Source organism: Vibrio sp. Vb1166 (assembly GCF_033338695.1).
Lineage (GTDB): Bacteria > Pseudomonadota > Gammaproteobacteria > Enterobacterales > Vibrionaceae > Vibrio > Vibrio alginolyticus.
This window is the reverse complement of sequence record NZ_JAWOTE010000012.1, coordinates 1-57,671: the sequence shown is the minus strand read 5'-3', so window position 1 is coordinate 57,671 and position 57,671 is coordinate 1. Positions and strand designations below refer to the sequence as shown.

Below are 57,671 nucleotides of genomic sequence, written 5' to 3'. Positions count from 1 at the left end.
GTTCGCCATTGGCGACACTTCGTACCTGAAAACCTTGCTCAGAAAGGTAACGCTCCAATAGAGCACGTAAACGAGCATCGTCATCAACCACTAAAATTTTATGATTTTCTTGCATTGAAACATCCTTTCAGAAGCGTCTATTGTCGAAAATGTATCACTGTTTTTCCTAACGTGCTCAAGCAAATTGTTACTCTTTTTATCTTAAGCGCTTTATTCTCTCTCTAGCAGGTATTTTCAGCACCTACTATTGACCATAATTCCATTCCAGTTCACGTTTGGCCTCAAGCAGCTCTTGCTGTGCCTCAGCCAGCTTGTGACGTTTTTTCTCAATTTTGTCTGCTTTCCCTGAATGCTGAGCTTCGACTAATTCTTCCTCTCGCTCCTCAACTTCTTTAGTCTTTTCTTCCACTTCTGTTTGCAGCTCTTGGCGCAGCTCACCTTCCGAGCATTCATTCTGGATAGCGGAAAGTGCTTGCTCCAAGCCTTTAATTCGATGTTCATTACCTTGCGCTTTTGCATACTCGAGCTGCTGCTCTACCGCTAACTCTTTAGCGTCACAGCCTTTCACTTCATCTTGAGCAAAAACTGAAAGTGAGAAACCTATTGTTAGTGCAGCACTACACATGACTGCTTTGTTCATTTTACTTCTCCGAGAAAGGCACCATGCCTTTATACCAAATATTCTGACGTTGAGACCCAAGTCACTCCTAGTGAACTTCATGAGACTTGAATCGGTGATAAAGCCTCAGTCTTCCGAGGCCGGTTGAATATATTCAATTGAGTTGATGAACCACTCTTTTTCACCTTCTGGGGTGCGTACCGTGAACTCTTCATCCACTTGTTTTTTCAACATCGCTCGCGCCATAGGTGAATCGATAGAGATGTAGTCTTTCGCATCGCCATAAATCTCTTCAGGCCCGACAATACGAAACTTTTTCACTTCTCCTGCCTCATTTTCTATTTCCACCCATGCACCAAAAAAGACTTTGCCTTCTTGTTGCGGAGAATAGTCAACGATCGTGACTTCTGGCAGGAATTTACGAAGGAAGCGGACACGACGGTCGATCTGACGGAGTAAACGTTTATTGAAGGTGTAATCCGCATTTTCTGAGCGATCGCCCAGGCTCGCCGCCCAAGTGACGATCTTGGTGATTTCCGGGCGCTTTTCATTCCAAAGGTAATCATGCTCTTGTTTGAGTTTGTTGTAACCTTCTCGTGTAATCAGCTTAGTTTTCAAATTAACTCCTATCTCAACTAAAAAATGCTGCTCTTTGGCAGCATTAAGGAGATGATATACCCAAAGATCCAATGTTGTTCAGGCTTTGGGTATCAAGGTGATAAGGCGGCCAGAGTGTTACTTTTCGTAATCCGGTTTTTGCGTCACGATGTAATTCGTATCACTCGAAACAACCGCGCCATGTTTTAGGAAGTTTTTACCTAAAATCATGCTGTAATGGAAGCGACCTCGGTCCTGTAAGTTGACTCGGATCTTCTTCTCTAATTCGCCAAGCTTAACATGCATTTCAACCACAGGGCGTACGTTCGCTTTCTCGCCTTTCTTCGCTTTAATACGCATGACATCAACAACAGGCTTGGTAAACGCCTGTTTCATGCCAAGATCGTTCTCATAGGTAAAGCTCACCATGTCTTTGCCGTCTTTCTTAAACTGCTTGATGTTCTTAGCATTGATTGAGCTTACATCTGCACCCGTGTCTAACTTCACAGGGAAAGACATCCCCTCAACTTCAGCCACTTCGATATGGCCAGCTTTGAAAAGTGGCCTTGCATCTAGTAGATGGTCTGCGCGAGTGTTCAGCAACACACCACCCTTGGCTATGTCATGACCAAAGACGAAAAAGGGTTGAGTGTCACCCTCATCAAGCACATCGAGCGCAAACTTCATTGATGTGTCTTTTCTACCGAGAAGAAAGTCTCCTTCGACAACAGGGCGAACCGCGCTGCCAACCTTGAGCTTTTTCAACACTGGTTTGGTGATTTTTTCTTCTTTCCCCTCATCGTTCATTAAATAAAACGTGACGGATTCATCCTTACCTTTTTCTGTTACTTCAAACCCATTTACACGCAGTAATGGCGTTTTCACAGTAAAAGTGGGGTAAGCAGGGACGGTATAACCATCAATGGTGACCTGTTCTTCTGGTGAAACGACAAGAGGTTTTGATTTGAGTGCGCTTTTGAACGTTTTTTCTACGCCACCCAGTAGATTTTCTCTGTCCGTATCAATAACAAAGTGCTGACTCGCGACGTCCCGACCTAAGCGAATTTGCGAACTGAACTTACTGCGATCACGCAGATACACCAACCAACGTTGAGTTTCATTTTCGCCGACTTTGACGGGTAAATAGACTAAAGGGCGCTCGCTTTTGGTCGTTTTCAGCATTCGTACCAAGGGTAATGTCATTGGATGACGCTTGCCATTCTCGCCCTCTAACATAAAAGAGACTTCGTTATGCTTTTTGTCTACCTTGATGTCCAGTGCATGGACGTTGGTATAACGGCTAGAAGTTGAGATGCTGATCTTATATGGCACACCTTCGACTTCAACCGTCTCTTTTTTGCCAATCATTTTTGCGCGTGGCTGTTCTTGAAGGTAATCGTAACCAGCGAAGACCCATGCGTTATCATCGAGATAGGTTTTACCAATCAAGATAGGAGAAGAGAATTGCGTACGCTTGGTCAGGTTCACTTCCGTATCAACGGTGTGACCAGCGATTGTCATCGGCATTTTTATTGTCGGGCGTAGGATGGGCTTTTTGCTTGTTCGACTGCGAATCGCGCTCACTCTTTCCAGATCATCGGTAATCTGTATTTCCTTCCCTGTATAAGGGTGAGGAACCGTAAAGCTAACCTTTACTTGATATGGCTTAAAGCTGTCGGCGTCCCACTTTGCCTTCGTACCACCTAAGTCATCGACAATCGCCCAAAGTAACTCGTTATCTTTCAAATCTTGGTAATCTGGGTGTGAGCTACTGACATGGATATTCTCCGCATGCATCGATGTCGTATCTGCACCAGTATCAATCTTGCCAATAAATGGCACCGCTTTTAGTTCCGGAATGTCACTGTAGTAGACGCTCTCCACACGCCCTAGTACCAATTTGTTATCGAGCTGATAAACGGGAGCTTGTGTGGTTCCTGAGATAGACTGCGCCCAACTAAGCGGGGCGACAAGTAAGGCACTCGTAAGCGCTAACGCCAAAGACATTTTTTTCATCATGATTATCCGTATAAGCCGAGGTACATTTAGTGATATCAACAACCGTGGAATTAGGTTAGTCGATAACTGCGGATATAAGTTCTCAATTTAATTACAGTTTTGACATAAATCTGACTGATGTCCACCAGCGCCCGGTAAATTTTTGCCTCGTTAATTTAAAACATTGCAAATTCTTCGAACGACCCCAATGTTCTATACAACCAAAACTGAATTAAAAGAGAAAACACGGATGAGCCAAGCTATCTGTCGCATGATTGCTCAAGAACTGAATGTTCGCCCAGAGCAAGTCAACGCCGCTGTCACCCTAATTGATGATGGCAACACTGTCCCTTTTATTGCACGTTACCGCAAAGAGGTGACGGGGGGCCTTGATGATACCCAGCTTCGTACTTTGGACAGCCGTCTGTCTTACCTTCGTGAAATGGATGATCGCCGTCAAACCATCCTCAAATCAATCCAAGAGCAAGGTAAACTGACGCCAGAGCTAGAACAAGAGATCGCGCAGGCAGACAGCAAAACTCGTCTTGAAGACTTATACCTACCTTACAAACCCAAGCGTCGTACGAAAGGTCAGATCGCGATTGAAGCTGGTCTTGAACCACTCGCAGATCAGCTTTGGAATCATCCACAAACCAAGCCAGAAAGCGAAGCAAGCAAATACCTTGATGCAGACAAAGGCATCGCAGACACCAAAGCTGCATTGGATGGCGCTCGCGCGATCATCATGGAGCGCATCGCAGAAGACGCAAACTTACTGGAAAAAATTCGCAACCACTTAAATCGCAATGCGGAACTGGTCTCACGAGTTGTTGAAGGTAAAGAGCAAGAAGGCGAGAAGTTTAAAGATTACTTCAACCACAACGAGCCCCTAAGCAAAGTGCCATCGCACCGAGCACTGGCGATGTTGCGTGGCCGTAACGAAGGCTTCCTGACATTGGCGATGAACGCTGATCCAGAACAGGAAGAAGGCGCTCGTCAGTCTTACTGCGAAACGATTATCGCCGACCATTATGGCGTAACGCTAAGCAGCGCACCGGCGGATACCTGGCGTAAGCTAGTGATCAGCTGGGCATGGCGCATCAAAGTATCGATGCACATGGAAACCGAGCTAATGGGCGCAATGAAAGAGCGCGCTGAAATCGAAGCGATTGAAGTATTCGCCACTAACCTAAAAGACTTGTTGATGGCAGCACCGGCTGGCCCTCGTGCAACACTTGGTCTAGATCCGGGTCTGCGTACAGGTTCAAAAATCGCGGTTGTCGACTCAACAGGTAAAGTGCTTGCCACCGAAACCATCTACCCTCACCCACCACAAAAACAATACGACAAGTCAGCACAAATCGTTGATCAGTTGGTGCGTAAGTACAACGTGGATTTGATTGCGATTGGTAACGGCACGGCTTCACGTGAAACCGACAGCTTTGTCGCAGACGTCATCAAACGTGGCAACCTGAAAGTTCAGAAAATCATCGTGAGTGAAGCGGGTGCATCGGTTTACTCAGCGTCTGAGCTTGCAGCAAAAGAGTTCCCGAATATGGACGTATCACTGCGTGGTGCAGTGTCGATTGCACGTCGTTTGCAAGATCCATTGGCTGAACTCGTGAAAATTGATCCTAAATCTATTGGTGTGGGTCAATACCAGCACGATGTAAGCCAATCTATGTTGGCAAAACGCCTAGATGCGATTGTGGAAGACTGTGTAAACGCGGTTGGTGTTGATGTGAACACTGCTTCTGCGGCGCTACTGACGCGCGTAGCAGGCTTATCAAGCACCATCGCGCAGAACATTGTCGACTTCCGCGATGAGAACGGCCGCTTCGAAGCACGTACAACCTTGAAGAAAGTACCTCGTTTAGGTCCTAAGGCGTTCGAGCAGTGTGCAGGCTTCCTACGAATCATGGATGGTAAGAACCCACTTGATGCGTCTGCGGTTCACCCAGAAGCGTACCCAGTGGTCAAAGCGATTTCTGAGAAGAACAACAAAGATATCAAAGCACTGATTGGTGATTCAAGCTTCCTTAAAGGTCTGCATGCGGTCGATTACACCGACGATAACTTCGGCGTTCCAACCATTACAGACATCATCAAAGAGCTGGATAAGCCGGGTCGTGACCCACGTCCAGAATTCAAAACGGCGACCTTTGCAGAAGGTGTAAACTCGGTATCTGACTTGGAACCGGGCATGATTCTAGAAGGCGTGGTGTCTAACGTAGCCAACTTCGGTGCCTTCGTTGATATCGGCGTTCACCAAGATGGTCTTGTGCATATTTCTGCACTGACAGATCGTTATGTGTCTGACCCACGTGAAGTGGTGAAAGCAGGCGACATCGTCAAAGTGAAAGTGATGGAAGTGGACGTGCAGCGTAAGCGCATTGGTCTATCGATGCGTATGAACGACGAACCGGGTCAAGACAACCGCAGCCAACGCTCATCAGCAGCGCCACGTCGTAATGACCAACCGCAGCGTCGTCAGCCTCGCCGTGATGCTTCGTCATCGAACAGCGCGATGGGCGGTGCGTTTGCTGCAGCGTTTGCTAAAGCGAAAAAGTAACCTTACCTAGGCTTCACCGCTAACGAGCTTTCATAACTAAAAAGAAAACGCTCCAATCAGTCAACCTGCTTGGAGCGTTTTTGTTTGAGTAGGATATTGAGTCGTCATAATACTGCTATCACTTCTGACGGGGTATGGGGAGCGACTGCATGACCATAATGAAACTTGATCACCTTCCTGCGCTTTTCCATTAATCCTTCATTGATCGCAGCATCCAAAATGCGCTTTGGTAAGCGAAAGCGGATCGCGTAGCCTTTCCCCTGGTCTTCACTATACGATTTGAGCGCAAGCAAACTAAAAAGCCGTTCTAGTGTATCTTCCGGCTCTTCTTGATAACGCGTGTCGACTTCCGTTTCCATATCATAATCAGGATGCTCTGAAGGATCCCAAGAAGACTGACGTCGGCGCTTGTCGTCACCTTTTACTTTTCGCTCTGCATTGGTTTTGGCCAATGCGACCGTTGGCGTTACAGGCTCTCGGACTTTATTGTCGCGAGCTGCTTGTTCCGTCTGCACATTCACGGATGGGGCGATCAGTGGCACACTTACGTTGGTCGGTGACACAATCATTGCGAACCCTCCTCAGAGTCGCCCAACTCGTCAATATGGCTTAGCTTTATTGGCTAATAAAACCTCACCAGCCTTTATATCGACCACTTTTTAAACAACTTGAGGTATTTCCGCTCGTACTTGCTCAATCGTGAGCAAACTCTCGGATTTGAACACAAAATTCGTCATGTTCGGTGATAAAAGGCGCATGAGAGGACTGATTAAAAACAAACTGCTGGGTATGAGGCAACTGTTCACTTAAATCGTTAGCTACTTTAATTGGCACCAACCCATCTAAACGGCCATAAAGACGCAACATTGGAACAGAAAGAGACGTCAACGCATCGCGCAGATCCACATCAGCAAGGATGTTTAGCCCAACCAACAGCGATTCAGGGTTTGGCTGAGGGCGCGATAGTACCGCTTGCTTGAGCTGTTTAACGTCTTTACGCGCTGATGGGCTGCCCATCGCTTGCAACGCCATAAAGCGCTCAATGGTCAGTGAGAAATCTTCTAGCAACTGAGAGGTGAACGCACTCAGTACATTCGGTTGAATGCCACGCCACGGTTTTTCTGCGGCAAATTTAGGTGAGCTGGCAACCGTAATCAACTTAGCCACGCGCTCGGGCATATTTAATGCCACATGCGTCGCCACTAAACCTCCGAGGGACCAACCAAGCCAAATCGCTTTCTCTGGCGCACCTTGCACCACCAAGTTAGCAATATGGTCTAAATCTTCAGCATGAGATTCGGCGCTATGTCCGTACCCCGGAAGGTCAACCACATGAACTCGGAAATAAGGTTGAAGAGACTCGACTGTCTGCTGCCATACCGCACCATTCATGCCCCAACCATGCAGTAACACCAAATCTGGTCCCTGACCAAATGACTGCCAGTGTAATTTCGTGCTCATGCTCTCAATCTCTCCCACTTATTTTATTCCCTACGGCTTCAGCCAAGCGTTAGGCTGAGTAAAATATCACCATGAATAAACGCTATGTTATCTCATCACTGGCAAAACATCATGCATCGCGTATTGAGCAGTCAATGCGGCCTGTGTCGGTTCCCTATTCAAACACCAAGCCACACAAATACTCTGCGCTGGTGCGAGCACTGTTTAAAATACCTAACTCCGGTAAAACGATGTCAACGCTGCGGTTTATCATTACAGAAAGAAGAAATGAGTACGGATAGTATTTGTGGTGAATGTCTTTCAAAGCCACCGCCATGGCAAAGGCTATACACGTTAGGCGATTACGACTTTCCCCTTTCACGGGAAGTACAACGCTTTAAAGATCACGGAGAGTCTTGGCATGTAAAAGCATTAACCGAGCAACTGGCACAGCGCATCACCACGCCAGCTCCAATCATTACCAGTGTGCCATTGCACTGGCAGCGTTACCTGCGCCGGGGTTTTAATCAAAGTGATGTTTTAGCCCGACACCTCGCCAAGCAATTGCAGACTAATTTTGATGCGAAGGTCTTTCGTCGAGTAAGGCTCGCCCAATCACAGCGTGGTAATACCAAAACAAGCCGTGAACAAAACTTAAAAGGCGCGTTTATTCTCAATAAGCGCCCTCACTCTTCCCATGTTGCCATCGTCGATGATGTAGTCACCACAGGCAGTACCGTCCGACAATTATGTCATTTACTACTTGAAGTTGGCGTAGAAAGCATCGATATTTACTGCATCTGCAGAACACCTGCTCCTCGTTCTCTCTAGATCGCTTCGCCATGCCTTAGCATCAAAAAGACTAGACCCATACGTCAACAAGAGTAGAATAGCAGCAGTAACCTACAAATTTACTCGGGTATTCGTCGTGTCAAATATTACTATTACAGAAACTGCGCAAACGCATTTCGCTAACCTTTTAGGTCAACAACCTGAAGGCACTAACATTCGTATTTTCGTTGTGAACCCAGGTACACAAAACGCTGAGTGTGGCGTGTCTTACTGCCCACCAGAAGCAGTAGAATCGACCGACACTGAACTCTCTTACAGCGGTTTTTCAGCTTACGTGGATGAGCTGAGCCTGCCATTCCTTGAAGACGCTGAAATCGATTTTGTTACCGATAAAATGGGCTCTCAGCTAACGCTAAAAGCACCTAACGCTAAAATGCGTAAAGTTGCGGACGACGCACCACTGGTTGAGCGCGTTGAGTACGTTATCCAAACCCAAGTCAACCCACAGCTTGCTGGCCACGGTGGTCACGTAAACTTGGTTGAGATCACTGAAGACGGTGTTGCAATTGTTGCATTTGGTGGCGGTTGTAATGGCTGTTCTATGGTTGACGTAACACTAAAAGAAGGCATCGAGAAAGAGCTGCTAAACCAGTTCATTGGTGAACTAACCGCAGTTCGTGATGCTACAGAACATGACCGTGGTGATCACTCTTACTACTAAGAGTAAACACTGTCAGAAAATGGGAGGCTTCGGTCTCCCATTTTTGTATCGATACTGAGGTGATGCTGAGATGCTTAGCTCGACTCGTAAAATCCGCTAGAAACTCAGGCGGAGTTCTCATATATTAAGAATCTTACGCATCTCGTAAACGCCAACGACACCAAGGAGCCAGCGTCATGCCGAAACGAACCCCACCAGAGATACTCTCATGCCAGACGGTTGCAAAATCCAAACTGTTTGCTGTGGAAGCGCTCGACCTTCGTTTTTCCAATGGTGAGCATCGTACTTATGAGCGTATGAAGCCAAGTGGACGAGATGCTGTAATGGTGGTTCCTGTAACAGAACAAGGCGATTTATTACTGGTGCGTGAATACGCCGCTGGAACTGAACGTTACGAGTTAGGTTTCCCAAAAGGGCTGATTGACCCAGGAGAAACACCACACCAAGCTGCGGATCGTGAGTTAAAAGAAGAAATCGGCTTTGGCTGTAATCAGTTAACCCCGTTGAAACAAGTTATCCTCGCGCCATCTTACTTTTCGAGCAAAATGACTCTATTTTTAGGACAGGCGCTTTATCCAGAGAAGCAAGAAGGCGATGAGCCTGAACCACTGGAAATTGTGCGTTGGCCACTTGCGCAAGCCGAAGAGTTATTAACTCACATGGATTTCTGTGAAGCACGAAGCATCACAGCGCTAATGTTGGCACTGAAACACTTACCAAACACCACTCACAAGCATAACCAATAACGGTCATTAGAACCGAATAACACTGTGAGTAAGGACTATCACTTATGCCAATGACAAAAGATCTATCTCACCTACTTCCTCAAGTCATCGAGATTGCCCGCAGTGCTGGGCAAATGATCCTCGAAATATATGAAAAGAAGCAATACGAGGCCTACACCAAAAGTGACGAAACTCCCGTAACAAGTGCAGATATTGCAGCTCACAAGTTCATCACTGAACGCTTGAGTGATCTGACGCCTGACATTCCCGTGTTGTCAGAAGAAGACGCAGACATAAGCTTAGAGCAACGCGCTCAGTGGGAACGTTATTGGTTAGTCGACCCTCTTGATGGTACTCAAGAATTCATCGCTCGCAGTGGTGACTTTGCCACTATTATCGCGTTGGTCGACAACAATCGACCAACCATGGGCGTCGTTTACGGTCCTGTATCTGGCGTGACTTACTACGCTTATAATGGCAAAGGCGCCTGGAAAATTCCCGACATGTCGGACAGCGTCAAAATCCATACACACAAACACGAACAGCCAGAGCAAAGCATCGCAATTGCTATTAGTCGTCGCCAAGACATCAATCGTATTACTAACCGTATGAGCAGCGCCTGGAATTACGACTTAATACCGCTCGGTTCTGCGGCATTGAAAGCATGCCTCGTCGCGGAAGGGGCGGTAGATTGCTATCTCCGCCTAGGTCCAACAGGTGAGTGGGACACCGCTGCGACACAATGCATTGTTGAAGAAGCTGGCGGACGTATTCTCAGCACGCAATTAGAACCGCTGTCATATAACGAGCGGGAAACACTAGAAAACCCGAATTTTATTGTTCTTGGTGATGCGGATTTACCTTGGAATGAGATTTTACAACGCAAAGATTAAGCGCCCTATCGGTAAAATTTAGAGCACAAAATTCTAGCAATAGAAAGGCCACGAATATCTTCGTGGCCTTTTCTTTTTGACCTTCTGTACAGCACTTGGAGTATTTGGCCTACTATGTTCCAATTGCCTGTAAAGCTGAACGAAAGAAAACAAATCAATTAAAAATCATGGTTTTAAATTTCCATTCATTCCCAATGTACAGCGAATAGAGGTTTTAGCTTACAATGATCCAAAAGCAAAAAGAGCTGCACAATAGCAGCTCTTTTAAGATATTGGATTTTGTCACGATAGGTTAGAAGCGCCCTTGGTAGTTAAACTCATATTGACCTTGAGCATTCGGCTTACCCAACCATTTCAGTTGCTCCCCCATGCTGGATGGGAACTCTGCACCAGGTTTGAACCACGCTTTGGTTGAGTACCGTTGATTAGGCATCAGTTCAGCGGAAAACGCCGCAGAGACTTGTTTGCTGCTCTGCTCACCAGTTGCCGTCAATACACTATCCTGACAGTTTATATCGGCAATCACAGGACCGAGATCTAAGCTGCCAACGGGGCTTTGAATACCACTGGCATTCCATACTAAAGTGCCTTCACCGTTCTTACACCAAGGCGCAGCATAAGTCGCATGACGAATATTCAGCTCAAGCTGCCCATCAACACCAACAGGCACAGGGAGGCGCGCTTGCTCAACAACTTTTACCGCCGGAATCGAGGCAACTAAGTTTTTGGCATAAGGGCCATCACTTAAGCTATAGCCGACAAAACCGCGCCCACGAACGTCCATTTCACTACCACGACCAAAGCGCACAGCAAACTCAGCTTTACCTGTCAGTAGACTCGACCATTGGAAATCCCAATTAACTTCTCCAAGGTTCTGGCGCTGCCAACGAATACTAGCAGCTTGACCTTGCCATACCGAACCGTTGGCTCCTTGAATGTCCAGGCCTCTCACTGTTGGTGCTTGTTGTAACACCCAAGAGACTGGTAATCCCATTAAAAGACTGACTGAAAAAAAGACGATAAAGATAACAACGTAAAGTACTGCTCGCTTCACCTTAACCTCGCTTAAACTGAAGGCGGTTTACATCGATCATGCCCGCTTGCTCTGTTCGGTCGATATCTAAAAATTCGACTTCAATACCCTGTTGCTCTTTCAAGTAACGTAACCAATCCACTAGTTGATTAAACGCGAGTGGTTTGATCCACACTTGAACGCTCTCATTACGAGGTTGTACTCGAATCAACTCAACTTTATAACGACGAGCTGAAGAAGAAACCAACTGATTCAACGGTTGACTAGAGTAGCTCACACCGCTGCTTTTTCTCAGTGCAGTGATGCCATCCGCTTTATCTTGTACCCAAGCTAGCAACTGTTTTTCGCTTTGAATACGTGACTGAGCTAGCTCCGCACGTTGGCTCATTGGCTGTAATAAACCCCAATAAATAATACCGATGACGGCAATAGCGCCACATCCCATGACCAAACGCTGCTCGCGCTGCGAGATGCTGCTCCACCAAACCTGAGCTTGAGAAATTAAATTTTTCATCATCACCTCACAAACGCTTCAAAACAAAGCTGCCAACCACAACGTTATCGCTACGGTTCAACTGACCTTGCTCAACATTAAACTTCTCTGCCAATTTCACACGAGCCTGCTCAAAAGGTTGGAAGTCTGAACTACGAGCCTGAATACGTACTTCGCCACGTTGTCCGTCGTATTTAAAGCTAGTGATCTCCAAGTCGCTGACCTGACCAAGCGTCGCGGGTAATGCCGCCAACCATGACAACATTGCCTGCTGACCACTTCCACCAGATAAGCGGCGCTCTTCATCATCCATTTGTCGTTTGAGGTAACTAACGGTAGGAATGCGTCGTTTATTTGGGAACACCTGGCGGAAAATACGCTCACTCTCCTCACGATACGCTTGAGCTTGTGCTTCGTACTTGTGGACCACGAGCAACTGCTGCGCAACCATGACAACGATAAGCACCCCCGCAGCAATGGTGGCTTTTTGCCAGAGCTTCCAGTATTTACCCCAAGAAGATTTCGGCTTGAAGATCCCAGTCAGCAAATTGACTTTGCTTTCTGTCACCCCCTTCGCCAGTAAAGCCATCGTCATTTCTTCTGGTTGCGGCTCCCATATTTCAGGTAACGCAGATTCCGGGACCGAGCTATAGCAATCGAGCTTCCAACCTTCATGATTTTGTAGATAAGAAGAGAGGTAAAGGTCTAACCAAGAAGCGTCGACAACCGCGCCCTCTGTCGCAGAGTGACGAATTAGCCATTGCTCGCCAATCATTGCAGCACTGCTGTGATCTCCACGAACCGGTAACGCAAGCACATCGGGTAAAATGCGTTTAATGGCGATACCTTGGCTTGAGAAACGTTGCAGTACAGTCTGAATCCAAGCACGTTCAACTGCGCAAATCTGCGCTTTATCCGCTTGTTTACCCAACACGCTAAAGTGCAGGCCATCAACGTCCTGAGCAACTTCGTCTTCCACTAAGTACGGTAACATCGCCTCGAATTGGCGTGTTGCACCAGGTGGTATATCCACTTGCGTCAGGACCACATCATTACTCGCCAACAGCGCCACAACTTGGCGCTGACCAGCATATGAGACCAATTCATCTAAGTGTTCCCACCCGGCGATTTCACCGCTAGCAATCACTTCCTGTTGATCTGTCGACCACACCACCCAAGGAATGGTACTTTGTTGTTCGCTACTCAGCCGAACGGTCAGAAACTCGCTCACTGATCCCTCCAAAACGACGGCGAACTACGGTCACCGTTTCTCTATTTGTACTTTGCAAAAGGCTTCGGATACGTACACGTGATTCATCCACCAACACTTGTGCATCCAATTCAAAAAAGGCGCTATCCACACCCAAATAGCCTTTGGCGTTTTTCTTTACATCTTCACTTAAGCCAGCCATTTCTGACTCTGCTAAAAATTCATCAATGCTATCCCACCCATCAAATGGGCGTTTTTCAATTAGCTGAATCGCATCACTACTGCTTAAGTTTGGTGAGAACATTGCCACCAAAATCGGAGCTTGCTCAACATCAATCGTATTCACGTTTAAACGCCAGTCATCACTTGGTAATGCACAGACCAGCGGCTCCAATTTTTGGAAAATTTCACCACTCACCTGATAGACAGCCCGTAACTCGGAAGCATCTGCCATCCAACCATTTGATGCCAAATAGGAAGGTTTCATCGCTTCATATGTGCTGTCTTCAACCCCAGTAGTCGAACGGACAGAGTCGTCAGCATCAATGTATTCCCAAGTAGAGTCTGCAATGATTTCTGCTTGATATGGCTCGACATCCAACTCTTCTAATAGGCGCTGCAATACATTCACTAAATATGGTCTTGTAATTTGCTGACCCGTTGGTTGCACACGACTCAATACATTTAGATTAAAGCACGCTTGCTTGTCTCTAATTCGTCCCGCCGCTTGACCATAATCTAACGGATAGACTTGCTCTTTTATCGCCCACGGTTGACTCATATTAATCGTGTCGGTGTCTTTATAACTTTGTTCGATACCCACTTTTGCTAGCGCCTCGACGCCAAGGCTGTACCAGTACGCTTGCTGGTAATTGATTTGATTAGCGCCTCGCTGAAACTGCAAGAACAAACGTTCCGACATGCTGGCGGCAACCGTCGCCATAATCGCCAGCAACATCAACACTATAATCAAAGCAACACCGCGCTGACGGTTAACCATTATTGCTGTCTCCTGAACTTTCCTCTTTCTGACTCAATGTGCCATCAGGAGTGAGATAAGTGCGGGCAATTTCTCCATAGTCTTTGAGAGTGAGAACAACAGAAACCGCTTTCGGCAGCGCTTTTTCTTCAGCCCACTCTTTTTTCCATTGCTTACCATCATAAAAACGCATATCAAATGACTCGACCTGCGTTAGCAATAGAGTAACAGTGCCTTGTTGCCCAACCGGCGTATCAGGATAGCGCCACCATACTCGCTGCAGTGTTTCTTCTTTTAAGCGATAGCCAACCTTGGTTACTTCTCCACGAGGGAACTGCTGCTGAGGGTTGTGCCAACCTAAACGGGCAAACATCAGCCCTTTAGTATCGGAGTCCAACAGGTAATCGGACCAAAAAATTAGCCGGCTAGCAGGCTCTTCACCATTAGTACGTGTTTGACGCATCGCCATTTGACGAAAATCGTTATCCATCATCACCATGGCACGCTGAATTTCGTTTAAGCGTTGGGTTCGTTCTTGTGATAGCGCATTGCTACGCTGTACTTGCGATACCACTTGGTACGCAGCGACACTTAAACTGGCAAAGATGGCAATCGATACCAACACTTCAATAAGTGTAAAACCTTTTACCCTTTGGCGCGTATTTGCGCGGGGATTATTATTGCGCCACATAGCTTCGTACCGTTACTACAGGGCTCGCGCTTTTCTCTACCGAGACGCTCACATCAAATGCTTTCAGCAATGGCTGCGTCGTGGCGACTGGCGTGACTTTCCAGAACCAAGTGCGTCCTGCCAGCTCTTCTGTGCCGTTTTTCGCTTTGAGTTCTCCGGTATTCAACATCACATTTGCCATCTGATTATCCACAACCATGGCTGCAAACATTTTTTCTTCTAAATAACTGATTGTATTAATATGCTGGCTCACGGAGCGAATGACACTGATGGCAGCGGTGGCGAAAATTGCCAGTGCGACCAATACTTCCAGTAAGGTCATGCCTCTCGTCCGGCGATGACTCAAATTTGGGCGAGCTTGCTTAAAATTGCGCATTCTCATCCTCTTTCACTTCTTCGCCCGGAGCTAATAACAAAATTTGTCCACTTTCTTTGCCAATGACTCGCCAACCGTCATTAAAGGCATCACCATTTTGCGGAAAAAAAGACAGGGTAAATGGCGTGACTTCGGCGCTGGAAAAGATAAACACTTGCGGTGGCTGAATTTTCTTTTCGTCCTCTTCTTCTGCGAACATGTCTTCATCAAAAAGAGAACCTGGTTTGAATAAGCGCTCATCATTATCCCAAGCACCACCTCCGAGCTCGAGTTGTAGCGTAATATCTTCTTCTAGCTTGGTTTTGCTCGGAATCTGCTTTAATTTCAGAGGCTGCCAACCTTCTGAGGTTAAACTCAGTAGAGCGTAGGTCGATTTGGCATCATCCACTCGAACGCCAAAATCTTTACCGCTCAGCACCGCTTCTTCATTGAGCAGCTGTAAACGCTGAAAAAAGCTTTGAGCATACTGTTTGGAAAGATCTTTTTGGCTAGTAGGTAACGTCGAGATCACGGCCACAGCCGTAAGAGATAGCAAAACCAGCACCAATAGAATTTCTATCAATGTAAAACCGTTATGTTTTCGCATTTGTTTCATTAGTGCTGGCTTAGGCTCAATTATTGGAAATCTTGCATGTTCCAGTTGCCAATATCTGCAGCTGGACCTTCTCCACCCTCTTGGCCATCTGCGCCTAGAGTGAAGATATCGATTGTACCGTTATCACCTGGGCTTAAGTATTGGTACTGGTTGCCCCAGGGGTCATTAGGAAGACGTTTGATGTAACCACCATCACGGTAGTTGCGTGGCTCTGGGTTAGATGGCTTGCTAACCAATGCTTCTAGACCTTGGTCCGTTGTTGGGTAAACGCTGTTATCCAACTTGTACATATCTAGGGCATTTTCCAGCGCTACGATGTCCGTAATCGCTTTTTGTTGGTCAGCCTTCTCTTTGTTACCCAATAGGTTTGGAACAACGAAACTTGCCAAAATACCAAGGATAACGACAACAACCATCACTTCTAAAAGTGTAAAACCCTGTTGTTTACTACGCTTAAACTTCATTTTTTTTCTCCGAAAGTTAGATTAAAGCCATGCCGTTAGTAGACACGTCTTAATTCGAAATTATCCGCTCATCAAATTATTCATTTCTAGCATTGGCATCAAGGTCGCCATCACAATGAACAACACTAATCCAGCCATTAATGCAATCAGCGCAGGAGTAAACACACCCAGAGCAATATTGACTGTTGATTCAAAGTTTTGATCTTGGTTATCGGCAGCCCGCGTCAACATGCTCTCTAATTCACCACTTTGCTCACCACTGGCGATCATGTGTAGCATCATTGGTGGAAACAAGCGGGTTTGGTCCAACGCCTTACGCAAACTAGCGCCCTCTCGAACGTTATCCGCTGCAAGCAACACTTGCTGCTTCACATAACGGTTAGACATAACATCTACCGCAACGCGCATACCCTCGAGAATTGGAATCGCACTGGAAGTACAGATCGAAAGTGTTCGCGCGAATCGTGCGGTATTCAAACCTCGAGAGATCTTACCTATTAGCGGTAAGCTCAAGATTTTTCTGTCCCAAGCTAAGCGAAAGTCTGGCTTTTGCAACGCCAGTTTGAGGCCATAGAAAAGCGCCACCAGCACAACGAAAATAATCAGCCCCCAACCTTGCACAAACTCACTGGCTGCCAGTAAAAATTGCGTCGATTGAGGTAACTCTTGGCCCATCTGAATGATGGGTTCAATGATTTTAGGAACCACTGTCGCCAATAAGAACGAAACGATGACAACCGCGAATACCACCAAAACTACAGGATAAATCATTGCTTGAAGCAATTTAGATCGCATCTTTTGGCGGTTTTCGACATAGTCTGCCAAACGCTCTAATACGGTATCGAGGTGACCTGATTTTTCGCCCGCCGCAACCATGGAGCGGTACAGTTCATCAAACACGTGTGGGTAATCGGCAAAACTGTCGGCGAGCGGATAACCCTCGGTTACTTTCGAGCGAACCGCAGCCAACATAGAACGAATCCTCGGCTTTTCAGCCTGCTCAGAGACCGCACGCAAACACTCTTCCAAAGGCATTCCTGATTGGACTAGCGTAGACAATTGCCGTGTGATGAGTGCCAGCTCAGATGTCGAGATGCCGCGCTTAAAACTGACTGAACCTGAAGACTTAGCCGATTTAGCTTTCGTCTCGACCACTTCAATCGGGATCATCCCTTGCTCTTTGAGTCGCTGGCGCACTTGTCGGGCGTTGTCCCCTTCTATCGTGCCTTTTTTATGCTTGCCTTTTGCATCTAGCGCTTTGTACTCAAATGCCGCCATTAGGTTTCCTTCGTCACTCGCATCACTTCTTCAAGTGACGTAATACCACGACGTACTTTGCTTAAACCATCACTGCGAATACTTGGCGTATGGGCGCGAACGGCTCTCTCAATTTCTTGTTCACCAGACTCTCGATGAATCAACTCTTGCACTTGCTCATCGACCATAATGAGCTCGTGGATACCTGTTCGACCTCGGTAGCCTTTTTGGTTACACGCTTCACAGCCTTTTGCTCGGTGCAGTTCTAACGGTTCATGCGCTTCCATACCAAACAGTTTTTTCTGTTCCGCATCGGCTTCATACGGCTCTTTACAGCTTGGACAAAGCGTTCGAACTAAGCGCTGCGCTAGCACCCCTAATAACGAAGAAGAAATAAGGAATGGCTCAATACCCATATCACGTAGACGCGTAATCGCACCCACTGCGGTGTTGGTGTGGAGAGTCGACATTACCAAGTGACCCGTTAAGGACGCTTGCACTGCAATTTGTGCGGTTTCTAAGTCACGGATCTCACCGACCATCACCACATCCGGGTCCTGACGCAGAATGGCACGCAAGCCGCGCGCAAACGTCATGTCGACCTTTGGGTTCACCTGAGTTTGACCGATGCCATCAATATCAAATTCGATCGGGTCTTCAACCGTTAGAATGTTGCGTTCGTTGCTATTGATCTCTTGCAAGCCAGCGTACAAGGTGGTGGATTTACCAGAACCTGTCGGGCCCGTCACCAAGATGATACCGTGAGGGCGGCCAATCAAGTGACGGAAGTTGTCATGCACTGAAGGGGTCATGCCCAAACTATGTAAATCAAGACGAGTCGCGTTTTTATCCAACAGACGCATTACCACGCGCTCCCCATGAGAGGACGGCATCGTCGATACACGCACGTCCACCGCACGACCACCGATACGCAACGAAATACGGCCATCTTGAGGCACACGCTTTTCTGCGATATCTAGTTTAGCCATAACCTTCACACGAGAAACCAGCAAAGGCGCTAGCTTACGACTTGGGGTCAGAACTTCACGCAATACGCCATCGACACGGAAACGAATCGAAAGGGTTTTCTCGAACGTCTCAATATGAATATCCGACGCACCTTCTTTGATCGCTTCGCCCAACATGGCGTTGATCAATTTGATGATTGGCGCATCGTCTTCCGATTCTAATAAGTCTTCATCATGCGGCAGTTCTTCAGCCAAAGAGAAGAAATCATCGCTATCAGCACCAATATCTTCCATCAACTGACGCGCTTCAGACGAGTCGCGTTGATATGCTTCAGTCAGCTTTTTATCAAAGGCTTCTTTATCGATAGGTTGCGGTACGAAGCTTTTCTTTAATACACGACGGACTTCAACCAGAGCCGCAGGGTTAAGCGGCTCGACATAGTAAAGAATAGGTGGACGCTCAGGATGCTCTGTCTCCAGCACCAGTTTAAAGCGGTTGGCAAAACTGAATGGCAGACGACGCATACTTGGCGCTGTGTCTAACATATCAACCATTAGTTGTTTTCCATTTGATCAATAAACGCTTGAATCTCTGTTGGGTGCTGACGCTCCTGGCCAAAGGCAGGCATAACCGGGATCTTCTCGTCAGCCATCAACTTCAAACCTTGATCCGCTTTGTAAAGCTGTTCTGCGCGAATAAAGTTGTATTTACGCTGCGTAATACCGTCGGCCGTCACACCATCGCGAATAATCGTCGGCTTGATGAACACCATCAAGTTACGTTTTTCTGTTTGCGTGCTAGTTGACTTGAACAGATGGCCAAGTACCGGAATGTCACCCAATAGCGGCACTTTAGACTCACTTTCAAGTGCGCGTTCATCGACCAAACCACCAAGAACCAACATCTGACCATCTTGGATCATGACAGAGGTGTTTAACTGTCGTTTAGCAAAGCGAACGTCAACCGCACCGTTTGCGCCTAATACGTTGGAAACTTCTTGTTCAATGTTTAACTGTACAGAGTCACCTTCGTTAATTTGTGGCACTACTTTGAGTTTGATACCGACTTCTTTACGGTCAACCGTTTGGAATGGGTTGTCGTTGTTTGAGCCAGCCGTAGAGCCCGTAATAACCGGAACCTCTTCACCCACAATAAATGATGCTTCGCCATTATCCATTACGGTAATACTCGGAGAAGATAGAATGTTTGAGTTGGAGTCAGAAGCAACAGCACTAATTAGCGCTGTCCAGTCACCCATGACAATACTCATTGCCGCACCATTTACTCCGCTAAGTGCTGACGCTAGCGTAGAGTAGTCACCTGATTCAGTAACATCATATGGCGTTCGTTCGCCATTAGAGTTGGTATAGTATTCAGTTCGGGTTTGATCTTTTGCTTCTTCTAGACCAACCATCACCTGACCAATCGGGGCTCCTGAGTTACCGTACTGAATTACAGCACCCGTTTCTAACGAACCCCACTGAACACCTAGGTTAATACCATCACCTTCAGACATTTCGACAATTAACGCTTCAATAAGAACCTGAGCACGACGAATATCGAGTTGAGAAATGACGTCTTGTAATGCCATCATAATATCTGGCGGCGCTGTTAAAACTAACGAGTTAGTTGCAGCGTGAGCAGCAATGACGACCTCACCACGCGATGCACCTGATGTTTTCTGACCGGCTTGCTTTTCAGCTTGCAGGTTATCGGAAACACCTTTCAATACATCCACCAAGTCTTCAGCTTTCGCATTTTTCAGGTACACAACTCGGTTGTTACCTTTTGTCGCCATTTCAACATCAAGTTGACGAATCAAACGTTTCAAGCGGGCTCTTACTTTTGGATCACCAGAAATTAAAATCGCGTTAGTACGTTCATCGGCCACAATTTTAGGTTCAAGGAACTCTGGCGTGCTTTTCTGATTCGCACTTTTATTCAGTGCTTCGACAATGCGTACCATTTCAGCAGCAGATGCATTACGCAGCTCCACCAATTCAATTTCTTTATCACCGGCTTGGTCAACACGCTTGATGATCTCTGCTAAGCGATTCACTACTGCCGCACGACCAGTAATCAAGATAATATTCGCTGGATCATAATGAACCACGTTACCGGCACCGGCATTATCAATCAGTTGACGAAGTAGAGGAGACAACTCTCGAACCGACACATTACGCACCGCGACAACTCGAGTGATAACACTATCGCCTTGCGCGCTGCCATCACCTAACACAGGGATTGCTGAGGTTTTTGAGTCTTTTGCTTTGATAACCTTAAGTACCCCATTGTCCATTTCTACGACTGCGTAACCGTATACTTCAAGGACATTAAGGAAAAAGCTGTAGTATTGCTCTTCGTTAAGAACGTCATAGCTGCGGACATCGATTTTACCGCGTACTGAAGGATCAACAATGATGGTCTTTTCGAGGTTACGACCCACTATGTTGATGAATTCTTGAATATCAGTGCCTTTAAAGCTCGCACTAAATTCGTTTGCCATTGCACCTGGTACGCAGAGTAAACTTCCTGCTAGTAGCCAAGCACTTTTGCTGAACCAATGTTTCACGTATGTCTCCCTGAACTTACGCCGGTTGCCTAAGTCTTACAATTGGATATAGATATCGTACTGTTGGCCGTCTCGCTCAACAGTTAAATTTAATTCTTGCGGATCGCTCATCACTTGCATCAGTTGTACTGAAGAAGACGGGTCACTTAAATCGATCCCGTTCAGTTGAACCGCAATATCGCCAGGTTGTAGTCCTACATCATTAAATAATGCGGCATCACGACCAGGTGATACTCGATAACCAACAATGTCTCCGTCTTTTTTGACGGGTGAAATGGTGATGTATTTAAAAACGCTTTGTGGATCTTTCGCAATTTCCTCGCGGATTTGCTCTAATTTCTCTCCAACGTCAGACGTCGCTGCTTCTGCTCGCTGAGCTTGCGCCCTAGCTACCTGCGGCGATTCAGATAGCTTCTTATATTCTATACCTTCCATCATTAAGGTCTCGTCTCGACCTTGGTTATCAATGATGACGCGATCCACCAATACCGCTTTTAGTGTCGCACGTGTCCCTTCGATTTCTTCACCCAAACCGTACGTAGCTTGCTTACCTCGGTTAGCAATAACAGCAAGGCTGGTGTTGGCATCACTACTTGCAACCGCACCGACCAGCGTAAGGTTAAGGCGCGTCTTAGGGGCGTCTTTAACAATAGGCTGTTCTACAACCGCCGCTTTTTGCTCAGTGTATTTACCGAATAGGTTGGCATTCTGAAGGGCATTAAAATCTATCGCGTCGCCTTTATTGTTCGCAGTAACGCTACTCGCCGATGGACGCCATTGCGGCACTTCCGACGATTGAGGTATGGCTAACCACACAATTTTGCCAAGTATCCATCCGGTTATCGCAATAAACAGACAGGTAAGCAACAAGCTAAGTTTGGCTTGAATGGTATAATGATTGGACTTGATCTGAGCCAGTAGCGGTCTGCTTGATAATCCTGCACTTAGCTCTAAACGTTTCACTGAATGGATTCCTTTATTCTAACGTCCGTCATTTAAGCTATAACGATAGCTATCGACTTTAAATTGCTAAATTTGCAATAAAATTATTACTCAACAAAGAGCAGTGAACTATATCACAAGTTGTCTTTCATACCTTTTTCTTATGCAGTTTTTGCCAACTCCCTTGAAAAAAATACGCCTTGACTCCATCTGTAGGTGAATAATCCATCACTCATTGCCGTATTCGGGCAGTGATTAGATAGCGTAGTGTTCTATGAGTTCCCTAAATGAAGCCGTTAGGCTAGATAAATGGCTATGGGCCGCAAGATTTTACAAAACCCGCTCCATCGCGCGTAACATGGTCGATGGCGGTAAAGTCCACTATAATGGCCAACGAAGCAAGCCGAGTAAAATCGTTGAAGTGGGCGCTGAAGTCAGACTTCGTCAAGGCAACGAAGAAAAAATCGTGATCATCGAACAAATCTCAGATCAACGCCGAGGCGCTCCCATCGCACAAACCTTATATCGCGAAACCAATGAGAGTATCGCGAAACGTGAGGAACACGCGACTCAACGTAAGCTTAATGCCCACAACCCAAGTCCGGAACGCCGCCCAGATAAAAAGCAGCGCCGAGACATCATTAAGTTCAAACACCAATAAAAGCCGGAATTACCAACGAGGAAAGCACTCCATGGCAAATAATGTTTTAAACCGCTACCTATTCGAAGATCTTTCAGTACGTGGCGAGTTGGTACAATTGGATGAAGCGTACCAACGTGTTATCTCCAGCAAGGAATATCCGGCAGCAATAGAGAAACTGCTGGGTGAGCTACTCGTTTCAACTACTCTTTTAACTGCCACTCTTAAGTTCGAAGGTTCGATCACCATCCAGCTACAAGGCGACGGTCCTGTGTCTCTTGCCGTTATCAACGGTGACCATAACCAACGTGTTCGTGGCGTAGCTCGCTGGGAAGGCGATGTTGCCGATGACGCAAACATTCACGATCTAATGGGTAAGGGCTACCTTGTGATTACCATCGAACCGAAAAACGGCGAGCGTTACCAAGGCGTCGTTGGATTAGAAGGTGACACTTTAGCAGAAGTGCTAGAAGGCTACTTTGCAAACTCAGAGCAGTTAAAAACGCGCCTATGGATCCGCACTGGTGAGCATGAAGGCAAAGCACACGCAGCAGGTATGTTGATTCAAGTGATCCCTGACGGCACTGGCTCTCCAGATGATTTCGAACATCTAGAGCAGCTCACTGATACAGTAAAAGATGAAGAATTGTTTGGTTTAGAAGCGAACGAGTTATTGTATCGACTATATAACCAAGACAAAGTACGTCTGTACGAGCCGCAACCTGTCGAGTTCCATTGTGGCTGTTCTCGTGAGCGTAGCGGTGCAGCAATCATCACCGTTGAGAAAGCTGAAATTTATGACATTTTGGCAGAAGTTGGATCAGTTTCTTTACATTGTGATTACTGTGGCACAACTTATACGTTCGACGAATCTGAAGTCACTGAACTGTATGCACAAGCTTCTACAGACAAGAAAACCCTGCATTAATTTACATAGCTTATCAAGCACGTAATTTACCCTACAAAAGGCCAGCTTAATGCTGGCCTTTTTGTGATCAACCCCTCGTAATAACTAGCCTCAAGCGTAATAAAACAACTGCTTAATTTTAAACAATTAATAATGATTTTGCCCTAGCGCAAAGGATTGCGTGCACGATAGACTATTCCCACCAATATGTGACGGGTTACCTAAAACCTTATTGAAATCATGGGCAAATTTTGAGCTATCTCCCTGTTTTCTCCCCGCCCCGTTGCTAGCATGGTGAGCAGATTAAAATTAAAACATTCTTACAAAATCCCTACAAAATCCTTATAAGGAGCACCTATGACCGTTATGGAACATACTAAGGCTGCAACACTTGATCTAACCAAGCACGGACTGCATAACGTAAAAGAGGTTATTCGCAACCCAAGCTACGAAATGTTGTTTGAGGAAGAAACGCGTGAAGACCTAACCGGTTATGAGCGCGGCGTGGTTACTGAACTAGGTGCGGTTGCCGTTGACACTGGCATCTTTACTGGTCGCTCACCAAAAGATAAATACATCGTCAAAGACGCTACGACAGAAGAACATATGTGGTGGACGTCTGATCAAGTGAAAAATGATAACAAGCCAATCACTCCTGAAGTGTGGGACGAGCTAAAAGAACTGGTCACAAACCAGCTTTCTAACAAACGCTTGTTTGTTGTTGACGGTTACTGTGGTGCAAACCCAGATACACGTTTGAGCATTCGTGTTATCACAGAAGTCGCATGGCAAGCGCACTTCGTTAAAAACATGTTTATTCGCCCGACGGAAGAAGAGTTAGCGACATTTGAACCAGACTTCGTAGTAATGAATGGCGCAAAATGCACTAATCCAAAATGGGAAGAGCAAGGCCTGAACTCAGAAAACTTCACCGTATTTAACCTAACTGAGCGCATGCAACTTATCGGTGGTACTTGGTACGGTGGTGAAATGAAGAAAGGTATGTTCGCGATGATGAACTACTTCCTTCCACTAAAAGACATCGCATCAATGCACTGTAGCGCTAACATGGGCAAAGATGGCGATGTAGCGGTATTCTTCGGTCTATCTGGTACGGGTAAAACGACCCTGTCGACTGATCCTAAACGTGCGCTAATTGGTGATGATGAGCACGGCTGGGATGATGACGGTGTCTTCAACTTCGAAGGTGGTTGTTACGCAAAAACCATCAAACTTTCGAAAGAAGCGGAGCCGGACATCTACAACGCAATTCGTCGTGATGCACTGCTAGAAAACGTAACAGTACGTGGCGATGGTTCTATCGACTTTGATGATGGTTCGAAAACAGAAAACACACGTGTTTCTTACCCTATCTACCATATCGATAATATCGTTAAGCCAGTATCAAAAGGCGGTCACGCGAATAAAGTGATCTTCCTATCAGCCGATGCATTTGGCGTACTGCCTCCAGTATCTAAATTGACACCCGAGCAAACTAAGTACCACTTCCTGTCTGGCTTTACCGCCAAACTAGCGGGAACAGAGCGCGGTATTACTGAGCCAACACCAACTTTCTCTGCTTGTTTCGGCGCGGCGTTCCTAACGCTTCACCCAACTAAATACGCAGAAGTACTGGTTAAACGCATGGAAGCAGCAGGCGCTGAGGCTTACCTAGTGAATACTGGTTGGAACGGCACTGGCAAACGTATCTCTATTCAAGATACACGCGGAATTATTGATGCAATTCTTGATGGTTCGATTGAAGATGCACCAACTAAGCACATTCCTATCTTCAATCTTGAAGTACCAACGTCACTACCAGGTGTGGATCCAAGCATTCTAGACCCTCGCGACACGTACGTTGACCCACTTCAGTGGGAAAGCAAAGCGAAAGATTTAGCAGCGCGCTTTATCAATAACTTTGATAAGTACACAGACAACGCTGAAGGTAAATCTCTGGTTGCGGCTGGTCCTCAGATTGATTAAATCGAGTAACAGCGACGTCGCGTAAACTCAGTGAAAAGTTGGCATTAACTTATCACCTTTACGTAGGCCAAGTTACAAAAATTGCTTCAAGCCCCTCTTTTGAGGGGCTTTTTATTGAATACCACAGAATATTGATACAAGCTAAAGCCTATCTAGTTTTATTTAATAACACACGTAGGTTCTAGCAAAGATGAAAACAGCGCGTCGAGTTCTACTTCTGTTACTGGTTATCTTAGTTACCATTCCGGCCGCTACGATTGCGCTGCTAACAACATCTTACGCGGACGCAACCTGGCGCTTGCTGTCAAACACCTTTTCTCTTCCCTTCCGGGCCGAAAGCGTGCGTTATGGCTTTCCCTATCACCTAACTTTACAACGCGTGAACACCAGCGGAGACGATGCGTCTTACATCGAGCAAGTCGATTTATGGATGAATCCCGATGTTTATCGCGATGGTAAATGGATCGTTGATAGTTTATTGATTGATGGTATGAGCTTGCAGTATGGCGCACCAAAGCTCCCACCTTTAGACAACGTTTTATTCCATCAAATCGCGCTCAAAAATATTGATTACGCCGACGAGCAGTTCTCTGCCAATGGCATTGACCTTCAAATTCAATCACCACAATGGAATGGTCAATTAATACCATATGGCGAAGTTCAACTTGCAGCTGACCAACTCTATTGGAATGGCGAAGCCTTTAATCAAGTCTTAGTCGATATAGACTACAAACCGCAAGACAGTACGCTTTATGGCACCTCTTTTAACTGGCGTAATAGTCAAATATCTGGGCAAGGGGAGCAGTATCCTCAAGGCTGGTCTTTAGTAAATGTGACCATCAACAAGCTGAAACTGAGTAATACGCAGCGCCAATCACTGCTTGCAAAACCTTGGCACGATCTACCATTTAGCATTAATCATATTAATAGCTTAGATTTGCTTAACGCCGATATTGAATGGGGCGACTGGCACTGGCAGAACTTGGATCTTTCTGTGGAAAACGCCACGCTGCCACTGTCTCTCTGGAAGACAAAAGCTCAAGTGTCATTGCAGGCGGATAGCGTTCGATTCCAGCAGCAAACCGCAATAGAGCCACGTTTGAGTGCCGCTATCGAGCCAGGAGTAATCCAGCTCAACGAGCTCAGCTTAGATTGGCAGCAAGGTCGAGTGCAAGTTTCTGGATTGTTCACGCCAACACAATGGAAGCTCAAAGAAGCCTCTATTCAAGGCCTCAAGTGGGCAACACAGCCAGAAGACAACCTAAATTGGTGGCACGTCGCCACCAGCGAGTTAGAGCATGTTGCAATCGAACGACTCGACATTGAGCGCAGCCAAATTATCCAGCTATCTCACGAACCTTATTGGCAACTTTCCGGTTTAAATATCGAAGGGCAACAGCTTGATATTAAACAGTCGGCTCAACGTTGGGGCCTTTGGCAAGGCGAATTGGAAGTCAGCGTTGTCAACGCCAGCTATGACCAAATACTCACGTCTCACGCAGCACTTGCCATGCAAAGCAAAGATGGCTTTTGGCAATTGACTCGCCTTTTTGCGCCACTCGAGCAAGGCTACGTAGAAGGCATCGGACAAATAGATTTGAGTACCCCGAGCCAACCTTGGGCGCTCAACGTCAATGCTGATGGTATTCCCTTATCGCTCTTCCACGATTATTTTTTACCCGACACACTGGCTATTGATGGTTTTTCCGATCTCAGCCTCGATCTACAAGGGTTATCAGGTGATCGCAACATGCTGGCCTACAGCTTATCGGGTGAAGTGGAAGCCAATCTCCGAGATACCCGCTTGAAGTCCCAAGCGGATCATTCGCTCAAAGCCATTACCTTAAGTCCACTGCGTTTAAGCGCGCAACGAGGGGAAGTTGCCATAAAGCCGGTCACCATCTCAGGAAAAGCCATAAGTGGTAAGGTTTGGGGAACATTTGATATGGCCAACAACCCGCTAAGTGGCATTACTTATCAATTGGAAGAGTCGTGCGGAAACATTGAAGGCGATCTACTAAGTGGCGAAACCCACCGTAATGAGTGCGTGAACGCATCAAAACTGTCCGAGCCTACTGATATTGAGACTCCACAGAAAAATGAACCTTCCATCGAGCAGCCAATCGTAATTGATAACATCAATTTGGAGACTCAAGAGGAAGAGCTTTACGAAGAAGTTATCGAAGAAGATGAAGTACCCGACACGAATTCCGCAGCAGAACAAACCCTCTCACCGACAGAGCAAGAAGGTGAAACAGATAAGCGCCCAGCAGATCAGTCGGCGCTTACCCCATCAGCAACTGAGTAACTGCGAGTAGTTCGGTATCAGCATATAGGTACCGACAAAATCAACAGCTGGCGTGTCACCACTATAAATCACTACGTGAATAACGATGCGTGCTTTGCGTCCCGACTCCAATCGGTCTAGGTCACCACTGATCCCATCCAACGAAGTACTCGCCACGGGGTTTTGTTCGACTGGTTGACGATAGCGAATCGAGCTGTCGGCCAACACAATATCACCGTGCAGCCCACGCTCTTTAAGCAGCAGCCACGTCATCCCCCACCCTGTCAGGGTTGCTAAGGTAAAAGCTGACCCAGCGAACATGGTGTTATGCGGATTAAGGTTAGGATTAAGCTGCGCACAGCATTCAAACTGGTAACCCGTGTACTGGTTAATCTTGATCCCCATTTTGTCGCTAATTGGGATTTGTTGCTCCCAGCGCTGTTGAAGCTCAGTACACCATTCAGGGCGACGTAACACATTGGCCATCGGATCCAGTTGCTTCACCATTTGCTGATGGCGCACAGGGCCACGCTCATCGGTCAGCTCACCTCGACGCTCAAAGCCATTTTTTTCATAAAAGGCGATGGCATCTTCACGGGCATTACACACCAAGCGTTTCGCTCCTTCCTGGCGTGCTAACGACTCTAGTGCAACCAAAACCAGCGAACCCATCCCTTTGCTACGGCGATTATTTTTAACCGCCATATAGCGGATCTGGCCATCATTGTCCGGCGTAATGTATAAACGGCCAATCGCCATAGGACGACCTCGACCATCAACAATCATGCGGTGATGACTCATTTCGTCGTATTCATCGCGCTCTGAGCCGATCGGCATACGCCATGGCTCACGAAGCAGTTGCCAGCGAAACTGATAATACTTGTTTATCTGATTATCGGTTTTGGGAGTAATGAGTTTGAACATATCAATCCTTTGAAAGCACAACACTAATCAGTGTCGGAAAAATTACTCCAAGCCAATTCCATGAGCTTGGAGTTAAAGCTTAGACTATGGCGCCTGTGTTACCAGATTAGACCTGCAACCAAAACGTCACAGGACCGTCATTCACCAAGGACACTTTCATATCGGCAGCGAAGCGGCCACGCTGTGTGGGTAAGACTTCTTCACACAAGTCAGAAAAGTAATCATACAAGCGCTCTGCATCAACAGGATGCGCACCGCGAGAAAAGCCAGCTCGCGTGCCTTTTTTTGTATCCGCAGGCAGCGTAAATTGAGAAACCACCAGCACTTTACCTTCCACCTGTTTAACGTTCAGGTTCATCTTGCCTTCGTCATCTTCGAACACACGGTAGGTTGTAACACGCTCCATTAAACGCTTTGCTTTAGCTTCATCGTCGTCCTTCTCTACGCCCAATAAGACCAGCAGACCACGATCAATTTCTCCTACGACTTCACCATCCACGCGGACGGCTGCTTCACTGACTCGTTGAATTAGCGCTATCACTACTCTCGCTTCCTTCATCTGTTAACTGAGATTCAGCGGTCGAGTGTATCATGTCTAAATCTTCACTCCAGTGCTCTCGCTCACCAAGCGCAGCCGTAACTTCCGCCCCCAATAACACGATCATCCAGCATAAATACACCCAAACAAATAAGATAGGAATCGCCGCTAACGCGCCGTAGATGAGCTGATAAGACGGAAACTGAGTGATGTAGAGTGCAAAGCCTTTTTTACTCAACTCGAACAGTATCGCGGCGACTGCTGCCCCCATGGCACCATGAGCGAGGTGTACTTTTTTATTCGGCACTAGAATATACAAGCCAAGAAAAGCAAAAAAGGACAGCAACAACGGTAGCCAACGCAGAAATAAATTAAACGCACCAGATAATGTCTCGTTCTCTAAAATTTGCAGCGAAGTCACGTACGACGTCGCCGCAATACTCGCACCGACCATGATCGGCCCTAACGTGAGTACCATCCAATACATAGAGAATGAAAAGACTAAACGGCGCTTGTCTTTAACTCGCCAAATGTAGTTTAAGTTCTTATCAATGTTGGAAATCAGCATGACTGCGGCAATGAATAAAAACCCACCGCCAACCGCGCTCATTTTGCCCGTATTCGCCACAAATTCCTGTAATGCCGTATGTACAGCTTCTCCAGAAGCCGGCACAAAATTCTCAATAATGTAGCCTTGCAGCACCTCACCAACGTTCGCAAAAACGGGAAATTTCGACAATATTGATAACAATACCGTCAGCATTGGCACAATAGACAACAAGGTAATGTAGGCAAGATAGCCCGCGTTCACATTCACACGGTCATGCGTTAATCGCTTAAGAAGGTACGTAAAAAACGCGACGCAACTTGGCAGTAGATTGATTAATCTCGCCTTGTAACTCTCTGATAACTGGTTCATAGTTCATCCCATAATTAGCGCCGAGGACATAAGAATGCCTTATTTATTAGCAATTGTACTATCAATTTTCACTTTAACAGGGTGTCAATCTGCTTATTACTCAGCAATGGAGCAGGTTGGGTATCATAAACGAGATATTATGGTCGACCGCGTCGAAGATGCCAAAGAATCTCAACAAGATGCACAAGAAGAATTCACCAGTGCACTTGAAGCCTTATCTGCGATCACCAACTTTGATGGTGGTGAGCTAGAAAATGTCTACAACAACATCAATGACAAATACGAAGATAGCGAAAAAGCGGCTCAAGACGTACGTGACCGTATTGCTGCGATTGAAGACGTATCCGGCGCACTGTTTGATGAGTGGCAAGATGAGCTAGAGCTGTACTCGAGTGCGAAACTGCGTCGTTCAAGCGAGCAAAAGCTACGTGAAACCAAAGCCTCGTACAAAACCATGCTTAGCGCTATGAAGCGTGCAGAGAAAAAGATGACACCGGTACTGGATACGCTACGTGACAACACGTTGTACTTAAAACACAACCTTAACGCCAGTGCGATTGGTTCTTTGCAAGGTGAGTTCTCTAGCTTAGAGAAAGACATTCAGTTTGCGATCAAACAAATGAACGAAGCGATTGCAGAGTCCGATAAATTCCTGCAAAAGCTCAATCAAAAGTAAATGATTTAGACCTCCTCCTAGTGAGGAGGTTTTAGTCGACGACCTCACCGAGTAAACCGATGACTCTTCGAACAAAGCCTACTCTCTCTGGCACAGTTCCCCATGGTACTTCTACCACTTCATAACCCAACTCAGTGTAGACACTCAATAACGACTGATGAATCTCCAATGCTTCTTCAAAGCTGTGCGGACGCACTTCATCTTGTACGTAAATGGATGCTTCAGGTCGACAAGTAAACACCTGACTATGGTACCCAGCGCTTTCGGTTAAGAAAGCTTGGTCAACCTTACAGCCGCCCGCTTGTAGGTATGCAATGATGTCGGGGATGGCGCGATCAACAAACGCAACATCATGACAACGCGCATTACTCTTTTGCTTGTCCATCAACCCAAGACATAACTTGGCAAACTCAGGCAAATTCGTCCACGGCAAAATACCATTTTCTAACTGGCTTTGCTGCTCAATCAAGTCGCGGGACCCTTCAGGAAACGTGGCGTAACCACACGCGTCTAGCGCATTCAGCAATGTTGTTTTTCCCGCACCAGGCCCACCGGTGATAATAATCGGGTTCATATTCAACTCCAGAAAACAAAAAGCCCCGAGCATAACTCGAGGCTTCTTCTTAATTGAATCGCTTAACGAAAATTATTTCGCGCCACGAGAAGCACGCTTACGGTCGCTTTCCGTTAGGAACTTCTTACGGATACGGATGCTTTCAGGCGTTACTTCTACTAGCTCGTCGTCATCGATGAATTCTAGTGCTTGCTCAAGAGTCATCTTGATTGGCGGAGTAAGAACCTGTGCGTCATCGGTACCAGATGCACGAACGTTGGTTAGCTGCTTACCTTTCAGTGCGTTTACCGTTAGGTCGTTGTCACGGCTGTGAATACCGATAACCATACCTTCGTAAACTTCAACACCGTGACCGATAAATAGACGACCACGCTCTTGAAGGTTGAACAGTGCGTTAGTTAGCGCTTTACCCATCGCGTTCGCGATTAGTACACCGTTTACACGTTGACCGATGTTACCGCCTTTGTGAGGGCCGTAGTGATCAAACGTATGGTAAAGAAGACCTGAACCTGAAGTCAGTGTCATGAATTCCGTTTGAAAACCGATCAGACCACGTGATGGCATAACGAAGTCCATACGCACACGACCTTTACCGTCTGGAGACATGTCTTTCAGCTCACCTTTACGTAGGCCGATGTTCTCCATGATGCCGCCTTGATGCTCTTCCATTACGTCGATCGTTACAGTCTCGAACGGTTCCATCAACTGACCATCTTCTTCTTTGATGATTACTTCTGGACGAGATACTGCTAGCTCAAAGCCTTCACGACGCATGTTTTCGATCAGGATAGAAAGGTGAAGTTCACCACGACCTGATACGCGGAATTTATCTGGATCGTCTGTTTGCTCAACGCGTAGTGCAACGTTGTGTACCAATTCCTTCTCAAGACGCTCAAGGATGTTACGTGACGTTACGAACTTACCTTCTTTACCCGCGAATGGAGACGTGTTTACTTGGAACGTCATCGTTACTGTTGGTTCATCAACAGACAATGGTGGTAATGCTTCTACTGCGTTTTGTGCACAGATAGTGTCAGAAATTTTCAGCTCGCCAAGACCAGTGATTGCGATGATATCACCCGCGTTAGCTTGTTCCACTTCGTGACGCTCTAGGCCAAGGTAGCCCATTACTGTACCCACTTTACCGTTGCGAGTTTTACCGTCAGCACCAATAATGGTTACCTGCTGGTTTGGTTTAACGCTACCACGAGTTACGCGAGCCACGCCGATAACACCAACGTAAGAGCTGTAGTCTAGCTGAGAAACTTGCATCTGTAGTGGACCATCAAGGTCAACATTTGGCGCGTCAACAACATCCACGATAGTTTGGAATAGTGGTTCCATGTTCTCGCCAGTTTCGCCTTCTTCTAGAGAAGCCCAACCGTTAAGTGCAGATGCGTAAACTACTTTAAAGTCTAGCTGGTCATCAGTTGCACCTAAGTTGTCGAACAGGTCGAACACTTGGTCCATAACCCAATCAGGACGTGCACCAGGGCGGTCAATCTTGTTGATTACAACGATTGGTTTTAAACCGTGAGCAAACGCTTTTTGTGTTACGAAACGCGTTTGAGGCATTGGACCATCAACTGCGTCAACGATAAGTAGTACAGAGTCTACCATCGACATGATACGCTCAACTTCACCACCGAAGTCCGCGTGTCCCGGAGTATCTACGATGTTGATACGGTAATCGTTCCAGTCGATTGCTGTGTTTTTAGCAAGAATGGTAATACCGCGCTCTTTCTCGATGTCGTTCGAGTCCATGACTCGCTCTTCAGCTTCACCGCGAGACTCAAGCGTGCCTGATTGTTGTAGCAGCTTGTCAACCAACGTGGTTTTACCGTGGTCAACGTGCGCGATGATCGCGATATTTCTTAATTTATCAATCTGTGGAGTAGCCATGGATATTGATTCACTTAGATAGATGAAATGCCCCCACGCTGAGAACGGGTGCTCTCTGGCGACATTTGCTGATTAAAAAAACGGCCATAATGTACCAGATTTTAGCAAAAAGCCTAGAAATATGTGATCTACTCCCGAGCATTTCTGCGATTTTTACGCTTAATGCCCATTTTCTTCCTCAGAACGAATTGATTAAACGCAACTTTATTCTAATCGATGCATAATTCAAATTGACTCTTGCTCAAAAACTGGGCTGAATACGCAATGTACCTGTCACATTATGGTGCAACAATGATTTTTAGCACCATAATAGTGCAAGCAAAGATCATTTTGGTGCAAGCAAGTGCACCAAACTAGCATTCAAAAACACAATTGCTTGAAATTAATGGAATATTTTTTTTGGCACGGTTTTGGCTTTAGTTAAAACAGCATCGATTAATGAAAAGTCAAATTGATTAATCAATGCCAGGTTTCATGAATAATTCATAAATCGAGCTTTTACCGCTTATTAACACTGGAGGTTATCCAAGATGTCAGTAGAAAACGTTCTATCGCTGATCCAAGAAAACGAAGTTAAGTTTGTTGACCTACGCTTCACTGATACAAAAGGTAAAGAGCAGCACATTTCGATCCCTGCTCACCAAATCGACGCAGACTTCTTCGAAGAAGGTAAAATGTTCGATGGTTCATCAGTTGCTGGCTGGAAAGGTATCAACGAATCAGACATGGTAATGATGCCTGACGCATCTTCTGCTGTGCTTGACCCATTCACGGAAGACGCAACACTAAATATCCGTTGTGACATCTTAGAGCCTGCAACAATGCAAGGCTACGACCGTGACCCACGCTCTATCGCAAAACGCGCTGAAGACTTCATGCGTTCTACAGGTGTTGCAGATACTGTACTTATCGGTCCTGAACCAGAATTCTTCCTATTTGATGACGTGAAGTTCTCGACAGACATGTCAGGCTCTTTCTTCAAAATCGACGACGTAGAAGCGGCATGGAACACAGGTTCTGACTACGAAGAAGGTAACAAAGGTCACCGTCCAGGCGTTAAAGGTGGTTACTTCCCAGTAGCTCCAGTAGATTCATCTCAAGACATCCGTTCTGCTATGTGTCTAGTAATGGAAGAAATGGGTCTTGTTGTTGAAGCGCACCACCACGAAGTGGCAACGGCGGGTCAAAACGAAATCGCAACTCGTTTCAACACGCTAACAACCAAAGCTGACGAAATCCAAATCTACAAGTACGTTGTACACAACGTTGCTCACGCGTTTGGTAAAACAGCGACGTTTATGCCTAAACCACTTGTTGGCGACAACGGCAGCGGTATGCACGTTCACCAGTCTCTAGCAAAAGATGGCGTAAACCTATTTGCTGGTGACAAGTACGGCGGTCTATCTGAAATGGCGCTTTACTACATCGGTGGTATCATCAAACACGCTCGTGCAATCAACGCATTCGCTAACCCATCAACAAACTCGTACAAACGTCTTGTACCAGGCTTCGAAGCACCAGTAATGCTAGCTTACTCAGCGCGTAACCGCTCTGCTTCAATCCGTATCCCAGTGGTACCAAGCCCGAAAGCACGTCGTATCGAAGTTCGTTTCGGTGACCCAGCGGCGAACCCATACCTATGTTTCGCAGCAATGCTTATGGCTGGTCTTGACGGTATCAAGAATAAGATCCACCCAGGCGAAGCGATGGATAAAGACCTTTACGATCTTCCAGCTGAAGAAGCAGCAGAAATCCCAACTGTTGCATACTCACTAAAAGACGCACTAGCAGAGCTAGATGCTGATCGTGAGTTCTTAACAGCGGGCGGCGTATTCTCTGACGACTTCATCGATTCATACATCGACCTTAAGTCTCAGGACGTAGAGCGTGTAAACATGACAACTCACCCTGTTGAGTTCGAACTTTACTACTCTGTGTAAGGTCGACACTGTGTAAAATGTAAACACAGCAATAAAATATTAGGCTCGCCTCGCAGGCGGGCCTTTTTTGTATTCGCCACTCAAGCTTCGACGTTTAACATGAGGGGATAATAAAAATACGCTTAGAATTTTTCCTTACAGGTCAAAGAGCTAAGCCATTGAAACGTGAAATCATCGAACAAGAGAAGGTGAGCAATGAAAGTTCAGCTTATTCCATCACTGTGTGCACTCAGCGGATTGTTAATCGCCTCTACCGCCTTCGCGCAGGTCGCGTATACGTGGGTAGATGAAAATGGCGTGGTTCACTTTAGTGATACGCCAAACAAAGGAGCAAAAGCGATCGCACTGCCAAACCTTGAAGCCAGCGCACCAGCTCCTGAGGTAGAAAGTACTGAATCGCTCGCACCTCAGACTACGCCATCTACTGCATCACAAAACAAGCCAGAGAAAACAACCGAGAAGCCTCTTCCATTAGAACTCTCGATGCTGACTCCCAAGCACAACGAGACCATCCGCAGCAATCGAGGCATCATCAATATTCAATTAGAAACCAATCGCAAGCTTGGTATCGGTGAGCAATTGCAATTGTTACTCGATGGAAAACCCTATGGTGCACCACAAAACCATATAGTGTGGCAGTTAAACAATATTGACCGAGGCACTCACACACTTGCTGTGCACGCGAAAAGAAGCGGCAAGCTTATTGCATCTACTAGCCCTATAACGGTGCATTTACATAGAGCAAGTGTTAAGCCGACCGTAAAAGGGGCAAAATAGAATATCTGGTGAAAAAAATCACATCACAGCGGTGCTTTTCACTTTTTCTTCTAAGATTTATTCGCCATACTTAACGTTCAATTGCACCATTATTGTGCATCGCACAATCTTAAAGCAAAACAAGGACGTAATGTGGATACCAGTCTTCCTAGTGCCATTCTCAACAATATGGTGACAGCAACGCTGATTCTTGATGATGGATTGGCCATCCGTTATGCCAATCCGGCTGCCGAATTGCTGTTTTCTCAAAGCGCTAAACGAATTATTGAACAATCACTTTCTCAATTGATTCAGCATGCGTCGCTGGATCTCGCGCTGCTCACTCAACCGTTGCAAAGTGGCCAAAGCATCACCGACAGTGACGTCACTTTCGTTGTTGATGGCCGCCCTTTAATGCTAGAGGTGACGGTTAGCCCTATCACTTGGCAAAAGCAGTTGATGCTTCTGGTCGAGATGCGCAAAATTGATCAGCAGCGCCGACTCTCTCAAGAACTGAACCAACACGCCCAACAACAAGCGGCGAAGCTGTTAGTCCGAGGGCTTGCACATGAGATCAAAAATCCGCTTGGCGGCTTACGCGGTGCGGCGCAATTGTTAGAAAAAATGCTGCCAGAGCCCTCTCTCACCGAATATACACACATCATCATTGAGCAAGCAGACCGTTTAAGGGCGCTCGTGGATCGATTACTAGGACCTCAGAAGCCAGGTAAGAAGACACAAGAGAATCTGCACCAAATTCTTGAAAAGGTTCGCCAACTGGTTGAATTAGAGTCACAACGCTCAATCATCATTGAACGAGATTATGACCCAAGCTTGCCAGAGATTTTGATGGATACAGACCAAATCGAGCAGGCAATGCTTAATATCGTCAGTAACGCCGCACAAATTCTTAGCCATCAAGAGCACGGGAAAATAACCATTCGCACCAGAACGGTGCATCAAGCCAATATTCACGGCAAACGCTGTAAACTCGCTGCTCGTGTCGAAATCACAGACAACGGCCCAGGTATTCCACCGGAACTACAAGACACGCTGTTCTATCCCATGGTCAGTGGCCGCGAGGGAGGAACTGGATTAGGGCTATCTATTTCGCAAAATTTGATCGACCAGCACAATGGAAAAATAGACGTAGAAAGCTGGCCTGGTCACACAACATTTACTATTTATCTGCCGATCTGAGTGCGCTAATGGACTTCAAGTCGCGTCAGTTTTTCGGTTTGCTGCAAGGATTACTACATGAGTAAAGGATATGTTTGGGTCGTTGATGACGACAGTTCAATTCGCTGGGTAATGGAGAAAACGCTCTCCTCTGCCAACATCAAATGTGAAACCTATGCCGATGGGGAAAGCGTGTTAATGGCGCTCGAACGCGAAGTGCCGGATGTTCTAGTATCAGACATTCGCATGCCAGGTATTGATGGGTTGGAGCTACTAAAGCAAGTACAGCGCGATTACCCAGACCTTCCCGTGATTATCATGACCGCGCATTCAGATTTAGATGCGGCAGTGAATGCGTACCAAAAAGGTGCTTTTGAATATTTACCAAAACCTTTTGATATTGATGAAACTTTAACTCTGGTTGAACGAGCCATTGCACACAGCCACGAAAACAAACGCGAGCAGCTCTCTCCAGAAGACATTCCAGCAGAAACGCCTGAAATTATCGGTGAAGCACCAGCGATGCAAGAGGTGTTTCGCGCCATTGGTCGTCTTTCTCGCTCCTCTATTTCAGTCTTGATTAACGGTGAATCGGGCACGGGTAAAGAACTCGTTGCTCATGCACTGCACCGTCACAGTCCACGTGCTAACAAACCTTTCATTGCGCTCAATATGGCGGCGATTCCCAAAGACTTGATTGAATCAGAACTGTTTGGCCACGAAAAAGGCGCGTTTACGGGGGCAAACAATGTTCGTCAAGGACGATTCGAACAAGCCAATGGCGGCACTCTATTTTTAGACGAAATCGGCGACATGCCATTGGACATTCAAACTCGTTTGCTACGCGTTCTAGCTGACGGGCAGTTTTATCGAGTGGGCGGTCACTCTCCGATCAGTGTCGATGTACGAATTGTCGCGGCAACACACCAGAACTTAGAAAAGCTGGTGCAAGAAGGTGACTTCCGTGAGGACCTCTTTCATCGCTTAAACGTGATTCGCGTGCAGATCCCGGCACTGCGTGAGCGTAAGCAAGACATTGAAAAGCTTACACAGCATTTTCTTATCCGTGCGGCTGATGAGCTTGGTGTGGAAACAAAAACTCTCCACCCATCGACCGTGGAGATTCTTAACCGCCTTGATTGGCCTGGCAACGTTCGTCAATTAGAGAATATTTGCCGTTGGTTAACCGTTATGGCCAGTGGTAGCGAAGTGTTACCAAATGACTTGCCAAGCGAACTACTCGAAGAGAAAAAATCCATTTCAGACTCTGCACATGGTAGTTGGCAAGAACAATTGGCGGATTGGGCACGGCATTCACTCGCAGCAGGAGATAAAGAACTACTTTCTTACGCTTTACCAGAATTTGAACGCATTTTATTAGAAGCAGCCTTAGAGCACACTAAAGGTCATAAGCAAGATGCCGCTAAAGTATTAGGCTGGGGGCGAAATACACTCACCAGAAAATTAAAAGAATTGTACTGACAATCACTTACGTGGTGCGTTAACAACGAGCGTCGTTTGTCACTCGATATTAATAAAAACATCAGTACAATTGTGGCGCACCACTATCTATGTGATTAGGCGATGTCTACTGCTACGACTCAAATTACACTGCGTACTGCTGTTCTGATTCCATTTGTCATGATCTTCTTACTGGCGATCGGTGTCATTGTCTACGTCCAAAAACAAAGTTACGAAGAAGTGGTCACGGATATCAGTGACAAGCAACTTTCCGTGTTAACCGAAAGTGTCCACGACCACCTCAATAGCTATCTACGTAAGCCTTTTACTGCGGTTATGGCTCTCGCGCACAACGTCAGCTATCACAACCTTTATCGCCCTCACGATACCTCAGACATTCAAAACTACCTGCTAAGTGCATTCAAAAATCTTTACCAATCGATACCGCAGTTGGATGTAATCGCATTTGGTTCAGAAAACGGCGACTTTGCAGGCTTTCGCCGCGAACTTTCCGACGATTACACCTTAATGGTGCAAGATCGCCACACCGATGGTGATCTGGTTATTTATGGAACCAACCATGTGAGTAACAACATTCGAACGGTTATCTCCCAATACGATCCTCGCACTCGCCCATGGTATAAGCCCGTTGCGGAGAGCCAAAACGCCACTTGGTCTGAAATTTATACCAACGCTGATGAACGCCAGGATATTACGCTATCAGCCATGACGCCGGTGTACAAACACGACCAATTTGCTGGTGTTTTGGTGACAGACATTCGTATCAATACATTCAACGAATTCCTGCGCGAGTTAAAATACAACACTAAAGCGTCGGTCTACATCATGGACCCAGATCATCGTTTAATCGCTCACTCAGGCCCGGGAAGCGTCATCTCATGGGGCACAAAATTTTCGGATAAAGGGCAGCGTTTGCTTGCCGCTGAAAACGCAGACCCGATCATCAAAATCAGTGCGAGCCGCGTCCGGTCTTTCGATCTCAACAACACCAAGCAACCTTATACTTTTTCATTTGAACATGATGGCCAACGTATTTTCAGTCGGCTAACCCCGTATCGAGACCAAGACGGCTTAACATGGTTTATCGGCACCTCCATTTCGGAGTCTGAGCTTCTCGGCCTGTTACCGAAAAGCCAGCAAGAGAGTTGGCTCGTTGGCATTATTGTAAGCCTATTTGGGATCGCCATCAGTTGGATCATTTTCAACCGAGTTACCAGACCAATTAACGCGACGGCCGCCGCCGCTCAGCACCTGGCAAATGGGGATTGGGATAGCGGCATGCCAAAGCCTGGTTATGTGTATGAGACAACCGTACTGGTTCATGCTTTTAATGAAATGGCGAACAATCTAAGAGCTTCATTCAAAGCATTGCGTGAACAGTTGGTTTATGACTCTCTAACACGCTTATATAGCCGTCAGGGTTTGGTCGAAATCTGTGAAAATCAGTCTGATCTTTGTCACGGCAGTTTATTTTTACTTGGCATCAACAAATTTAGAGATATCAACGACAGTGTGGGTCATCACAACGGCGACCAGTTGTTGGTCAGCATCGCTGAAAGGCTAAAACAGCAGTTTCGTGACAACGCATTATTGGCTCGGATTGGTGGTGATGAGTTCGCGGTGTTTCTCTCAAATGTCGACACTGAAACCAAAATTAAACAAACCGAACGTCGATTACAGCAACTCTTTTCCACCCCATTTATGGTGGAAGGCGAGAATGTAGTGATGAAGATTTCACTTGGTATTGTACAAACCCAGCCAAACGAAACCATGCCTTTATGGTTACGCAACGCCAGCATCGCATTAAGTTACGCTAAACAAGACTCACTGACTGGTGTTTGTCACTACAGCCCAGAACTAGCGAGCGCTTCAAAGTTTCGTACGCAAATGCTGACCAAGATCCAAACTGGCATTGAAAACCGAGAGTTTATTCCTCATTACCAACCGATTGTGGATCTCGTCAGTGGCACAGTGTGTGGCGCCGAAGCACTTGCGCGTTGGCATAGCGACTCAGGTATGGTGTCACCATTAGATTTTATCCCAATCGCGGAAGAAAGCGGCATGATCAAAGCCATCGGCCAACAGATTCTGTTACAAGCTTGTCGCGACACTTACCAAGCGATGGAAAGCAAACAGTGGCCGTCGGACTTCCAACTGCATGTGAATATCTCCGTTAATCAACTATCTTGCCCAAGTTTTGTTGATACGGTGACAAGCGTATTGGATATCACGAAATTACCAGCAAGTAACCTCACACTAGAGATCACAGAATCACGTATCATTGATAGCGCACCGACCACACTAGAAAATATGACTAAACTGCGTGAAATGGGTATTGGTATCGCGATAGATGACTTTGGCACCGGCTACTCATCACTGGGTTACCTCCACTCTCTGCCGTTTACCTGCTTGAAGATTGATCGCACCTTCATCAATCAACTCACACAAGAAAACTTAAACCGTTCAGTCGTCGCTGCCGTCATCAATATCACAGCAGGTCTCAAAACTAATGTCGTCGCGGAAGGTGTCGAGGATAGCAATCAAGCACAATTACTGCGCTCTTTAGGCTGTAATCAGGTGCAAGGCTTCTACTACAGCCGCCCTATGCCACTAGAAGAATGGCCAACACATTTGGTGAACATGAAGTAGAAAAGAGCGAGAATCGTTGATTTCCTAGTCATCCTCTACTGACAATCTACCCAACTGTTATTTATACTTAACTGCAAATCTTACCCATGTATTGTCACAGATGATGTTTGGGCCCTGTTCCAGTTCATAACTATCCGGATCGACAAAATGATAACGAAGAACCTTCCTCTTACTGATTTGCACCGTCACCTCGACGGTAACATTCGTACTAAAACGATTCTTGAGCTAGGCCAAAAGTTTGGCATTGCCCTACCAGCGTACGATATTGAGTCTCTCACTCCTCACGTTCAAATTGTCGAAGCGGAACCCTCTCTTGTTGCTTTCCTTTCTAAGCTCGACTGGGGTGTTGCTGTACTGGGCGATTTAGATGCGTGTCGTCGTGTCGCGTACGAAAACGTAGAAGACGCGCTAAACGCACAAATCGATTACGCAGAGCTGCGTTTCTCTCCTTACTACATGGCGATGAAACACAAACTACCAGTAGCGGGGGTTGTTGAAGCCGTCGTGGACGGTGTGCAAGCGGGTATGCGCGATTTTGGCGTGAAAGCCAACCTGATCGGTATCATGAGTCGTACATTTGGTACTGACGCATGTCAACAAGAACTGGACGGCATTCTGAGCCAGAAAGATCACATCGTTGCTGTCGACCTTGCGGGTGACGAGCTAGGCCAACCGGGTGATCGCTTTGTGTCTCACTTCAAGCAAGTACGCGATGCTGGCCTTGGGGTAACGGTCCATGCTGGTGAAGCAGCAGGTGCAGAGAGCATGTGGCAAGCAATCAATGAGCTGGGCGCAACTCGTATCGGTCACGGCGTAAAAGCGATTCACGATCCAAAACTGATGGATTACCTAGCAGAAAACCGCATTGGTATTGAATCTTGCCTGACGTCAAACTACCAAACAAGTACGGTAGAAACGCTAGAAAACCACCCTCTCAAGCAGTTCCTAGAGCATGGCGTTCTTGCGTGTTTGAACACTGACGATCCAGCGGTTGAAGGCATCGAACTGCCATACGAATACGAAGTAGCGGCACCAGCCGCTGGCCTGAGCCAAGACCAGATTCGCCAAGCGCAAATCAATGGCCTTGAGATTGCGTTCCTTTCAGAAGCAGAAAAATCGGAACTGAGAGAAAAAGTAAAAGATCGCGCTTAAATCCAGCGAAAACATAAAAAAATGCCAGCATCTGCTGGCATTTTTTATATCTTGAATCTGTATCTCTGATTAAATAACACGAGAGAATTGTTGCTGACGTGCCTTTGCTCGCAGGTACTTATCGAAGCTCATACAAATATTACGGATCAGCAAACGACCTCGCAGCGTCACACGAATTTCATTGTCATCCACTTCCACCAGCTCATCGTTGATGAAGGTCTGAAGTAGCTGTAAGTCTTCTTTAAAGTACTGATCAAACTTCACTTTAAACTCAGACTCAATGGCTTTCTTGTCTAACTTGAAGTTACAAATCAGCTGCTTAATCACTTCACGACGGAGCAAATCATCGGAGTCCAGAGAGACCCCTTTCCATAGAGCGTGACGAAGTTCGTTGACTTGAGCGTAGTATTTCTTCAGCTCTTTCTGGTTTTGCGCGTACGCATCGCCGATCATCGAGATTGCAGAAACACCAAAGCCAACCAAGTCACATTCACCTTGTGTGGTGTAGCCTTGGAAATTGCGATGCAAAATACCTTCGCGCTGGGCAGCAGCAAGTTCATCGTCCGGCAAAGCAAAGTGGTCCATACCGATAAATTGGTAGCCAGCATCAGTCAGTGTCGCGATGGTATCTTGCAGAATCGCCATCTTCTCTTCTGCCTTTGGCAGGTCTTCGTCTTTAATCTTACGCTGCGCTGCAAATAGCTGTGGCATGTGCGCGTAGTTAAACACGGATAGACGGCCCGGCTGCATCTCTAGCACTTGTTCTAGAGTCTTGGCAAAAGATTCTTTGGTCTGCTTCGGTAAACCGTAAATTAAATCTAGGTTCGTCGAACGAAAGCCTAACTCTTTTGCGCGCGCAACCATCGCAACGATGAACTCTTCATCTTGCTCACGATTCACCAGCTTTTGCACTTCTTTGTTGAAGTCCTGAACACCGATGCTCAAGCGATTGAAGCCTTCACTACGCAGATGATCCAGCATGGTCAGCTCGATTTCACGCGGGTCAACCTCGATACTGATTTCAGCATCGCTACTAAAAGTAAACTCTTGGCGTAGCAGGCTCATCACACGCGTGATTTGCTTTTCAGAGAGAAACGTCGGTGTACCACCACCAAAATGCAATTGCGTCACGGTGCGACCAACAAGTAATGCAGCACGTTGACGAATTTCGTGTTCAAGCACGTCGAGGTATTCATCCGCTTTGTGCGAGTGGCGTGTAATGACTTTATTACATCCACAGTAGTAACAAAGCTTGTGACAGAACGGAATGTGTACGTACAGCGATAATGGGCGTTCTGGGTATTGAGTGCATGCCATATCATAATCAGAAATGGTGAACGCTTCATGAAACTCCAGCGCCGTTGGGTACGACGTATAACGAGGCCCGGAATAGTTGTACTTATCCAATACCGCTTGATCCCAGACGATTTGCTGTTTCGATTCAGTGTGTTGATTCGACATGGTGGTACTTTCCGTTAAATGCTAGGGCAACGAAAGCCGTCACCCGATATTCAGAGCCGCTATTTTGCCATACGACGATGACAAGCGTGGCAACGCCGACTGGCTTTTTAAGTATAAAACTAAAGAAGTGCTAGCGTGATCACGATACCCCCATTAGCCATAAGGAGACTATTGGGGGTCGCGCTTAAATCATCTGAATATTGATTTGATTATTCAGTGGCTGGACGTTTTTCTGCAACACTTTGAGCTCCTCAATAATCGCATCAGTGAGGCGGCTTTCCGCTTTATGACGCGTCAAGTTCTGTTGCATACGCTCTTTCTTGGCAAGTTGTTGGCGTTCTTCGCCACGCGCCATATCTTTCACGATGTGGTAAAGCTCAGAAATCGCAGGGTACGTTTTATCGAAATCAACGCGGTCTTCACCTTGTACATAATCCATGATGTTATACACACGGATACTGATTTCAGATAAATCGCACTGCCCTTGAATGCCCGCCTGACACAAGGTATGCACATTCTCAAAAATGTTGGCGTTACGTTTGTCTATCGCCAATTTTTGATGCTTCAGCTGCAATTCCTTTTGCTTTTTCAATTGAAGCAGAAGGTAACCTGCATAAGAAGCGAGTGCGATGATAATCACAACACCAGCAATAGCTAATAAGGTTACATTCATAGCTTAATTATCCTTTATAGTCGTCGAAATTAATGTCGTCGAAATCTGCCAGCAAGTCATCATCGTTGCGCGTGCTTTTCTCAGCAGGTGCAGTGAAGTCTTCCTCTTCTTCAGGTTCCAACAAACCTAGTTGGTCCATTAGCTTCTCAATGCGATCGAGTTTCTCATCGACGAATTTCTGTAGACCTGTGCCCAGGTTTTCACCCGCTTCAATACGGTCTAGCAACACGTTCAATTGCGCGTCATTTTCTAGCATCTCTAGTTCTTGCTCTGCCGACAAACGACGCTCTTGCTTCGTCATTTTCTTCGCAGGTTCAACAATCAGAGGTATTTTCTTTTTGCTGCCTAAGCGCGGGTCGCGATTTTGTGCAGCAGCTTGCTTTTTCTGCTCGTTAACTTCTGAGTTACGGTTACCCGTTTTCAGACCTTTACGCTTTTTAGCACGCTTGCGTAAGCGGCCTTCCACATCAGATTCTGTACGGTTACGAGTTACAACAAACTCAGGTGCACCAGCGGCACCCGGTTTTCTAGATTTTTTACTACGGCTCATTACTGGGGTTTCCTCAGTAAAATTACATCATTACCAATAAATTCGAGTTCGAGCTTATCCCGCTCTGCTAGGAACTGGAACGTGTCACGACTAAAGAACACTACGTGAGTGAGATCGTTCTTATAATGCCATGATTTGAAAGCCTCCACGTCGATGACCATTTTCGTCATCAGGCCTATCCAGCCCCCTGGCTTAACTAAATTCAACCATTGCTTCCACACCAAATCTGGGTGGTAGAGGTGCTCTATCACCTCTGTTGCTGTCATGAAGTCGTACGTTTTTTCTAAAACCGACGTATCAGGGTGGTAGTAGAGATCGTACAACGCCATGTTGTGCCCCGCCTCTTCCAGCATCAAGGAGAGCGTTGGGCCAGGACCACAACCAAAGTCGATACCATTTGATTGTGGAGAAATTCGCTCTGTGATCGGGTCAGTAATACGCGACAAAAAGCGTCGGTAACCCAAATCATCGGGGTTGTTCTCATGCAAATCATAGTGAGCTTTTTCGCTTTCCGCATCCAAACGTTGGTCTGGATTTACGAATACCAAGCTGCACTGCTCACATTGAAGATATTCACGACGCTTATCTTCAAAATAATGGTGAGTGCGCTGATTTTGGCATAAAGGACAGGTATGCATGCTGACTTCCTCAAACAGGGATGCGAAACATACCAGAAAGTGAACTCGGATTGGAGTGTTGTTGAGTATTTTTTCAGCAATTTTTGTTAAAAAACTTTGTTTACAACCTATAAAGCTAAATAAGTGCAGTAATATCAATTCAAGTTACGACTGAGCAAGTCAACGGATATAAAAAAAGCGACAGTCAGACTGTCGCTTTCTAAGTGCCATCAATTGGCGAAACTGTGTTGCACACATTTGGTGCACCAATGATCCCTTTGTTTTTAGAGCTTTCCCTGCCAAAAAGAGTTGTTTTTCATCTTCCTGATGAATTTTGGCTATCCGTTTACTTCCTGTCTACTGAGCAACTTCCTGTGCCTGATCCGTTTCACTGTCTTAACCGTCAGACGAGATGACCATCCTTATCTGATAGGCTCCCTACCTATCTAAATCCCTTTCTAAATCACCAAGCATCCGAGCTACATCCTTGGAGACCTAAACCGTGGTCTTAAATCCTTACATTCACTCCCTGTGAACGACTTCTACTTTACGCCATCCCGTTATGCTCACAAGTAATGGGTTGAAAAAATAATCCGCCTATTTTTCTAAAAAATCAAAATTATCATTTAATCAAAAACTTAAAAACACTAACAAGAAAAAGCCAACATCAAGTATGGCAAATGTCTCACAAACTGCCGAGCCAACTATCGCTTTCGCATCCAAACTCGACTGTGATATCTGTCACGAACAAAAATGCCCTAGTGGATTCACTAGGGCATTTTTGTACAAGTTGCTCGAACGATGTAGGGACATCTACCCAACCAGCTCAAGATGCAGGTTCTTGAGCGATTTAGGTATATTAGTGCAGACCGCCAACGTATTTAGACAGCACTTCGATATCTTCGTCTGTCATTTTCTTCGCGATGTCGCGCATCATGGCATTCATATCATTACCACGGTCGCCATCACGGAATTTTTCTAGCTGAGCTTTGATGTAGTCAGCATGCTGACCAGAAATTTTCGGGAAACCTGAAAGCTCAGTACCATTGCCACGAGGACCATGACATGCAATACATGCGGTTAGGCCACGCTCGGCATCACCAGCGGTATAAAGCGTTTTGCCTTTTGCTACTACATCTTCAGGTGTTGAGTTTTCTGAAACTGGTAGCGAAGCGTAGTAAGCAGATAGGTCTGCGATATCTTCATCGCTCAGTGGCATTGCCATACCACTCATTACAGGATCGTAACGACCTTGTTTACCACCACTTGTCATGCCTAGCTTAAGTTCTTTTAACTGCTTCTCAAGATACTTAGCGTGTTGGCCTGCGAGTTTCGGGTACGTTGTTATTGCACTGTTGCCATCTGCTCCGTGACAGGCGACACAGGTTTGTGATTTTGCTTTACCAGCCTCAATATTACCTTGGGCCCATACTGAGCAACTGGCTAAAAGACTCAAAATTAGCGCTAATTTCTTCATGACATTCCATTATAATTATCAAGCTTCCAGTACCACGGAATGTGAACATACCGCGTACACTCATGGTACAATAGGCGACCTTATGCCGAGCACGGTTATTTTACACATTTTCACAAAAAAGTAATCAATCGACTACACAAAGTCGAGATGGAGTTAACAGTGAGCGTAAAAATTCATTACCAAAATACGCATTTCATCACCAGCGCACCCGATATTCGTCACCTGCCGGAAGACGAAGGTGTCGAAATTGCGTTTGCAGGACGCTCAAACGCTGGTAAATCGAGTGCACTTAACCGTCTAACTAATCAAAAAAGCTTAGCCAAGACATCAAAGACACCAGGTCGTACGCAATTAATCAACCTTTTCAAAGTAGAAGAAGGTTGTCACATTGTCGATCTACCTGGATACGGTTTTGCTCAAGTACCGGTAGAAATGAAAAACAAATGGCAGAAATCTTTGGGTGAATACCTACAGAAACGCGAGTGCCTAAAAGGCTTAGTGGTTCTAATGGACATTCGTCATCCAATGAAAGATCTCGACCAACAAATGATTTTCTGGGCCATCGATAGCCACATTCCTGTGCAGGTTTTGCTAACCAAAGCAGATAAACTAAAAAGTGGTGCACGCAAGCAAACTCTACTGAAAGTTCGTAAGCAAGTAGAAACTTTCGGTGGTGACGTTTCTGTTGATGTGTTCTCCTCACTTAAAGGATTAGGTGTCGATCAGCTACGTGCAAAACTGGATACCTGGTTTGCACCAGCACTAGCACACCTGATAGAAGAAGACGAACAAGAGATACCAGCGAGCGATGAAGAATAATTAACAATATTTGTTAAATTTCTTCGACACGGCCCTGCCATTTGGTGGGGCTTTTGTTTATCTGAACTAAATAACAGGCAATAAAAATCCCCGCCTTCCTGGCAGGGATAACGGGAGAGAAAAATTGGTAATTATTGTTATGTGACGAAGCATTGCTGAACTGAGATTCGATTTCAATAGGTTAAAAAGCGCTCTTGTTTCCTGTGTATCACCAAACATTCACTCCAAAAACACCCAATAGCGTTACAATTCAGACAGTTAAGCCAAGCAAATCTTCAAAAAGATGTAACTTAGTTTCTTTCAAGAAAAAATAATAGTGTGACTGGCGTAAATTTACAGGATGAATAACGCAATAAATTTGAAGGAAAAATCGAGATTTTGCAGTAACTTAGAAAGGTCAAAAAAGAAGGTTTTTGAAGGCTAACTTTAAGCTGCTGATCCAAAAGAATAATTTTCTTTCGCCCAATAAAAAACGCCCCAGTCAAAAACTGACTGGGGCGGCTGAATCAGCCTAATCCAATAACGTGAAACAAAAGGTCTGAAAGATAGAACATCTTACCTCTGTACCCTACGAGTATTAATGTACAACAATTGGTCAGAATTGCAAAGAATTTTTGTAGTTTTTTTTCATGAAATTTTTATTAAGCAACATCAAAGTTAACTTTGCGCTAGCTTTTTTAATCTCAAAAAAAAGCCAGCGTTTGTGCGCTGGCTCATAATTAATTGGTTATTTTGGTCTAAAAGTGACTAATGAGCTTGATCCCAGTTATCACCGTGACCTGCTTCTGCAACCAACGGTACTTTTAGCTCTGCTGCAGATTCCATCAATTTCTGTACTTTACTTTCAATTTCGGACAATGATGACTCTTCAACTTCAAAGACCAATTCATCGTGTACTTGCATTAATAACTTCACACGACCATTGCCTTCTTCCTGAATCCACTGATCAACCAACAGCATCGCTTTCTTAATGATGTCCGCTGCCGTACCTTGCATTGGTGCGTTGATTGCCGCACGTTCAGCAGCTTTACGACGCATCCCGTTGCGCGATTTGATTTCTGGCAAATGCAAACGTCGACCAAAAATCGTTTCAACATACCCTTTATCTGCTGCTGTGCTGCGTGTGTCTTCCATGTACTGCATCACGCCTGGGTAACGTTCAAAGTATGTATCCATGTACGCTTGAGCCTCACCACGAGGAATGCCTAATTGCTTCGCCAAACCAAACGCACTCATGCCGTAAATAAGACCGAAATTAACCGCTTTCGCACGACGACGTTGCTCACTTGAAACGTCCTCAATAGAAACACCCATGATTTCTGCTGCGGTTGCCGCGTGGATATCTTTGCCATCACGGAATGCATTCAATAAAGCTTGGTCGCCAGAAAGGTGCGCCATGATGCGCAGTTCGATTTGCGAGTAGTCGACCGCTAAGATTTTATACCCTGATGGCGCGACAAACGCTTGACGAATACGACGGCCAGCTTCGTTACGAATTGGAATGTTCTGTAAGTTCGGATCAGTAGAAGATAGACGACCCGTTGCAGTCACTGCTTGGTGGTAAGAAGTATGCACGCGTCCCGTTGATGGGTTGATCATCTTCGGCAGTTTGTCGGTGTAAGTTGATTTTAACTTCGCCAGACCACGGTATTCCAAAATCAGCTTTGGTAGTGGGTAGTCTAGCGCGAGTTCTTGCAGAACTTCTTCATTCGTCGATGGTGTGCCTGATGGCGTTTTCTTCACAACCGGTAAACCCATTTTTTCAAATAGGATGGCTTGTAATTGCTTTGGCGAGTTCATATTAAACTCTTGCTCAGCAATTTCGTACGCTTTCTTTTCAAGCTCATCAAGGCGAGCGGTAATCTCGACTGACTGCGCACTCAGCTTCATTTCATCGATAAAGACCCCAGTGCGTTCAATGCGCGAAAGAACTGGCACCAACGGCATTTCAATCTCTTCGTAAACTGTCTTCAGGCTTTCATCCTGCTCGATATTAGCAAACAAGCGATTGTGCAGACGAAGGGTCACATCCGCATCTTCTGCCGCGTATGGCGATGCTTGTTCCAGTTCGATTTGGTTAAACGTAAGCTGATTTTTGCCTTTACCTGCAATTTGCTCAAAAGAAATGCAGCTGTGCTGTAGGAAGCGAAGCGCCAAGCTGTCCATATCGTGTTTACCGCCGACACTGTTGTAGATATACGATTCCAACATCGTGTCGTGCTTGATACCTTTTAGCTCAATGTCGTAACGAGCGAGTACAGACGCATCATACTTTAAGTTTTGACCGACTTTTGCTTTCGCTGCATCTTCAAGAATTGGCTTCAGCTGTTCTAGTACCCAATCACGATCAAGCTGTTCAGGCGCATCTAAATAGTCATGTGCAACTGGCACATAAGCCGCAATACCTTCATCGACAGCGAATGACAAACCAACTAGATTCGCTAGCATGTAATCTAGGTTATCGGTCTCCGTATCAAATGCAAACAGCTCAGCCGTTTGAAGTTTATCTAGCCAAGCATTGAAGGTTTCTTTATCCAGAATTGTTTCATATTGGCTGCGATCGATTGTTACCGCAGAAGTTTCCATCTCGGCTTGAGAAGAAGAAGCTTGTGAAGATCCTGCAAGCTCTACGGCCTCCACAGATCCAGAACCGCCTTCAAGTAGTTCATTCAACCAAGATTTAAACGTCAGTTGGCCATACAGCTTCACTAATTCGTCTTTATTTGGTTCCGCTTTCAGCAATGATTCTGGCGTTTCCTCAAGCTCAACATCCAATTTGATGGTCGCGAGCTCATACGAAAGCATGGCATTTTCTTTGTTGTCGATGAGCTTTTTCGCCATGGTTTTAGAACCACGGAAACCAAGCCCTGCAATATCATCGAGGTTTTCATACAACTTCGTCAGACCACCAATACCTTGCAGTAGTGCGGTCGCCGTTTTATCACCGACACCCGGTACACCAGGAATGTTATCTACTTTATCGCCCATCAGTGCTAAGTAGTCGATGATCAACTCAGGTGGAATGCCAAACTTTTCAACCACACCTTCACGATCCATTACGACGTTCGTCATGGTGTTGATCAAGGTAATGTTATCATCCACTAGCTGCGCCATGTCTTTATCACCAGTACTGATCAATACAGGCATGCCCTTTTGTGATGCTTGGTATGCTAACGTACCGATGACGTCATCCGCCTCGACGCCAGGAACACAGATCAGCGGCAAACCCATTGCACGAATAACATTGTGTAATGGTTCAATTTGACAACGCAGGTCATCCGGCATTGGCGGACGATTCGCTTTGTATTCTGCATACATATCATCACGAAAGGTTTTTCCCTTTGCATCGAAAACCACCGCGATGCGCTCAGACGCAAACTGACGCATCATGCTGCGTAACATGTTCACGACGCCGTAAACGGCATTAGTTGGAATTTCACCATTGCTCATGGTGCCCGGGTAGGCGTGAAAAGCGCGATATAGGTAAGAAGAGCCGTCGATAAGGATCAACGGATTTTCAGGAATACTTGCCATAATTGTCTGTATCCAATTCAGTACTTGAGAGATCTGCCTAGCATGCCATGACTGCTGATCTGAATCTATCTTGTTCGCTCGATCTAGGTCGCGTAAATTTTTCCGACTTTATTCACGAAAACACCACCCCCTGTGGATAACTCTGTTTATAGAAATTATCCACTGGTTATCCAATAACAAAAAACACAAGAAAACACCAACTCAAACTATTGATTTATAATAATAAATTTACATAACGGCGAGAAGATCAACGATCCTAAAATGATCATCGCATGTGGAAAAGATATTAATAGTGACGTCAAATAGAAATCGTAGAAAAGAAAAAAGCGACCCGAATGGGGTCGCCTAGCAGAAGTGGTAAAGCAAATTCTGTAAATAGAGCAGCTTAACCAAGAAGCTATAAATTACACTGGAAGCAATGTGAGCAATGTCGTGTCAAAAAGAATTCGTGCAAGTTCTCGGAAAAATGTTTCATCACTTCTCAACTTTCAGTTAATTAACTTCTGTTAATAAGTCACTCAACGTCCTTGTGAACTTTCCTCATTCCCTAAGACATGTTTAATAATAATGATTCTCATTTCGTAGTCAACAGTTAAATGAGAAAAAATCTCATTTATTTTCACATTGCTTTAATGAAATGCACTCTAGATTCTCGAAGATTTACTTTTTCTTCAAACTTTTCAATGATATAGCCATTTCTCAATAACAAGCGAAGCATAGCCGGAAACTGGTTTCGAGATTTCACTTTTAATGTGTTGTAGCCTTGTTCTGCCACCCAATCCTCTTGAGCTTCCAAAAGCAGTTGTGCCACGCCTTCATTTCGAGCTTCAGGGACAACACCACCTAACCAGCTATAGAAAACACCATCCTCTAATTCGTAACCTATTTTGAAGCCGACAATCGTGCCATTTTTTTCTGCAACGAGGATTAAACTGTTTTTCTCTTCTAAACGTTGAGTCATGGAGTCTACCGTTTCTCCTTTCGAAAACTCGGTAACACGCGCCACAACTTGAAGTGCTTCTTCCAATGTGCCTTCACGAATCAGCATTGTCATTGTTCTCTTCTCCAAAATAAAAATACCCAAGCACCTTGGATTGTTACTGTTGTAATCCGCCTGAGGTTACTTGGGTATATACAGACGAACAACTCTTGTTGGTCTGGTATTTCTCACTGAGCGATAATTACTCTTCTGTCGCTTCCGGAGTACGATTTAGGTGTTGAGCAGTTTGTGCATTCTCTTCTGCCAACCACTCAGCAACGTCTTTCGCAAAGTACGTTAAGATGCCATCTGCACCTGCACGTTTGAAGCACAATAGTGATTCCATCACAATTTCACGCTCTTTGAGCCAGCCATTCATGATCGCCGCTTTATGCATCGCGTACTCGCCAGAGACTTGATAAGCAAATGTCGGTACTTGAAGTTCAGTTTTTACTCGGCGAACTACATCTAAGTATGGCATACCAGGTTTAACCATCACCATGTCCGCACCTTCATTGATGTCTAGCGCCACTTCGTGAATCGCTTCATCAATGTTTGCTGGGTCCATTTGGTAGTTTTTCTTGTTGCCGCCTTTTAGATTTGAAGAAGAGCCAACCGCATCACGGAATGGTCCGTAGTAGTTCGATGCGTACTTAGCCGAGTAAGCCATGATTTGAGTATGAATGTAGCCCGCGTTTTCTAATGCTTCGCGGATCTTACCAATTCGGCCATCCATCATGTCTGAAGGCGCGACTACGTCAGCACCCGCTTCTGCATGAGACAAAGCCTGCTTAACCAATACTTCTGTGGTTTCATCATTCATTACGTAGCCATCTTCATCGATGATGCCGTCTTGGCCATGTGTCGTGAATGGGTCGAGTGCCACGTCTGTGATTACACCAATTTGAGGAATGTGTTCTTTAAGCGCTCGTACTGCTCGCTGAACCAAACCTTCTGGGTTGTAGGCTTCAGTAGCACATAAGCTTTTAGCGTCTTGGTTTACGACAGGGAAAAGCGCGATTGCTGGAACGCCTAGATTTGCAAGGTATTGTGCTTCTTCTAGCATTAAATCAATCGACAAACGCTCTACACCCGGCATGGACTCCACGCTCTCACGACGATCTTTACCCATAAGAATGAACATTGGGTAAATCAGATCATTAACAGAAAGTTGGTTCTCAGCCATCAAACGACGACTAAAATCGTGCTTACGTAAACGACGCATACGGCGTGCAGGGAATGGACCTTGAATTGATACAGACACCATTTTCTCCTTGTCTGGACGGTTATGATGATCAAATCATCTGGTGAACAAAATCATATCACTCTTGATGCATGTTGCGAGTGACAATCTGGAAAAAGGTAATGAAAAAAACTGAAAATGACCCAGCACTCACACTCAAGTATACTTCGAATACGAAACCAACCATGAAGCACAGAGAGTAACGATGATCGATACCCACGCGCACATCTATGCCAGCGAATTTGATAACGACCGCGATGAAGTAGTACAACGCGCCTTAACGCAAGGCATTAATAAAATCCTGTTGCCAAACATCGATCTGGACTCAATTGAGCCCATGCTAAAAACCGAAGCGACATATCCTGACGTATGCCACTCAATGATGGGGCTGCACCCTTGTTATGTGGACAGCAATGTTGAACAAACGTTGGAGATCATCCGCGGTTGGTTTGAGAAACACAAGTTTATTGCGGTAGGCGAAATTGGTATCGACCTATATTGGGATAAAACCTATCGTGCTGAGCAAGAAATGGCGTTCGTAGCTCAACTTAACTGGGCAAAAGAGATGGATTTACCGGTCGTTATCCACACTCGTGATTCGATTGAAGAAACACTCACTTTGCTGCGACAAGAGCAAGATGGTCGTCTGCGTGGTGTATTCCACTGTTTTGGAGGCAGCTTAGAAGAAGCACAAGCAATCAATGAGCTAGGCTTCCACTTAGGCTTAGGTGGCGTATCAACCTTTAAGAATGGCGGGATGGATAAAGTCATTCCACATTTGGATATGCAGTGGGTCATTTTAGAAACCGACTGTCCATATTTAGCGCCGGTGCCACACCGTGGTAAACGTAATGAACCAGCCTACACTTCTCTCGTTGCACAACGTGTTGCCGACTTGCGTGATGTCGACATCGCAACCATCGATGCCATAACGACTGAGAATGCCAAAAAGCTGTTTAATATTTAGTTCACGAGAATTGAAAAAAGCGACGAAATCAACGTCGCTTTTTTATCACCTAAACTATTGAATGGACGATTCAACCCGTTGAAATAGTAGAACAATCCATACAAAATTATTGATAAACATAATAATTAACTAGCAACTCTACTTACTTCTCATATCGTCACTTTACTTCGTCCGCTTTGCAAAACTGTCGACAACTCGACACATTATTTTTCTATACTGATTTACGCCCATTAATTAGCACAAATGTAAAACAGCATGAATATGGAAGTTGAAGTGTGTACACATGGTGCTTACTTACAACGCGTACCGCGCAGTTTTTTTCAAAAGCTGCTGGGCATCAAGGAAGTATACGTATGCACAAAATGTGGTTACGTCATGAAAGTTAAGTAATTAGCCCAAGAAAAAACCAACCGCAAAAAAAAGCGGCTCAATTGAGCCGCTTTTCGCATCTAGATTAGCCTTATTCTTCGGTTTCCGCTTCTACTTCTTCGCTTCGACGAGTATAAAAACGCGCGAAGAACAAACCGACTTCAAACAGTAAACACATCGGAATAGCGAGTAAGGTTTGCGAGATCATGTCTGGTGGCGTTAACACCATACCTACGACAAACGCAGCCACTATAATATAAGGACGTTTCTGTCTTAAATCTTCTGGTGTAGTGGCCCCAGTCCAACACAACAAAATAATCGCAACAGGCACCTCGAATGCGATACCAAACGCCATAAATAGCGCCAGCACAAAGTCGAGATAACTCGAGATATCAGTTGCAAACTCTACTCCACCAAGAGAGATGGCGGTAAAGAAGCCAAACACCAATGGAAATACCACGAAGTAGGCAAATGCCACTCCACAGTAGAACAATAGCGAACTAGAGAACAGCAGTGGCATGATCAATCGACGTTCATGCTTGTACAAACCTGGCGCTACAAATGCCCACACTTGATACAAGATAAACGGCACCGCAATAAATACCGAAGCAATTAACGTCAGCTTAAGTGGCGTAAAAAAAGGTGACGCTACATCCGTAGCAATCATGGTCGCGCCTTCAGGTAGACGTTCTACTAAAGGTGCGGAAACAAACTCGTAAATGTGGTTAGAGAAATAAATTAGTCCAACAAACACGACCAACACTGCGAGGATTGAACGCAGTAGTCGGTTGCGAAGCTCCAACAAATGACTAATTAAAGGTTGTGTCTGCTCGACGGTAGACATGGCAAACCTCTTATTAAAAACCAGATCAAAAAGGAGCTACCAATCACTAGTAGCTCCTCCTAATGAGACTATTCGGCTTTCTTATCTGCCGCTGTAACCTTGCTCTCTTGCGCTTTCTCTACCTTTTCTGCTGCTGGCTCTGTTTTTACAGGCTCAGCCTCTGAATCGATGTTCTTTGCGTAAGGACGATTTACAGATTGCGCTGCCTTCTTCAACTCTTCAACTGAAGATTTCAACTCAGGGGACAAATCATCCATCCCCATTTGTTCTGCTTTGCGCAAGTTTTCTTGCAGCTCTTGGACTTTCAGCTCGTGTGACAATTCGTCTTTGACGCTATTTGCCATACTCTTAGCGGCACCGATAAAGCGAGACACGCTGCGAATAGCATGAGGCAAACGCTCCGGCCCAAGAACGACCAGACCAACAACAGATATTAATACCAGTTCCCAAAAACCGATATCAAACACGTTTTACGCCTGCTCTTTGTCTTTTTTCGTTTCAGGAGCAGCTTCTTTTTTCTGCTGCTCTTCTAGACTTTTTGGTTCGAAGTCTGCGTCTTTGTCATTTTTCGCAGGTTCATCTTCGCTCATCGCTTTTTTGAAGCCCTTAACGGCACCACCCAGATCGCCACCGATACCGCGTAGTTTCTTTGTTCCGAATAGCAATACAACAATTACAGCAATGATTAGAAGTTGCCAAACACTGATACCACCCATTCTCTTTACCTCGGGTCTTTAAACAAACAAAAATATTTCAAGAGTTTAACGTCTATTGACGATAAGCTCGCCAACTAAGCAGCCAAAATGTGACACCTGCGATACCGCAGGCCAACGAAAGCTGCTCAAAAGCATCGTTCACCAATATTGCCGAGCATACGACTAAAGTCGCGCCAACGCCAAACAAAAACTTTCCTGTCGCCTGCTGGCGCTTGCTCTGGCGATACCCTTGATAAAGCTGATCCATACGTTGATTCATCGCTTTACCTTGTTTCAGGCTATCGTAAAGTAGCTCTGGCAGTTCAGGTAATTTCTCTGCCCAAAATGGTGCGCGGTCTTTAATCGCATTCACTAGAGCTTGCGGCCCAACTTGATTCATCATCCATTCCTCCAGGAACGGTTTTGCGGTCTCCCACAAATCAAGTTGAGGATATAGCTGCCTACCAAGCCCTTCCACGTACAACAGCGTTTTTTGCAACAGTACAAGCTGTGGCTGAACCTCCATATTGAATCGACGTGCCGTGTTGAACAAATTCAACAACACATGACCAAAGGAGATTTCGCACAATGGCTTAGCAAAAATAGGCTCACACACAATGCGAATCGCGAACTCAAACTCATCGACATTGGTATCCGCAGGCACCCACCCTGAATCCACATGTAACTCCGCCACTCGGCGGTAGTCACGATTGAAAAACGCCAGGAAGTTTTCCGCCAGATAACGCTTGTCTTCGCTATTAAGTGTACCAACGATTCCGCAATCTAGCCCTATCCACATTGGGTTCTCTGGATGTTCGGGTTTGACGAACACATTACCCGGATGCATATCGGCATGGAAAAAGCTGTCTCGGAACACCTGAGTGAAGAACACACTCACACCGCGTTCCGCGAGCAATTTCATATTGGTGCCATTTGCTTTCAAGCCTTCAATATCAGAGACTTGAATGCCATATATTCGCTCAGAAACCATGAC

54 protein-coding genes (1 of these 54 running past the window's edge) are annotated in these 57,671 nt (G+C 45.8%); 18 read left to right on the top strand and 36 right to left on the bottom strand.

Annotation, left to right across the window (positions count from 1 at the left end; translation table 11 throughout):
• From ompR to R7E51_RS13680, 4 genes are all read right to left on the bottom strand, one after another.
• Positions 1-115, bottom strand: partial view of an osmolarity response regulator transcription factor OmpR gene (gene ompR / locus R7E51_RS13695; RefSeq protein ID WP_005379333.1) — the 5' portion only. The gene continues 605 nt to the left of window position 1, outside the view; only the first 115 of its 720 coding nucleotides appear in the window; its start codon is at positions 113-115; its stop codon lies beyond the left edge, outside the window.
• 129 nt (positions 116-244) lie between these two features.
• Complete coding sequence (locus tag R7E51_RS13690; protein ID WP_005379332.1) at positions 245-640, bottom strand: DUF1090 domain-containing protein; 396 nt, start codon at positions 638-640, stop codon at positions 245-247.
• Positions 641-745: 105 nt separating this feature from the next.
• Positions 746-1,237 carry a transcription elongation factor GreB gene (gene greB / locus R7E51_RS13685; protein WP_053307281.1) on the bottom strand — a complete coding sequence of 164 codons (492 nt, stop codon included), beginning with the start codon at positions 1,235-1,237 and terminating at the stop codon, positions 746-748.
• Between the two features lie 117 nt (positions 1,238-1,354).
• Positions 1,355-3,235, bottom strand: coding sequence for an ATP-dependent zinc protease family protein (locus R7E51_RS13680; RefSeq protein WP_086013892.1), 1,881 nt, complete (start codon positions 3,233-3,235; stop codon positions 1,355-1,357).
• Between the two features lie 229 nt (positions 3,236-3,464).
• Between R7E51_RS13680 and R7E51_RS13675 the strand changes: the two genes are divergently transcribed.
• Positions 3,465-5,786, top strand: coding sequence for a Tex family protein (locus R7E51_RS13675; RefSeq protein ID WP_206957958.1), 2,322 nt, complete (start codon positions 3,465-3,467; stop codon positions 5,784-5,786).
• 104 nt (positions 5,787-5,890) lie between these two features.
• Here R7E51_RS13675 and R7E51_RS13670 read toward each other — a convergent pair whose 3' ends face one another.
• A complete protein-coding gene (locus R7E51_RS13670) occupies positions 5,891-6,355 on the bottom strand; it encodes a hypothetical protein (RefSeq protein ID WP_005379316.1) in 465 nt (154 codons plus the stop codon).
• Between the two features lie 124 nt (positions 6,356-6,479).
• Positions 6,480-7,247 carry a pimeloyl-ACP methyl ester esterase BioH gene (gene bioH, locus R7E51_RS13665; RefSeq protein ID WP_005384724.1) on the bottom strand — a complete coding sequence of 256 codons (768 nt, stop codon included), beginning with the start codon at positions 7,245-7,247 and terminating at the stop codon, positions 6,480-6,482.
• An 84-nt stretch (positions 7,248-7,331) separates the two neighbouring features.
• Here bioH and R7E51_RS13660 point away from each other — a divergent pair, with 84 nt between their 5' ends.
• From R7E51_RS13660 to cysQ, 4 genes are all read left to right on the top strand, one after another.
• Positions 7,332-8,057 carry an amidophosphoribosyltransferase gene (locus R7E51_RS13660; RefSeq protein ID WP_033905914.1) on the top strand — a complete coding sequence of 242 codons (726 nt, stop codon included), beginning with the start codon at positions 7,332-7,334 and terminating at the stop codon, positions 8,055-8,057.
• A 97-nt stretch (positions 8,058-8,154) separates the two neighbouring features.
• The gene (nfuA, locus tag R7E51_RS13655; protein ID WP_005379313.1) at positions 8,155-8,739 is read left to right on the top strand and encodes a Fe-S biogenesis protein NfuA; all 585 of its coding nucleotides are present in this window, start codon (positions 8,155-8,157) and stop codon (positions 8,737-8,739) included.
• Positions 8,740-8,915: 176 nt separating this feature from the next.
• Complete coding sequence (nudE, locus tag R7E51_RS13650) at positions 8,916-9,485, top strand: ADP compounds hydrolase NudE (RefSeq protein ID WP_005379309.1); 570 nt, start codon at positions 8,916-8,918, stop codon at positions 9,483-9,485.
• A 44-nt stretch (positions 9,486-9,529) separates the two neighbouring features.
• Entirely contained in the window at positions 9,530-10,357 is an 828-nt protein-coding gene (cysQ, locus tag R7E51_RS13645) for a 3'(2'),5'-bisphosphate nucleotidase CysQ (RefSeq protein ID WP_005379308.1), read from the top strand.
• A gap of 292 nt (positions 10,358-10,649) precedes the next feature.
• Here the strand turns inward: cysQ and R7E51_RS13640 are convergent, their stop codons facing one another.
• Genes R7E51_RS13640 through gspC form a run of 12 tightly spaced genes read right to left on the bottom strand, consistent with a single transcriptional unit; the run spans position 10,650 to position 21,959 of the window.
• On the bottom strand, positions 10,650-11,411 hold the full coding sequence (locus tag R7E51_RS13640; RefSeq protein WP_017635007.1) for a type II secretion system protein N: 762 nt from the start codon (positions 11,409-11,411) through the stop codon (positions 10,650-10,652).
• Position 11,412: 1 nt separating this feature from the next.
• Positions 11,413-11,904: a type II secretion system protein M gene (locus R7E51_RS13635; RefSeq protein WP_005383002.1), complete on the bottom strand. Its 492-nt coding sequence runs from the start codon at positions 11,902-11,904 to the stop codon at positions 11,413-11,415.
• Between the two features lie 7 nt (positions 11,905-11,911).
• The gene (gene gspL, locus R7E51_RS13630) at positions 11,912-13,114 is read right to left on the bottom strand and encodes a type II secretion system protein GspL (protein WP_025768306.1); all 1,203 of its coding nucleotides are present in this window, start codon (positions 13,112-13,114) and stop codon (positions 11,912-11,914) included.
• Complete coding sequence (gene gspK, locus R7E51_RS13625; RefSeq protein ID WP_005379302.1) at positions 13,083-14,093, bottom strand: type II secretion system minor pseudopilin GspK; 1,011 nt, start codon at positions 14,091-14,093, stop codon at positions 13,083-13,085. Before gspK ends, gspL begins: the two co-directional genes overlap by 32 nt.
• The gene (gspJ, locus tag R7E51_RS13620) at positions 14,086-14,763 is read right to left on the bottom strand and encodes a type II secretion system minor pseudopilin GspJ (protein ID WP_206957959.1); all 678 of its coding nucleotides are present in this window, start codon (positions 14,761-14,763) and stop codon (positions 14,086-14,088) included. Before gspJ ends, gspK begins: the two co-directional genes overlap by 8 nt.
• Positions 14,750-15,139 (bottom strand): type II secretion system minor pseudopilin GspI, encoded by a 390-nt coding sequence (gene gspI, locus R7E51_RS13615; RefSeq protein ID WP_017635009.1) that lies wholly within the window; start codon positions 15,137-15,139, stop codon positions 14,750-14,752. Before gspI ends, gspJ begins: the two co-directional genes overlap by 14 nt.
• Positions 15,126-15,725 (bottom strand): prepilin-type N-terminal cleavage/methylation domain-containing protein, encoded by a 600-nt coding sequence (locus tag R7E51_RS13610; RefSeq protein WP_206957960.1) that lies wholly within the window; start codon positions 15,723-15,725, stop codon positions 15,126-15,128. Before R7E51_RS13610 ends, gspI begins: the two co-directional genes overlap by 14 nt.
• Before the next feature lie 29 nt (positions 15,726-15,754).
• Positions 15,755-16,198 (bottom strand): type II secretion system major pseudopilin GspG, encoded by a 444-nt coding sequence (gspG, locus tag R7E51_RS13605; RefSeq protein ID WP_005379298.1) that lies wholly within the window; start codon positions 16,196-16,198, stop codon positions 15,755-15,757.
• Positions 16,199-16,258: 60 nt separating this feature from the next.
• Positions 16,259-17,476: a type II secretion system inner membrane protein GspF gene (gene gspF / locus R7E51_RS13600; protein WP_025768303.1), complete on the bottom strand. Its 1,218-nt coding sequence runs from the start codon at positions 17,474-17,476 to the stop codon at positions 16,259-16,261.
• Positions 17,476-18,978 carry a type II secretion system ATPase GspE gene (gene gspE, locus R7E51_RS13595; protein ID WP_005379296.1) on the bottom strand — a complete coding sequence of 501 codons (1,503 nt, stop codon included), beginning with the start codon at positions 18,976-18,978 and terminating at the stop codon, positions 17,476-17,478. The genes gspF and gspE overlap by 1 nt, the downstream gene beginning before the upstream one ends.
• Positions 18,978-20,996, bottom strand: coding sequence for a type II secretion system secretin GspD (gene gspD / locus R7E51_RS13590; RefSeq protein ID WP_005379295.1), 2,019 nt, complete (start codon positions 20,994-20,996; stop codon positions 18,978-18,980). The genes gspE and gspD overlap by 1 nt, the downstream gene beginning before the upstream one ends.
• A gap of 36 nt (positions 20,997-21,032) precedes the next feature.
• The gene (gene gspC / locus R7E51_RS13585) at positions 21,033-21,959 is read right to left on the bottom strand and encodes a type II secretion system protein GspC (protein WP_025768301.1); all 927 of its coding nucleotides are present in this window, start codon (positions 21,957-21,959) and stop codon (positions 21,033-21,035) included.
• Positions 21,960-22,212: 253 nt separating this feature from the next.
• On the opposite strand from gspC, the gene hslR reads away from it, so the two are divergent.
• The 4 genes from hslR (at position 22,213) to R7E51_RS13565 (ending at position 27,779) form a co-directional block, all read left to right on the top strand.
• Entirely contained in the window at positions 22,213-22,599 is a 387-nt protein-coding gene (gene hslR, locus R7E51_RS13580; RefSeq protein WP_005379292.1) for a ribosome-associated heat shock protein Hsp15, read from the top strand.
• Positions 22,600-22,630: 31 nt separating this feature from the next.
• Positions 22,631-23,506, top strand: coding sequence for an Hsp33 family molecular chaperone HslO (hslO, locus tag R7E51_RS13575; protein WP_005379290.1), 876 nt, complete (start codon positions 22,631-22,633; stop codon positions 23,504-23,506).
• Between the two features lie 336 nt (positions 23,507-23,842).
• Positions 23,843-25,471 (top strand): phosphoenolpyruvate carboxykinase (ATP), encoded by a 1,629-nt coding sequence (gene pckA, locus R7E51_RS13570; protein WP_017820689.1) that lies wholly within the window; start codon positions 23,843-23,845, stop codon positions 25,469-25,471.
• A gap of 190 nt (positions 25,472-25,661) precedes the next feature.
• Complete coding sequence (locus R7E51_RS13565; RefSeq protein WP_206957963.1) at positions 25,662-27,779, top strand: AsmA family protein; 2,118 nt, start codon at positions 25,662-25,664, stop codon at positions 27,777-27,779.
• Here R7E51_RS13565 and R7E51_RS13560 read toward each other — a convergent pair.
• From R7E51_RS13560 to R7E51_RS13550, 3 genes are all read right to left on the bottom strand, one after another.
• Positions 27,765-28,682, bottom strand: a complete 918-nt coding sequence (locus R7E51_RS13560) for a bifunctional GNAT family N-acetyltransferase/hotdog fold thioesterase (protein WP_005379283.1) — start codon at positions 28,680-28,682, stop codon at positions 27,765-27,767. The two genes, R7E51_RS13565 and R7E51_RS13560, sit on opposite strands and share 15 nt — an antisense overlap.
• Positions 28,683-28,788: 106 nt before the next feature.
• Positions 28,789-29,223, bottom strand: a complete 435-nt coding sequence (gene dtd, locus R7E51_RS13555; RefSeq protein WP_005379282.1) for a D-aminoacyl-tRNA deacylase — start codon at positions 29,221-29,223, stop codon at positions 28,789-28,791.
• Positions 29,195-30,139: a virulence factor BrkB family protein gene (locus R7E51_RS13550; protein ID WP_033905908.1), complete on the bottom strand. Its 945-nt coding sequence runs from the start codon at positions 30,137-30,139 to the stop codon at positions 29,195-29,197. The genes dtd and R7E51_RS13550 overlap by 29 nt, the downstream gene beginning before the upstream one ends.
• 34 nt (positions 30,140-30,173) lie before the next feature.
• On the opposite strand from R7E51_RS13550, the gene R7E51_RS13545 reads away from it, so the two are divergent.
• The gene (locus R7E51_RS13545) at positions 30,174-30,815 is read left to right on the top strand and encodes a DUF2959 domain-containing protein (RefSeq protein ID WP_005382972.1); all 642 of its coding nucleotides are present in this window, start codon (positions 30,174-30,176) and stop codon (positions 30,813-30,815) included.
• A gap of 31 nt (positions 30,816-30,846) precedes the next feature.
• Here R7E51_RS13545 and R7E51_RS13540 read toward each other — a convergent pair whose 3' ends face one another.
• The gene (locus tag R7E51_RS13540; protein ID WP_053303411.1) at positions 30,847-31,389 is read right to left on the bottom strand and encodes an AAA family ATPase; all 543 of its coding nucleotides are present in this window, start codon (positions 31,387-31,389) and stop codon (positions 30,847-30,849) included.
• A gap of 72 nt (positions 31,390-31,461) precedes the next feature.
• Positions 31,462-33,291, bottom strand: a complete 1,830-nt coding sequence (typA, locus tag R7E51_RS13535) for a translational GTPase TypA (RefSeq protein WP_005379276.1) — start codon at positions 33,289-33,291, stop codon at positions 31,462-31,464.
• A gap of 530 nt (positions 33,292-33,821) precedes the next feature.
• On the opposite strand from typA, the gene glnA reads away from it, so the two are divergent.
• The 6 genes from glnA to add all read left to right on the top strand — a co-directional run bounded on the left by glnA (position 33,822) and on the right by add (position 42,449).
• Entirely contained in the window at positions 33,822-35,231 is a 1,410-nt protein-coding gene (gene glnA / locus R7E51_RS13530) for a glutamate--ammonia ligase (RefSeq protein ID WP_005379275.1), read from the top strand.
• A gap of 195 nt (positions 35,232-35,426) precedes the next feature.
• Positions 35,427-36,008: a DUF4124 domain-containing protein gene (locus tag R7E51_RS13525; protein ID WP_206957966.1), complete on the top strand. Its 582-nt coding sequence runs from the start codon at positions 35,427-35,429 to the stop codon at positions 36,006-36,008.
• A gap of 132 nt (positions 36,009-36,140) precedes the next feature.
• Positions 36,141-37,187, top strand: a complete 1,047-nt coding sequence (gene glnL, locus R7E51_RS13520; protein ID WP_017821940.1) for a nitrogen regulation protein NR(II) — start codon at positions 36,141-36,143, stop codon at positions 37,185-37,187.
• 57 nt (positions 37,188-37,244) lie between these two features.
• Positions 37,245-38,648: a nitrogen regulation protein NR(I) gene (glnG, locus tag R7E51_RS13515; protein WP_017821941.1), complete on the top strand. Its 1,404-nt coding sequence runs from the start codon at positions 37,245-37,247 to the stop codon at positions 38,646-38,648.
• Positions 38,649-38,750: 102 nt separating this feature from the next.
• Entirely contained in the window at positions 38,751-41,297 is a 2,547-nt protein-coding gene (locus tag R7E51_RS13510) for a bifunctional diguanylate cyclase/phosphodiesterase (RefSeq protein WP_206957968.1), read from the top strand.
• Between the two features lie 147 nt (positions 41,298-41,444).
• Positions 41,445-42,449, top strand: coding sequence for an adenosine deaminase (add, locus tag R7E51_RS13505; protein WP_005382965.1), 1,005 nt, complete (start codon positions 41,445-41,447; stop codon positions 42,447-42,449).
• Positions 42,450-42,518: 69 nt separating this feature from the next.
• On the opposite strand, the gene hemN is transcribed toward add, so the two are convergent.
• The 5 genes from hemN to R7E51_RS13480 form a co-directional block, all read right to left on the bottom strand.
• On the bottom strand, positions 42,519-43,910 hold the full coding sequence (gene hemN, locus R7E51_RS13500) for an oxygen-independent coproporphyrinogen III oxidase (RefSeq protein WP_054729102.1): 1,392 nt from the start codon (positions 43,908-43,910) through the stop codon (positions 42,519-42,521).
• A 184-nt stretch (positions 43,911-44,094) separates the two neighbouring features.
• Positions 44,095-44,583 (bottom strand): DUF2489 domain-containing protein, encoded by a 489-nt coding sequence (locus tag R7E51_RS13495; protein WP_005379254.1) that lies wholly within the window; start codon positions 44,581-44,583, stop codon positions 44,095-44,097.
• Positions 44,584-44,590: 7 nt separating this feature from the next.
• Positions 44,591-45,133, bottom strand: a complete 543-nt coding sequence (gene yihI / locus R7E51_RS13490; protein WP_005379252.1) for a Der GTPase-activating protein YihI — start codon at positions 45,131-45,133, stop codon at positions 44,591-44,593.
• Positions 45,133-45,771 (bottom strand): class I SAM-dependent methyltransferase, encoded by a 639-nt coding sequence (locus R7E51_RS13485; RefSeq protein WP_017821951.1) that lies wholly within the window; start codon positions 45,769-45,771, stop codon positions 45,133-45,135. Before R7E51_RS13485 ends, yihI begins: the two co-directional genes overlap by 1 nt.
• An 838-nt stretch (positions 45,772-46,609) precedes the next feature.
• Positions 46,610-47,227: a c-type cytochrome gene (locus R7E51_RS13480; protein WP_005379248.1), complete on the bottom strand. Its 618-nt coding sequence runs from the start codon at positions 47,225-47,227 to the stop codon at positions 46,610-46,612.
• A gap of 159 nt (positions 47,228-47,386) precedes the next feature.
• On the opposite strand from R7E51_RS13480, the gene yihA reads away from it, so the two are divergent.
• On the top strand, positions 47,387-48,046 hold the full coding sequence (yihA, locus tag R7E51_RS13475) for a ribosome biogenesis GTP-binding protein YihA/YsxC (protein ID WP_017635019.1): 660 nt from the start codon (positions 47,387-47,389) through the stop codon (positions 48,044-48,046).
• A 506-nt stretch (positions 48,047-48,552) separates the two neighbouring features.
• On the opposite strand, the gene R7E51_RS24115 is transcribed toward yihA, so the two are convergent.
• The 4 genes from R7E51_RS24115 to hemB form a co-directional block, all read right to left on the bottom strand.
• Positions 48,553-48,600 (bottom strand): hypothetical protein, encoded by a 48-nt coding sequence (locus tag R7E51_RS24115; protein WP_438356636.1) that lies wholly within the window; start codon positions 48,598-48,600, stop codon positions 48,553-48,555.
• Between the two features lie 193 nt (positions 48,601-48,793).
• Positions 48,794-51,580 carry a DNA polymerase I gene (polA, locus tag R7E51_RS13470; protein WP_132936672.1) on the bottom strand — a complete coding sequence of 929 codons (2,787 nt, stop codon included), beginning with the start codon at positions 51,578-51,580 and terminating at the stop codon, positions 48,794-48,796.
• Between the two features lie 619 nt (positions 51,581-52,199).
• Positions 52,200-52,634, bottom strand: coding sequence for a GNAT family N-acetyltransferase (locus R7E51_RS13465; RefSeq protein ID WP_005379245.1), 435 nt, complete (start codon positions 52,632-52,634; stop codon positions 52,200-52,202).
• A 127-nt stretch (positions 52,635-52,761) separates the two neighbouring features.
• Positions 52,762-53,823, bottom strand: coding sequence for a porphobilinogen synthase (gene hemB / locus R7E51_RS13460; protein WP_031777176.1), 1,062 nt, complete (start codon positions 53,821-53,823; stop codon positions 52,762-52,764).
• Positions 53,824-54,007: 184 nt separating this feature from the next.
• Between hemB and R7E51_RS13455 the strand changes: the two genes are divergently transcribed.
• On the top strand, positions 54,008-54,769 hold the full coding sequence (locus tag R7E51_RS13455; protein ID WP_130544871.1) for a TatD family hydrolase: 762 nt from the start codon (positions 54,008-54,010) through the stop codon (positions 54,767-54,769).
• A 460-nt stretch (positions 54,770-55,229) separates the two neighbouring features.
• Here the strand turns inward: R7E51_RS13455 and tatC are convergent, their stop codons facing one another.
• The 4 genes from tatC to R7E51_RS13435 all read right to left on the bottom strand — a co-directional run.
• Positions 55,230-55,982, bottom strand: coding sequence for a twin-arginine translocase subunit TatC (tatC, locus tag R7E51_RS13450; RefSeq protein WP_005379234.1), 753 nt, complete (start codon positions 55,980-55,982; stop codon positions 55,230-55,232).
• A 68-nt stretch (positions 55,983-56,050) separates the two neighbouring features.
• Positions 56,051-56,449: a Sec-independent protein translocase protein TatB gene (tatB, locus tag R7E51_RS13445; protein ID WP_158157092.1), complete on the bottom strand. Its 399-nt coding sequence runs from the start codon at positions 56,447-56,449 to the stop codon at positions 56,051-56,053.
• Between the two features lie 3 nt (positions 56,450-56,452).
• Positions 56,453-56,698 carry a Sec-independent protein translocase subunit TatA gene (tatA, locus tag R7E51_RS13440; RefSeq protein WP_005382958.1) on the bottom strand — a complete coding sequence of 82 codons (246 nt, stop codon included), beginning with the start codon at positions 56,696-56,698 and terminating at the stop codon, positions 56,453-56,455.
• 52 nt (positions 56,699-56,750) lie between these two features.
• Positions 56,751-57,671, bottom strand: a 921-nt coding sequence (locus R7E51_RS13435; RefSeq protein ID WP_318073658.1) for an AarF/UbiB family protein, incomplete at its 5' end; no start/stop codon positions are given.

What these genes read in the sequence shown, in the direction of transcription:
- R7E51_RS13690 (WP_005379332.1), bottom strand. Translation starts at nt 640, where the DNA reads ATGAACAAAGCAGTCATGTGTAGTGCTGCACTAACAATAGGTTTCTCA.
- R7E51_RS13680 (WP_086013892.1), bottom strand. Translation starts at nt 3,235, where the DNA reads ATGATGAAAAAAATGTCTTTGGCGTTAGCGCTTACGAGTGCCTTACTT.
- R7E51_RS13675 (WP_206957958.1), top strand. Translation starts at nt 3,465, where the DNA reads ATGAGCCAAGCTATCTGTCGCATGATTGCTCAAGAACTGAATGTTCGC.
- R7E51_RS13670 (WP_005379316.1), bottom strand. Translation starts at nt 6,355, where the DNA reads ATGATTGTGTCACCGACCAACGTAAGTGTGCCACTGATCGCCCCATCC.
- bioH (WP_005384724.1), bottom strand. Translation starts at nt 7,247, where the DNA reads ATGAGCACGAAATTACACTGGCAGTCATTTGGTCAGGGACCAGATTTG.
- R7E51_RS13660 (WP_033905914.1), top strand. Translation starts at nt 7,332, where the DNA reads ATGTTATCTCATCACTGGCAAAACATCATGCATCGCGTATTGAGCAGT.
- nudE (WP_005379309.1), top strand. Translation starts at nt 8,916, where the DNA reads ATGCCGAAACGAACCCCACCAGAGATACTCTCATGCCAGACGGTTGCA.
- cysQ (WP_005379308.1), top strand. Translation starts at nt 9,530, where the DNA reads ATGCCAATGACAAAAGATCTATCTCACCTACTTCCTCAAGTCATCGAG.
- R7E51_RS13635 (WP_005383002.1), bottom strand. Translation starts at nt 11,904, where the DNA reads ATGAAAAATTTAATTTCTCAAGCTCAGGTTTGGTGGAGCAGCATCTCG.
- gspK (WP_005379302.1), bottom strand. Translation starts at nt 14,093, where the DNA reads ATGGTTAACCGTCAGCGCGGTGTTGCTTTGATTATAGTGTTGATGTTG.
- gspJ (WP_206957959.1), bottom strand. Translation starts at nt 14,763, where the DNA reads ATGTGGCGCAATAATAATCCCCGCGCAAATACGCGCCAAAGGGTAAAA.
- gspI (WP_017635009.1), bottom strand. Translation starts at nt 15,139, where the DNA reads ATGCGCAATTTTAAGCAAGCTCGCCCAAATTTGAGTCATCGCCGGACG.
- R7E51_RS13610 (WP_206957960.1), bottom strand. Translation starts at nt 15,725, where the DNA reads ATGCGAAAACATAACGGTTTTACATTGATAGAAATTCTATTGGTGCTG.
- gspG (WP_005379298.1), bottom strand. Translation starts at nt 16,198, where the DNA reads ATGAAGTTTAAGCGTAGTAAACAACAGGGTTTTACACTTTTAGAAGTG.
- gspF (WP_025768303.1), bottom strand. Translation starts at nt 17,476, where the DNA reads ATGGCGGCATTTGAGTACAAAGCGCTAGATGCAAAAGGCAAGCATAAA.
- gspE (WP_005379296.1), bottom strand. Translation starts at nt 18,978, where the DNA reads ATGGTTGATATGTTAGACACAGCGCCAAGTATGCGTCGTCTGCCATTC.
- hslR (WP_005379292.1), top strand. Translation starts at nt 22,213, where the DNA reads ATGAGTTCCCTAAATGAAGCCGTTAGGCTAGATAAATGGCTATGGGCC.
- hslO (WP_005379290.1), top strand. Translation starts at nt 22,631, where the DNA reads ATGGCAAATAATGTTTTAAACCGCTACCTATTCGAAGATCTTTCAGTA.
- pckA (WP_017820689.1), top strand. Translation starts at nt 23,843, where the DNA reads ATGACCGTTATGGAACATACTAAGGCTGCAACACTTGATCTAACCAAG.
- R7E51_RS13565 (WP_206957963.1), top strand. Translation starts at nt 25,662, where the DNA reads ATGAAAACAGCGCGTCGAGTTCTACTTCTGTTACTGGTTATCTTAGTT.
- R7E51_RS13560 (WP_005379283.1), bottom strand. Translation starts at nt 28,682, where the DNA reads ATGTTCAAACTCATTACTCCCAAAACCGATAATCAGATAAACAAGTAT.
- R7E51_RS13550 (WP_033905908.1), bottom strand. Translation starts at nt 30,139, where the DNA reads ATGAACCAGTTATCAGAGAGTTACAAGGCGAGATTAATCAATCTACTG.
- R7E51_RS13545 (WP_005382972.1), top strand. Translation starts at nt 30,174, where the DNA reads ATGCCTTATTTATTAGCAATTGTACTATCAATTTTCACTTTAACAGGG.
- R7E51_RS13540 (WP_053303411.1), bottom strand. Translation starts at nt 31,389, where the DNA reads ATGAACCCGATTATTATCACCGGTGGGCCTGGTGCGGGAAAAACAACA.
- typA (WP_005379276.1), bottom strand. Translation starts at nt 33,291, where the DNA reads ATGGCTACTCCACAGATTGATAAATTAAGAAATATCGCGATCATCGCG.
- glnA (WP_005379275.1), top strand. Translation starts at nt 33,822, where the DNA reads ATGTCAGTAGAAAACGTTCTATCGCTGATCCAAGAAAACGAAGTTAAG.
- R7E51_RS13525 (WP_206957966.1), top strand. Translation starts at nt 35,427, where the DNA reads ATGAAAGTTCAGCTTATTCCATCACTGTGTGCACTCAGCGGATTGTTA.
- glnG (WP_017821941.1), top strand. Translation starts at nt 37,245, where the DNA reads ATGAGTAAAGGATATGTTTGGGTCGTTGATGACGACAGTTCAATTCGC.
- R7E51_RS13510 (WP_206957968.1), top strand. Translation starts at nt 38,751, where the DNA reads ATGTCTACTGCTACGACTCAAATTACACTGCGTACTGCTGTTCTGATT.
- add (WP_005382965.1), top strand. Translation starts at nt 41,445, where the DNA reads ATGATAACGAAGAACCTTCCTCTTACTGATTTGCACCGTCACCTCGAC.
- hemN (WP_054729102.1), bottom strand. Translation starts at nt 43,910, where the DNA reads ATGTCGAATCAACACACTGAATCGAAACAGCAAATCGTCTGGGATCAA.
- R7E51_RS13495 (WP_005379254.1), bottom strand. Translation starts at nt 44,583, where the DNA reads ATGAATGTAACCTTATTAGCTATTGCTGGTGTTGTGATTATCATCGCA.
- yihI (WP_005379252.1), bottom strand. Translation starts at nt 45,133, where the DNA reads ATGAGCCGTAGTAAAAAATCTAGAAAACCGGGTGCCGCTGGTGCACCT.
- R7E51_RS13485 (WP_017821951.1), bottom strand. Translation starts at nt 45,771, where the DNA reads ATGCATACCTGTCCTTTATGCCAAAATCAGCGCACTCACCATTATTTT.
- R7E51_RS13480 (WP_005379248.1), bottom strand. Translation starts at nt 47,227, where the DNA reads ATGAAGAAATTAGCGCTAATTTTGAGTCTTTTAGCCAGTTGCTCAGTA.
- polA (WP_132936672.1), bottom strand. Translation starts at nt 51,580, where the DNA reads ATGGCAAGTATTCCTGAAAATCCGTTGATCCTTATCGACGGCTCTTCT.
- R7E51_RS13465 (WP_005379245.1), bottom strand. Translation starts at nt 52,634, where the DNA reads ATGACAATGCTGATTCGTGAAGGCACATTGGAAGAAGCACTTCAAGTT.
- R7E51_RS13455 (WP_130544871.1), top strand. Translation starts at nt 54,008, where the DNA reads ATGATCGATACCCACGCGCACATCTATGCCAGCGAATTTGATAACGAC.
- tatC (WP_005379234.1), bottom strand. Translation starts at nt 55,982, where the DNA reads ATGTCTACCGTCGAGCAGACACAACCTTTAATTAGTCATTTGTTGGAG.
- tatA (WP_005382958.1), bottom strand. Translation starts at nt 56,698, where the DNA reads ATGGGTGGTATCAGTGTTTGGCAACTTCTAATCATTGCTGTAATTGTT.